General features: G+C 72.2%; 58 protein-coding genes (2 of these 58 cut by a window edge). 47 read left to right on the top strand and 11 right to left on the bottom strand.

Features of this window, described 5'->3' with window-relative positions:
* Both ACGFXC_RS18735 and ACGFXC_RS18730 read right to left on the bottom strand, forming a co-directional pair.
* On the bottom strand, window positions 1-273 hold the 5' portion of the coding sequence (locus ACGFXC_RS18735) for a DUF349 domain-containing protein (RefSeq protein ID WP_393714079.1). 957 nt of this gene lie to the left of the window's left edge; only the first 273 of its 1230 coding nucleotides appear in the window; the start codon lies at window positions 271-273; its stop codon lies beyond the left edge, outside the window.
* A 190-nt stretch (window positions 274-463) separates the two neighbouring features.
* A complete protein-coding gene (locus ACGFXC_RS18730) occupies window positions 464-1246 on the bottom strand; it encodes a peptidylprolyl isomerase (RefSeq protein WP_393714078.1) in 783 nt (260 codons plus the stop codon).
* A 153-nt stretch (window positions 1247-1399) separates the two neighbouring features.
* Here ACGFXC_RS18730 and ACGFXC_RS18725 point away from each other — a divergent pair, with 153 nt between their 5' ends.
* The 5 genes from ACGFXC_RS18725 to ACGFXC_RS18705 all read left to right on the top strand — a co-directional run bounded on the left by ACGFXC_RS18725 (window position 1400) and on the right by ACGFXC_RS18705 (window position 6305).
* Window positions 1400-2113 (top strand): MBL fold metallo-hydrolase, encoded by a 714-nt coding sequence (locus tag ACGFXC_RS18725; RefSeq protein WP_393714076.1) that lies wholly within the window; start codon window positions 1400-1402, stop codon window positions 2111-2113.
* A 10-nt stretch (window positions 2114-2123) separates the two neighbouring features.
* A complete protein-coding gene (gene hisS, locus ACGFXC_RS18720) occupies window positions 2124-3386 on the top strand; it encodes a histidine--tRNA ligase (protein WP_393714074.1) in 1263 nt (420 codons plus the stop codon).
* A 159-nt stretch (window positions 3387-3545) separates the two neighbouring features.
* Window positions 3546-4160 carry a vitamin K epoxide reductase family protein gene (locus ACGFXC_RS18715; RefSeq protein ID WP_393714072.1) on the top strand — a complete coding sequence of 205 codons (615 nt, stop codon included), beginning with the start codon at window positions 3546-3548 and terminating at the stop codon, window positions 4158-4160.
* A 44-nt stretch (window positions 4161-4204) separates the two neighbouring features.
* Entirely contained in the window at window positions 4205-5557 is a 1353-nt protein-coding gene (locus ACGFXC_RS18710) for a replication-associated recombination protein A (protein WP_393714070.1), read from the top strand.
* A 34-nt stretch (window positions 5558-5591) separates the two neighbouring features.
* Window positions 5592-6305 carry an HNH endonuclease family protein gene (locus ACGFXC_RS18705; RefSeq protein WP_393714068.1) on the top strand — a complete coding sequence of 238 codons (714 nt, stop codon included), beginning with the start codon at window positions 5592-5594 and terminating at the stop codon, window positions 6303-6305.
* Here the strand turns inward: ACGFXC_RS18705 and ACGFXC_RS18700 are convergent.
* Window positions 6299-7219, bottom strand: a complete 921-nt coding sequence (locus tag ACGFXC_RS18700) for a DUF2470 domain-containing protein (RefSeq protein ID WP_393714066.1) — start codon at window positions 7217-7219, stop codon at window positions 6299-6301. The two genes, ACGFXC_RS18705 and ACGFXC_RS18700, sit on opposite strands and share 7 nt — an antisense overlap.
* A 55-nt stretch (window positions 7220-7274) precedes the next feature.
* Between ACGFXC_RS18700 and rpsD the strand changes: the two genes are divergently transcribed.
* Window positions 7275-7886, top strand: a complete 612-nt coding sequence (gene rpsD, locus ACGFXC_RS18695; protein ID WP_030294564.1) for a 30S ribosomal protein S4 — start codon at window positions 7275-7277, stop codon at window positions 7884-7886.
* Window positions 7887-7903: 17 nt separating this feature from the next.
* On the opposite strand, the gene ACGFXC_RS18690 is transcribed toward rpsD, so the two are convergent.
* On the bottom strand, window positions 7904-10051 hold the full coding sequence (locus ACGFXC_RS18690; protein WP_393714064.1) for an ATP-binding protein: 2148 nt from the start codon (window positions 10049-10051) through the stop codon (window positions 7904-7906).
* Window positions 10052-10198: 147 nt separating this feature from the next.
* Here ACGFXC_RS18690 and ACGFXC_RS18685 point away from each other — a divergent pair, with 147 nt between their 5' ends.
* The 14 genes from ACGFXC_RS18685 (at window position 10199) to nusB (ending at window position 23328) form a co-directional block, all read left to right on the top strand.
* Window positions 10199-10651: a DUF948 domain-containing protein gene (locus ACGFXC_RS18685; RefSeq protein ID WP_393714062.1), complete on the top strand. Its 453-nt coding sequence runs from the start codon at window positions 10199-10201 to the stop codon at window positions 10649-10651.
* An 8-nt stretch (window positions 10652-10659) separates the two neighbouring features.
* Window positions 10660-11022 carry a DUF6167 family protein gene (locus ACGFXC_RS18680; protein ID WP_393714060.1) on the top strand — a complete coding sequence of 121 codons (363 nt, stop codon included), beginning with the start codon at window positions 10660-10662 and terminating at the stop codon, window positions 11020-11022.
* The gene (alaS, locus tag ACGFXC_RS18675) at window positions 11022-13691 is read left to right on the top strand and encodes an alanine--tRNA ligase (RefSeq protein WP_393714058.1); all 2670 of its coding nucleotides are present in this window, start codon (window positions 11022-11024) and stop codon (window positions 13689-13691) included. The genes ACGFXC_RS18680 and alaS overlap by 1 nt, the downstream gene beginning before the upstream one ends.
* 2 nt (window positions 13692-13693) lie before the next feature.
* Entirely contained in the window at window positions 13694-14164 is a 471-nt protein-coding gene (gene ruvX, locus ACGFXC_RS18670) for a Holliday junction resolvase RuvX (RefSeq protein WP_393714056.1), read from the top strand.
* A gap of 126 nt (window positions 14165-14290) precedes the next feature.
* Window positions 14291-16039 carry an endolytic transglycosylase MltG gene (gene mltG, locus ACGFXC_RS18665; protein ID WP_393714054.1) on the top strand — a complete coding sequence of 583 codons (1749 nt, stop codon included), beginning with the start codon at window positions 14291-14293 and terminating at the stop codon, window positions 16037-16039.
* Between the two features lie 6 nt (window positions 16040-16045).
* The gene (locus ACGFXC_RS18660) at window positions 16046-16885 is read left to right on the top strand and encodes a shikimate dehydrogenase (RefSeq protein ID WP_393714052.1); all 840 of its coding nucleotides are present in this window, start codon (window positions 16046-16048) and stop codon (window positions 16883-16885) included.
* Between the two features lie 190 nt (window positions 16886-17075).
* The gene (gene aroC / locus ACGFXC_RS18655) at window positions 17076-18260 is read left to right on the top strand and encodes a chorismate synthase (RefSeq protein WP_393714050.1); all 1185 of its coding nucleotides are present in this window, start codon (window positions 17076-17078) and stop codon (window positions 18258-18260) included.
* Between the two features lie 35 nt (window positions 18261-18295).
* Window positions 18296-18778: a shikimate kinase gene (locus tag ACGFXC_RS18650; RefSeq protein WP_393714583.1), complete on the top strand. Its 483-nt coding sequence runs from the start codon at window positions 18296-18298 to the stop codon at window positions 18776-18778.
* The gene (aroB, locus tag ACGFXC_RS18645; RefSeq protein ID WP_393714048.1) at window positions 18775-19866 is read left to right on the top strand and encodes a 3-dehydroquinate synthase; all 1092 of its coding nucleotides are present in this window, start codon (window positions 18775-18777) and stop codon (window positions 19864-19866) included. Before ACGFXC_RS18650 ends, aroB begins: the two co-directional genes overlap by 4 nt.
* Window positions 19863-20303, top strand: a complete 441-nt coding sequence (gene aroQ / locus ACGFXC_RS18640) for a type II 3-dehydroquinate dehydratase (protein WP_393714046.1) — start codon at window positions 19863-19865, stop codon at window positions 20301-20303. The genes aroB and aroQ overlap by 4 nt, the downstream gene beginning before the upstream one ends.
* Window positions 20304-20349: 46 nt before the next feature.
* Window positions 20350-21087: an AAA family ATPase gene (locus ACGFXC_RS18635; protein ID WP_393714044.1), complete on the top strand. Its 738-nt coding sequence runs from the start codon at window positions 20350-20352 to the stop codon at window positions 21085-21087.
* A 71-nt stretch (window positions 21088-21158) separates the two neighbouring features.
* On the top strand, window positions 21159-22265 hold the full coding sequence (locus ACGFXC_RS18630) for an aminopeptidase P family protein (protein ID WP_393714042.1): 1107 nt from the start codon (window positions 21159-21161) through the stop codon (window positions 22263-22265).
* Window positions 22266-22324: 59 nt separating this feature from the next.
* Window positions 22325-22891, top strand: coding sequence for an elongation factor P (gene efp / locus ACGFXC_RS18625; RefSeq protein WP_393714040.1), 567 nt, complete (start codon window positions 22325-22327; stop codon window positions 22889-22891).
* 2 nt (window positions 22892-22893) lie between these two features.
* On the top strand, window positions 22894-23328 hold the full coding sequence (nusB, locus tag ACGFXC_RS18620) for a transcription antitermination factor NusB (protein WP_393714038.1): 435 nt from the start codon (window positions 22894-22896) through the stop codon (window positions 23326-23328).
* Window positions 23329-23508: 180 nt separating this feature from the next.
* On the opposite strand, the gene bldD is transcribed toward nusB, so the two are convergent.
* On the bottom strand, window positions 23509-24009 hold the full coding sequence (bldD, locus tag ACGFXC_RS18615) for a transcriptional regulator BldD (protein WP_007263032.1): 501 nt from the start codon (window positions 24007-24009) through the stop codon (window positions 23509-23511).
* 265 nt (window positions 24010-24274) lie between these two features.
* On the opposite strand from bldD, the gene pyrR reads away from it, so the two are divergent.
* The 14 genes from pyrR to ACGFXC_RS18545 all read left to right on the top strand — a co-directional run bounded on the left by pyrR (window position 24275) and on the right by ACGFXC_RS18545 (window position 40807).
* On the top strand, window positions 24275-24871 hold the full coding sequence (gene pyrR, locus ACGFXC_RS18610; protein ID WP_393714036.1) for a bifunctional pyr operon transcriptional regulator/uracil phosphoribosyltransferase PyrR: 597 nt from the start codon (window positions 24275-24277) through the stop codon (window positions 24869-24871).
* Between the two features lie 105 nt (window positions 24872-24976).
* Window positions 24977-25966, top strand: coding sequence for an aspartate carbamoyltransferase catalytic subunit (locus tag ACGFXC_RS18605; RefSeq protein WP_393714034.1), 990 nt, complete (start codon window positions 24977-24979; stop codon window positions 25964-25966).
* A gap of 2 nt (window positions 25967-25968) precedes the next feature.
* Complete coding sequence (locus ACGFXC_RS18600) at window positions 25969-27255, top strand: dihydroorotase (RefSeq protein ID WP_393714032.1); 1287 nt, start codon at window positions 25969-25971, stop codon at window positions 27253-27255.
* Window positions 27252-27833 carry a hypothetical protein gene (locus tag ACGFXC_RS18595; protein ID WP_393714030.1) on the top strand — a complete coding sequence of 194 codons (582 nt, stop codon included), beginning with the start codon at window positions 27252-27254 and terminating at the stop codon, window positions 27831-27833. Before ACGFXC_RS18600 ends, ACGFXC_RS18595 begins: the two co-directional genes overlap by 4 nt.
* Entirely contained in the window at window positions 27830-28987 is a 1158-nt protein-coding gene (gene carA, locus ACGFXC_RS18590; RefSeq protein WP_393714028.1) for a glutamine-hydrolyzing carbamoyl-phosphate synthase small subunit, read from the top strand. The genes ACGFXC_RS18595 and carA overlap by 4 nt, the downstream gene beginning before the upstream one ends.
* Window positions 28980-32288 carry a carbamoyl-phosphate synthase large subunit gene (carB, locus tag ACGFXC_RS18585; protein WP_393714026.1) on the top strand — a complete coding sequence of 1103 codons (3309 nt, stop codon included), beginning with the start codon at window positions 28980-28982 and terminating at the stop codon, window positions 32286-32288. Before carA ends, carB begins: the two co-directional genes overlap by 8 nt.
* A gap of 92 nt (window positions 32289-32380) precedes the next feature.
* Entirely contained in the window at window positions 32381-33490 is a 1110-nt protein-coding gene (locus ACGFXC_RS18580; RefSeq protein WP_393714581.1) for a quinone-dependent dihydroorotate dehydrogenase, read from the top strand.
* The gene (gene pyrF, locus ACGFXC_RS18575; protein ID WP_393714024.1) at window positions 33487-34329 is read left to right on the top strand and encodes an orotidine-5'-phosphate decarboxylase; all 843 of its coding nucleotides are present in this window, start codon (window positions 33487-33489) and stop codon (window positions 34327-34329) included. Before ACGFXC_RS18580 ends, pyrF begins: the two co-directional genes overlap by 4 nt.
* A gap of 278 nt (window positions 34330-34607) precedes the next feature.
* On the top strand, window positions 34608-34931 hold the full coding sequence (locus tag ACGFXC_RS18570) for an integration host factor (RefSeq protein ID WP_393714022.1): 324 nt from the start codon (window positions 34608-34610) through the stop codon (window positions 34929-34931).
* Window positions 34932-34992: 61 nt separating this feature from the next.
* Window positions 34993-35556, top strand: a complete 564-nt coding sequence (gene gmk / locus ACGFXC_RS18565) for a guanylate kinase (protein WP_393714020.1) — start codon at window positions 34993-34995, stop codon at window positions 35554-35556.
* A gap of 58 nt (window positions 35557-35614) precedes the next feature.
* Complete coding sequence (gene rpoZ / locus ACGFXC_RS18560; RefSeq protein ID WP_004948662.1) at window positions 35615-35887, top strand: DNA-directed RNA polymerase subunit omega; 273 nt, start codon at window positions 35615-35617, stop codon at window positions 35885-35887.
* A 98-nt stretch (window positions 35888-35985) separates the two neighbouring features.
* Entirely contained in the window at window positions 35986-37221 is a 1236-nt protein-coding gene (coaBC, locus tag ACGFXC_RS18555; protein ID WP_393714018.1) for a bifunctional phosphopantothenoylcysteine decarboxylase/phosphopantothenate--cysteine ligase CoaBC, read from the top strand.
* Window positions 37222-37415: 194 nt separating this feature from the next.
* Window positions 37416-38624: a methionine adenosyltransferase gene (gene metK, locus ACGFXC_RS18550; protein WP_393714016.1), complete on the top strand. Its 1209-nt coding sequence runs from the start codon at window positions 37416-37418 to the stop codon at window positions 38622-38624.
* 134 nt (window positions 38625-38758) lie between these two features.
* Window positions 38759-40807 (top strand): primosomal protein N', encoded by a 2049-nt coding sequence (locus ACGFXC_RS18545; protein ID WP_393714580.1) that lies wholly within the window; start codon window positions 38759-38761, stop codon window positions 40805-40807.
* A 132-nt stretch (window positions 40808-40939) separates the two neighbouring features.
* Here the strand turns inward: ACGFXC_RS18545 and ACGFXC_RS18540 are convergent, their stop codons facing one another.
* Window positions 40940-41473: a hypothetical protein gene (locus ACGFXC_RS18540; RefSeq protein WP_393714014.1), complete on the bottom strand. Its 534-nt coding sequence runs from the start codon at window positions 41471-41473 to the stop codon at window positions 40940-40942.
* Between the two features lie 251 nt (window positions 41474-41724).
* Here ACGFXC_RS18540 and fmt point away from each other — a divergent pair, with 251 nt between their 5' ends.
* From fmt to ACGFXC_RS18505, 7 genes are all read left to right on the top strand, one after another.
* Window positions 41725-42669 carry a methionyl-tRNA formyltransferase gene (gene fmt / locus ACGFXC_RS18535; RefSeq protein WP_393714012.1) on the top strand — a complete coding sequence of 315 codons (945 nt, stop codon included), beginning with the start codon at window positions 41725-41727 and terminating at the stop codon, window positions 42667-42669.
* Window positions 42670-42780: 111 nt separating this feature from the next.
* On the top strand, window positions 42781-44268 hold the full coding sequence (locus tag ACGFXC_RS18530; RefSeq protein WP_393714010.1) for an RsmB/NOP family class I SAM-dependent RNA methyltransferase: 1488 nt from the start codon (window positions 42781-42783) through the stop codon (window positions 44266-44268).
* Between the two features lie 152 nt (window positions 44269-44420).
* Window positions 44421-45107, top strand: a complete 687-nt coding sequence (gene rpe, locus ACGFXC_RS18525) for a ribulose-phosphate 3-epimerase (protein WP_393714008.1) — start codon at window positions 44421-44423, stop codon at window positions 45105-45107.
* Window positions 45108-45245: 138 nt separating this feature from the next.
* A complete protein-coding gene (locus ACGFXC_RS18520; RefSeq protein WP_393714578.1) occupies window positions 45246-46259 on the top strand; it encodes a sugar-binding transcriptional regulator in 1014 nt (337 codons plus the stop codon).
* A gap of 96 nt (window positions 46260-46355) precedes the next feature.
* Window positions 46356-46577, top strand: coding sequence for a CarD family transcriptional regulator (locus ACGFXC_RS18515; RefSeq protein WP_030157491.1), 222 nt, complete (start codon window positions 46356-46358; stop codon window positions 46575-46577).
* A gap of 98 nt (window positions 46578-46675) precedes the next feature.
* Complete coding sequence (locus tag ACGFXC_RS18510) at window positions 46676-47134, top strand: ribonuclease domain-containing protein (RefSeq protein WP_393714005.1); 459 nt, start codon at window positions 46676-46678, stop codon at window positions 47132-47134.
* Window positions 47131-47553, top strand: coding sequence for a barstar family protein (locus ACGFXC_RS18505; RefSeq protein ID WP_393714003.1), 423 nt, complete (start codon window positions 47131-47133; stop codon window positions 47551-47553). Before ACGFXC_RS18510 ends, ACGFXC_RS18505 begins: the two co-directional genes overlap by 4 nt.
* 79 nt (window positions 47554-47632) lie before the next feature.
* On the opposite strand, the gene ACGFXC_RS18500 is transcribed toward ACGFXC_RS18505, so the two are convergent.
* From ACGFXC_RS18500 to ACGFXC_RS18480, 5 genes are all read right to left on the bottom strand, one after another.
* The gene (locus ACGFXC_RS18500) at window positions 47633-48112 is read right to left on the bottom strand and encodes a group II truncated hemoglobin (protein ID WP_393714001.1); all 480 of its coding nucleotides are present in this window, start codon (window positions 48110-48112) and stop codon (window positions 47633-47635) included.
* Window positions 48109-48438, bottom strand: coding sequence for a putative quinol monooxygenase (locus ACGFXC_RS18495; RefSeq protein WP_393713999.1), 330 nt, complete (start codon window positions 48436-48438; stop codon window positions 48109-48111). Before ACGFXC_RS18495 ends, ACGFXC_RS18500 begins: the two co-directional genes overlap by 4 nt.
* Window positions 48439-48515: 77 nt before the next feature.
* Window positions 48516-49007 carry a hypothetical protein gene (locus tag ACGFXC_RS18490; RefSeq protein WP_393713997.1) on the bottom strand — a complete coding sequence of 164 codons (492 nt, stop codon included), beginning with the start codon at window positions 49005-49007 and terminating at the stop codon, window positions 48516-48518.
* A 55-nt stretch (window positions 49008-49062) separates the two neighbouring features.
* A complete protein-coding gene (locus ACGFXC_RS18485) occupies window positions 49063-50712 on the bottom strand; it encodes an FAD-dependent oxidoreductase (protein WP_393714577.1) in 1650 nt (549 codons plus the stop codon).
* Between the two features lie 86 nt (window positions 50713-50798).
* The gene (locus ACGFXC_RS18480) at window positions 50799-51071 is read right to left on the bottom strand and encodes a UBP-type zinc finger domain-containing protein (protein ID WP_393713995.1); all 273 of its coding nucleotides are present in this window, start codon (window positions 51069-51071) and stop codon (window positions 50799-50801) included.
* A gap of 277 nt (window positions 51072-51348) precedes the next feature.
* Between ACGFXC_RS18480 and ACGFXC_RS18475 the strand changes: the two genes are divergently transcribed.
* The 6 genes in view from ACGFXC_RS18475 to ACGFXC_RS18450 are tightly spaced (at most 36 nt apart) and all read left to right on the top strand, a layout consistent with a single transcriptional unit that may run on beyond the window.
* On the top strand, window positions 51349-52173 hold the full coding sequence (locus ACGFXC_RS18475) for a type 1 glutamine amidotransferase domain-containing protein (protein ID WP_393713993.1): 825 nt from the start codon (window positions 51349-51351) through the stop codon (window positions 52171-52173).
* A 33-nt stretch (window positions 52174-52206) separates the two neighbouring features.
* Window positions 52207-53856, top strand: a complete 1650-nt coding sequence (locus ACGFXC_RS18470; RefSeq protein WP_393713992.1) for a thiamine pyrophosphate-binding protein — start codon at window positions 52207-52209, stop codon at window positions 53854-53856.
* 36 nt (window positions 53857-53892) lie between these two features.
* Window positions 53893-54324 carry a nuclear transport factor 2 family protein gene (locus ACGFXC_RS18465; protein ID WP_393713991.1) on the top strand — a complete coding sequence of 144 codons (432 nt, stop codon included), beginning with the start codon at window positions 53893-53895 and terminating at the stop codon, window positions 54322-54324.
* Between the two features lie 13 nt (window positions 54325-54337).
* On the top strand, window positions 54338-54793 hold the full coding sequence (locus ACGFXC_RS18460) for a nuclear transport factor 2 family protein (protein ID WP_393713990.1): 456 nt from the start codon (window positions 54338-54340) through the stop codon (window positions 54791-54793).
* 4 nt (window positions 54794-54797) lie between these two features.
* On the top strand, window positions 54798-55202 hold the full coding sequence (locus ACGFXC_RS18455) for a nuclear transport factor 2 family protein (RefSeq protein WP_393713988.1): 405 nt from the start codon (window positions 54798-54800) through the stop codon (window positions 55200-55202).
* Between the two features lie 16 nt (window positions 55203-55218).
* Window positions 55219-56185, top strand: partial view of a GMC family oxidoreductase gene (locus ACGFXC_RS18450; protein ID WP_393713986.1) — the 5' portion only. It continues 650 nt past the right edge of the window; 967 of the gene's 1617 nt are visible here — the first part of the coding sequence; the start codon lies at window positions 55219-55221; its stop codon lies beyond the right edge, outside the window.

The raw sequence follows: 56185 nt of genomic DNA, 5'->3' as shown, positions 1-56185 counted from the left end.
CGCCGCCAGGTCGCCCACCGCGTGGTGCTCGTCCACCTGCGTGCGCAGGTGCTCGATGGCCGTCTGGGCGTCCTTGGCGGACAGATCGGTGGTCCGCACCCGCCGTTCGAGGAGGCCGATCTCGACCACCATGCCCTCGTACTTGCGCTCGAAGTAGGCCAGGGCCTCCTCGGGGGTGCCCGCCTGCCACGAACCGACGACCTGCTCGCCCTCGGAAGTACGCACGTACACGGTGCCGGTCTCGTCGACTCGGCCCCACGGGTCGCTGCTCACAGCGCCTCCTCCACCTGATGCCCGTGAGGGGGTTCTCCCCCCGGGCATCGTCCACAGTTTCCTGGGGCGGGCAGCGCCCGCCCTGCACAACGCCAACATAGGCGACCGCCGGGCCGGCTGTCCGCATCCCGCACGACGCAATATCGGCGTACGGGACGCGGGCCGGCCGGGCCCGGGGCGCCGCGCCCGGTCAGTTCTTGGTGACGGTGCCCTTCTGGACGACCACGGCCGTCTTCGGGGCGCCGTCCGGGGCGCCGTCGGCGGTCCCGGCCTTGGCCACGTCCTCCAGGACCTTCAGCCCGGCCGCGTCGATCTTGCCGAACGGGGTGTAGGTCGGGGCCAGCGGGCTGTCCTTGTAGACCAGGAAGAACTGGCTGCCGCCGGTGCCCGGCTGCCCCGTGTTCGCCATCGCCACCGTGCCGGCCGGGTAGATCACCTGGCCCTGCTCGTTCGGCTTGCCCAGCGCGTCCAGGTTCTCGTCGGGGATGGTGTAGCCGGGACCGCCCGAACCGGTGCCCTGCGGGTCGCCGCACTGCAGGACGAAGATCCCGGAGGTGACCAGGCGGTGGCACTTGGTGTTGTCGAAGAAGCCCTTGTCGGCGAGCGTCTTGAACGAGTTGACCGTCTGCGGGGTCTTCGCCGCGTCCATCTCGAACGTCACGTCGCCCGCGCTGGTCTTGAGGCCGAAGGTGTACTTCGCCTTGTCGTCGATCGTCATCGGCGGCGACGGCGACTTCTGCGGCTCGGGCGCCGACGCGGACGCCGAGGGCTCGGACGCCGCGTCCTTGGTGTCCTTGCCGTCGAAGACGCCTCCCACGACCAGGCCGACCAGGGTGGCGACGACCACGGCCGCGGCCGCCCCGCCCACCGCCCAGCGCTGCCGGGACTTGCGGCGGGCCTCGGCCCGCCGCTGCTGCTGGCGCTCGTACTTCTCCCTGGCGAGCTGTCGCCGACGCTGATCGCTCGTGACCACCGGGTCGTCTCCTTGTGCGTCTCTGGTACCGCTGTCCGGGCTCGGTTAGGCCGTACCGTATATGGGTTCGCTGTGTAATGAGGGGCGCCGGTAGGCTCTGAGCAGCAGATTCCGATCCGCTGCCGCCCACCGGACGACGATTGAGGGACGAACGTGCTGATTGCCGGATTCCCCGCCGGGGCCTGGGGGACCAACTGCTACCTGGTCGCCCCCGCCGCCGGTGAGGAGTGCGTGATCATCGACCCCGGCCACCAGGCCGCCCAGGGTGTCGAGGAGACGCTGAAGAAGCATCGGCTCAAGCCCGTCGCGGTCGTCCTCACCCACGGCCACATCGACCACGTCGCCTCCGTCGTCCCGGTCTGCGGAGCGCACGACGTACCGGCCTGGATCCACCCCGAGGACCGCTTCATGATGAGCGACCCGGAGAAGGCCCTGGGCCGTTCCATCGGGATGCCGCTGATGGGGGAGCTGACCGTGGGCGAGCCGGACGACGTCCGCGAGCTGACCGACGGCGGCGTCCTGAAGCTGGCCGGGATGGAGTTCTCGGTGGCGCACGCGCCCGGTCATACCAAGGGGTCGGTGGCCTTCCGGATGCCCGGGGCGGGCGACGTCCCGCCGGTCTTCTTCTCGGGCGACCTGCTGTTCGCCGGCTCCATCGGACGCACCGACCTGCCCGGCGGCTCCCACGCCGAGATGCTCCAGTCGCTGGCCCGCGTGTGCCTGCCCCTGGACGACTCGACGGTGGTGCTGTCCGGCCACGGTTCCCAGACCACCATCGGCCGCGAACGCGCGACCAACCCGTACCTGCGGGAAGTCGCCGCCGGCCTGGGAGCGGACCCGACCGCCGCCCCACGACGAGGAATGTGACGAGAGTTTCGTGAGTACCTTCCAGGCCCCCAAGGGCACGTACGACCTGCTGCCGCCCCGGTCCGCCACCTTCCTGGCGGTGCGCGAGGCGATCTCCGGCCCGCTGAAGAACTCCGGCTACGGGTACGTCGAGACCCCCGGCTTCGAGAACGTGGAGCTCTTCTCGCGCGGCGTCGGCGAGTCGACCGACATCGTCAGCAAGGAGATGTACACCCTCACCACCAAGGGCGGCGACCAGCTCGCGCTGCGCCCCGAGGGCACCGCCTCCGTGCTGCGCGCCGCGCTCCAGGGCAACCTGCACAAGGCCGGCCTGCTGCCCGTCAAGCTCTGGTACTCCGGCTCGTACTACCGCTACGAGCGGGCGCAGAAGGGGCGTTACCGCCACTTCTCCCAGGTCGGGGCCGAGGCCATCGGGGCCGAGGACCCGGCGCTGGACGCCGAGCTGATCATCCTGGCCGACCAGGCGTACCGCACGCTGGGCCTGCGCAACTTCCGGATCCTGCTGAACTCGCTCGGCGACAAGGAGTGCCGTCCGGTGTACCGGGAGGCCCTCCAGGCCTTCCTGCGCGGACTGGACCTGGACGCCGAGACCGTCCGCCGGGCCGAGATCAACCCGCTGCGCGTCCTCGACGACAAGCGCGAGGACGTCCAGAAGCAGTTGGCCGGCGCCCCGATGCTGCGCGACTACCTGTGCGACGCCTGCAAGGCGTACCACGAGGAGGTCCGGGCGCTCGTCACGGCCGCCGGGGTCGCCTTCGAGGACGACGAGAAGCTGGTGCGCGGGCTCGACTACTACACCCGCACCACCTTCGAGTTCGTGCACGACGGCCTGGGCTCGCAGTCCGCGGTCGGCGGCGGCGGCCGCTACGACGGCCTCTCCGAGATGATCGGCGGACCGGCGCTGCCGTCGGTCGGCTGGGCGCTCGGCGTGGACCGCACGGTCCTCGCGCTGGAGGCCGAGGGCGTGACCCTCGACATCCCCGCCGCCACCTCCGTGTTCGCGGTGCCGCTGGGCGAGGAGGCCCGCCGGGTGCTGTTCGCGAAGGTCACCGAGCTGCGCCGGGCCGGGGTCGCGGCCGACTTCGCGTTCGGTGGAAAGGGACTCAAGGGCGCCATGAAGGACGCCAACCGCTCGGGCGCCCGGTTCGCCGTGGTGGCCGGCGAGCGCGACCTCGCCGAGGGCGTCGTCCAGCTGAAGGACATGGAGGCCGGTGAGCAGGGCCCGGTCGCCCTGGCCGACCTGGTGGCGGAGATCCGGGCCCGCCTGGGCTGAGCCGCGGCCGTCCGGAGGGCGGGGCGGGGGAGTCGTTCCCCCGCCCCGCCCTCCGGCGTTCCCGCGGCCGTCCTTATCCGTAGCGAACGGTGTGCGCACAGGCCCGTACGGCACAATGGCCGGTGCTTCGATGACCTTGCAGATGTGGAGCGGGCGGGTATGACGACAACCAGTGCCGGTGCGGACGCCGCTCCGCGGACCTTCGGCGGCAGCAGGGCGCTGGCCCTGCTGCTCGTGATCACGGGGGCCGCGGGACTGCTGGCCGCGTGGGTGATCACCATCGACAAGTTCAAGCTGCTGGAGGACCCGAACTTCACCCCGGGCTGCAGCCTGAACCCGATCGTCTCCTGCGGCAACATCATGAAGAGCGACCAGGCGTCCGCCTTCGGGTTCCCCAACCCGATGATGGGCCTGGTCGCCTACGGGATCGTGATCTGCGTCGGGATGAGCATCCTGGCCGGGGCCCGGTTCCGCGGCTGGTACTGGCTGACCCTGAACGCCGGCGCCCTCTTCGGCGTCGGGTTCTGCGCGTGGCTGACGTACCAGTCGCTGTACAACATCAACTCGCTGTGCCTGTGGTGCTGCCTGGCCTGGGTCGCCACGATCGTCATGTTCTGGTACGTGACCTCGCACAACGTCCGCGAGGGCCTGCTGCCCGCGCCCGGCTGGCTGCGGAGCTTCTTCGCCGAGTTCACCTGGGTGCTGCCCGTCCTGCACGTCGGGATCATCGGGATGCTGATCCTGACCCGCTGGTGGGACTTCTGGACCTCCTGAGCCGCCCGGCCCGGAGTGTCGGTGGCCTCGCATAGGCTTCCGGTGTGGAACCAGACCTCTTCACCGCCGCCGCCGAGGACCGCCGCGAGAAGGACCCCTCGGCCTCACCGCTCGCCGTCCGGATGCGCCCGCGCACCCTGGACGAGGTGGTCGGCCAGCAGCACCTGCTGAAGCCGGGCTCGCCGCTGCGCCGGCTGGTCGGGGAGGGCGCCGGAGGTCCGGCCGGAGCCTCGTCGGTGATCCTGTGGGGACCGCCCGGCATCGGCAAGACCACCCTGGCCTACGTGGTCAGCCAGGCGACGCAGAAGCGCTTCGTCGAGCTGTCGGCGATCACGGCGGGCGTCAAGGAGGTCCGCGCCGTCATCGAGGGCGCCCGGCGCGCCGCCGGAGGGTACGGCAAGGAGACCGTCCTCTTCCTCGACGAGATCCACCGCTTCAGCAAGGCGCAGCAGGACTCCCTGCTGCCGGCCGTGGAGAACCGCTGGGTCACCCTGATCGCGGCGACCACGGAGAACCCGTACTTCTCGATCATCTCCCCGCTGCTGTCGCGCTCCCTGCTGCTGACGCTGGAGCCGCTGACGGACGAGGACCTCAGCGCCCTGATGCACCGCGCGCTCGCCGAGGAGCGGGGCCTGGGCGGGGCGGTGTCCCTGCCGGCCGACGCCGAGGCGCACCTGCTGCGGATCGCGGGCGGCGACGCGCGCCGCGCGCTGACCGCGCTGGAGGCCGGGGCCGGGTCGGCGATCGCCCAGGGCGAGGAGGAGATCAGCCTCCGGACGGTGGAGGAGGCGGTCGACCGGGCGGCGGTCAAGTACGACCGGGACGGCGACCAGCACTACGACGTGGCGAGCGCGCTGATCAAGTCGATCCGCGGTTCGGACGTGGATGCGGCGCTGCACTACCTGGCCCGGATGATCGAGGCGGGGGAGGACCCCCGGTTCATCGCGCGGCGCCTGATGATCTCCGCGAGCGAGGACATCGGCCTGGCGGACCCGACGGCGCTGCCGCTGGCGGTGGCCGCCGCCCAGGCGGTGGCGATGATCGGCTTCCCGGAGGCCGCCCTGACCCTGTCGCACGTGACCATCGCGCTGGCCCTGGCCCCGAAGTCGAACACCGCGACGACCGCGATCGGGGCCGCGCTGGCCGACGTACGGGCCGGACTCGCGGGGAGCGTGCCGGCGCACCTGCGGGACGGGCACTACAAGGGGGCGGCCAAGCTGGGGCACGCGGTGGGGTACGTCTACCCGCACGACGTGCCGGGCGCCATCGCCGCGCAGCAGTACGCGCCGGACGAGATCCACGGCAAGCGGTACTACGAGCCGACCCGCTACGGCGCGGAAGCACGCTACGCGGACGTGGTCGAGAAGGTCCGCGAACGGCTGCGCGGCGGGTCCTGACCCGCCGCGCCCCGCGGGGGCCTACGCTCCCGGCATGGGACGCCGGACCCCGCTCATCGCCGCCGTCGCCGCAGCACTGCTGGCCGGCGGATGTCACCACGAAGACCCGCGAGAGGCCCGGGCCAGTGCCGCGGCCCTCGTGGGCAAGGTGCCGCTCGCGTCCCCCGGGTTCCCGCCGGACGCGGCCACCGCGCGGAAGCGGCTGGCGGGGCTGAAGGTCGAGTGGGGCAAGAACTGGCAGACGTACAAGAGGGAGGAGTTCGGCCGGTACTGGTCGGACGAGACCGACGGCGTCGGCGGCCGCAACGGCTGCGACACCCGGGACGACGTGCTGCGCCGGGACCTGAGCGAGCTGCGCGAGGGGGACCGCAACCCCTGCGTGGTGGTGTCCGGGGTGCTGCACGACCCGTACACCGGAAAGGAGCTCCCCTACACCTACCGGCGCGCCTCGCAGATCCAGACGGACCACGTGGTCGCGCTCGGCGCCGCCTGGCGGGGCGGCGCGTACGCGTGGACCGCGCCGCGCAGGCTGGAGTACGCCAACGACCTGGACGTCCTGCTCGCCGTGGACAAGCAGACGAACCACGACAAGGGCAGCAGGACCGCCGACAAGTGGCGGCCGCCGCGACGGGCGTACTGGTGCGAGTACGGCCGCCGGTACACCGGCATCAAGGCCAAGTACGGCCTCTCGGTGACCCCGCCGGAGAAGACGGCGCTCCAGGAGCTGCTGGCCGCCTGCCCTCAGTGAGCGGCGGCCGCGAAGAGGTGGTGCATCGCCCGGCGCAGGCCGCAGATGTCCGCCACCGGCTCCGGGAAGTCGAAGCGGGCGTCGAAGGAGCAACGGTCGGCGGCGGTGAAGCGCACCCGCAGGCCGAGCCGGTCCAGGGCGAGGGGGGCGGCGCTGAGCCCTTCGCCGGCCCGGGGGCCCAGCAGGCCGCACAGGTCGGCGACCCGCTCCGCGTGGGCGGCGTGCAGGTGCTGGAGCAGCTCCGCCTCGTGCGCGGCCATCGGGTCCGGCTCGGCGCCGGCCAGCTCCTCGGGGTCCACGCGCTCGGCGCCCCAGAGGTCGTCCACCGAGATCTCCCCGACCTCCAGGCGGAGCATCATCCAGGCGGGGCGGACCGACCGGGGGCCGTCGCCGTGCGGCTCGGGGGCCTCGGACATCCCCAGCAGCTCGCCCACCGGCCGCCGCTCGGCGAGCAGCGCGGCGCACACGGCCCGGTCGGCTCCGCGCACCGGCGTCAGCCACCCGGCGAGCCAGGCGCGGCCCCGTATACGATGGGGAACGGACACCGGCGCCACATCCGTGATCTCGATCACGGCGGTGAGGTCGTCGTCCTGGGCGTGAGCGGCTGCCCTGGCAGCCGCGGATTCCCCGGAGACAAGGAGAATCACGTCCCCGTCCGGGGTGACGGTCCGTGTGACCGGCGCCCCTTTCCCGAGCTCGTCGGGCTCGTGCGTGTCACGAGCACCCGGCAGGGTGAGGGATACTGAGGCGTTGGACTCTACGAGGGTTCGTACGCGTTCGGCTCCGGTGAGCTGCCGAACGCCTTCCCTGGGACGCGGCTGACCTTGCCTATCGTCGTCGAAAGCGGATTCCGTTTCGTTGGAACCCGAACTTCGGTGCGCACTGGGCAGGGGGATCCCATGTGGTCGAGACATTACGTCCTCCTCGCTAAGGTAAGCCTCACCTAACTTACATGGAGGTAGGTTCCACGTGAACCAGAAGCGACCCAAGGTCAAGAAGTCGCGTGCCCTCGGCATTGCGCTGACCCCGAAGGCCGTCAAGTACTTCGAGGCCCGCCCCTACCCGCCGGGCGAGCACGGCCGTGGCCGCAAGCAGAACTCGGACTACAAGGTTCGTCTGCTGGAGAAGCAGCGTCTGCGCGCTCAGTACGACATCTCTGAGCGTCAGATGGCCCGCGCGTACGACCGCGCCAAGAAGGCCGAAGGCAAGACGGGCGAGGCGCTGGTCGTCGAGCTCGAGCGTCGCCTCGACGCCCTGGTGCTGCGTTCGGGCATCGCCCGGACCATCTACCAGGCCCGCCAGATGGTCGTTCACGGCCACATCGAGGTCAACGGTGGCAAGGTCGACAAGCCGTCGTTCCGTGTCCGCCCGGACGACGTCATCACCGTGCGCGAGCGCAGCCGCGAGAAGGTTCCGTTCCAGGTTGCCCGTGAGGGTGGCTACGCAGGCGAGGGCGAGACCCCGCGCTACCTGCAGGTCAACCTGAAGGCCCTGGCCTTCCGCCTGGACCGCGACCCGAACCGCAAGGAAATCCCGGTCATCTGCGACGAGCAGCTCGTCGTCGAGTACTACGCCCGCTGATCCAGCGGCCGTAGCCCTCACAGGCTGGTCCCGGCCCGCCGTCCCCTCCGGGGGGCGGCGGGCTTCCGCGTTCCCGCGCGCCGCGCGCCGCCCGCCTCCGTGCGCAGCACCAGCGCCGCCGGCGTCAGCTGCCGGCCCTCGGCGGCGTACGCCGCGTACCGCTCCGCGCCCAGCAGCTCGCCCGCCCGCTCCCGGCACATCAGCCGGGGCGCGTTGAAGTAGCCCGACCCGAACAGGCGCAGGCCCACCCCCTCCCACATCGGCTCCGCCGCGCCCTGCAGCACCGCCGCCTCCGCCGCCGCGCCCTCGGCGACCGTGACCAGGGCCAGCAGCTCCACCGCCAGCACCAGCCCGACCAGGTCGCGGAACGTGTGGTTGACGGCCACGCACTCGGTCAGCAGCCGCCGCGCACCGGCCGTGTCCCCGTCGTCCAGCGCCGCGTACGCCAGGACGTAGAGCGCGTACGCCTTCGTCCAGCGCTCCCCGCGCTCCTCGCAGACCTCCCGGACCTCCTCGCACAGCGTGACCGCCCCCGCCAGGTTCCCCTGGAAGGCCAGCGCCATCGCCAGCTCCACCTGGCACATGAGCACGTTGCTGTTGAGCTCGCCCGTCTCCCGGTACCGCTCCAGCGCGGTTCCCAGCAGCTCCCCGGCCCGGACCATGTCGTCCGAGACCAGTGCCAGACAGCCCATCCGGTGCACCGCGTACGCGGCCGCCACCCGGTTCCCGGTCCGCTCGGCGCCGTCCCGGCACTCGTGCAGCGCGCCCATGGAGGCCACCGAGTCCCCCTGGAGCACGGCGACGTAGCCGAGCACCCACAGCGCCTTCAGCCGCGAACCCTCGTACTCCTCCTCCACCGCACCGCACTCCAGGGTCCGCTCCAGCCAGTGCCGCCCCTCGGTCAGCCGGCCGCAGCCCGCCCAGTAGAACCACAGCGTGCCCGCCAGGTACTGGCCCAGGTGCGGCTCCTCCGGCTCGTCCAGGCAGCACTCCAGCGCGAGCCGCAGATTGGCGAGCTCCGCCTCCACCAGCGCGGCCACCTCGGCCTGCCGGGGGCTGAACCAGTCCAGCTCGCACCAGGTGGCCAGCCCCACGTACCAGTCCCGGTGCCGCCGCCGCAGCCGGGCGGCGTCCCCCAGCGACTCCAGCCAGCCCGCGCCGTAGACCCGTACGGTCTCCAGCATCCGGTAGCGCACCCCGGCCGGGGTGTCCTCGCGGGTCAGCAGCGACTGCGCCAGCAGTTCCCCGACCAGGTCGGCCACCCGGTCCACCGGGAGGTCCGGGCCCGCGCACACGTACTCGGCGGCCTCCAGGTCGAAACGTCCGGCGAACACCGACAGCCGGGCCCACAGCAGCCGCTCCCCGGCGGTGCACAGTTCGTGGCTCCAGCCGATCGCCGTCCGCAGCGCCCGGTGGCGGGGCAGCGCCCCGCGCGTCCCGCCCGTCAGCAGGGCGAAGCGGTCCTCCAGCCGGGCCAGCACCTGCTCCGGCGACAGCGCCCGCAGCCGGCCGGCCGCCAGTTCCAGGGCCAGCGGGATCCCGTCGAGCCGCGCGCACAGCTCCGTCAGCGCGGGCCGGTTCGCCTCCGTCACCGCGAAGGCCGGGTCGGCGGCCGCGGCCCGCGCGGTCAGCAGCTCCAGCGCCCGCGGCGGGTCCAGCGGGGCCAGCGGGAGGACCGACTCCCCGTCCACGCCGAGCGGGCGGCGGCCCGCGGCGAGCACCCGCAGGCCGGGGGAGCCCAGCAGCAGCTCCCGCACCAGCTCCGCCGTCTCCTCCACCAGCTGCTCGAAGCCGTCCAGGACCAGCAGCAGCCGCCGCCCGGCGAGGTGGCCGGCCAGGACGGCCCGGGGCGGGCGGGTGGTGTGGTCGGTCAGCCCGAGCGCCTCGGCCAGGGTGAGCTCCAGCAGCGCGGGATCGCGTACGGACGACAGCCCGGCCAGCCACACGCCGTCGGAGTAGCGTTCCTGCGTCCCCGCGGCGGCGGCCCGGGCGGCCGCCAGGACCAGCCGGGACGTGCCCACGCCGCCCACCCCGGTCACGGTCACCAGCCGGGAGGACTCCAGGAGCCGGTCCAGCCCGGCGAGTTCGCCACCCCGCCCGACGAGCGCGCTCAGCTCCGAGGGAAGATTGCCGGACGGCCCTCGCCGAGGGGGTCTCTGTCGCATGGGACACGGAGGGTACTGCTCCGGACGCGCTCCGTACAAGGCGGTGGCGCCGGGCCCCGGATTCCGGTACTGCGGCGGATCTCCGGCGCGATAGGGTCGGAGGACGACTTTTCTCCGTAGGTTCGCAGATTCAGGGAGCGGTGCAACGTGTCCGGTGGTGAGGTGGCCGGGATCCTCGTGGCCGTCTTCTGGGCCATCCTGGTCTCCTTCCTCGCCGTGGTGCTGGTGAGGCTCGCCCAGGTGCTCAAGGCGACGACCAAGCTCGTCGCCGATGTGACCGAGCAGGCCGTTCCGCTGCTCGCGGACGCCTCCAACACCGTCCGCTCCGCGCGCACCCAGCTCGACCGGGTCGACGCCATCGCGAGCGACGTCCAGGAGGTCACCTCCAACGCCTCCGCCCTGTCCTCCACCGTGGCCTCCACCTTCGGCGGCCCGCTGGTCAAGATCGCGGCCTTCGGTTACGGGGTCCGCAGGGCCCTGGGCAGGACCGACGACGCACCGCAGAAGACATCCCGGCGGACGCGCGGTGACGGCGGCAGCCGTACCGTGATCGTCGGCCGTACCGTGCCGGGCGCCCGGCGCCGGAAGCAGAAGGGCTGAGACCGCCTATGTTCCGCCGAGCCTTCTGGTTCACCGCAGGCGCCGCCGCCGGCGTGTGGGCCACCACCAAGGTCAACCGCCGGCTGAAGCAGCTGACGCCGGAGAGCCTCGCCGCCCAGGCCGCCGACAGGGCGGTGGAGGCGGGGCACCGCCTCAAGGACTTCGCCCTCGACGTCAAGGCGGGAATGACGCAGCGCGAGGACGAGCTGAACGACGCACTGGGGCTGACCCAGGACCCCGACCGCCCGGACAACGTGACGGCCCTCCCCGGTCCGCGCCGGCTCCAGGCGATCGAGCACCACCAGAACGACCAGACCACCCGCCGCCCGAACCACTCGGCGGTTACGTACAACCGGAATGAGGACCACTGATGGAGTCGGCTGAAATCCGCCGCCGCTGGCTGAGCTTCTTCGAGGAGCGCGGTCACGCCGTTGTCCCTTCGGCGTCGCTCATCGCGGACGACCCGACTCTGCTGCTGGTGCCCGCGGGCATGGTGCCGTTCAAGCCCTACTTCCTGGGCGAGGTCAAGCCGCCGGCCCCGACGCTGACCAGCGTGCAGAAGTGCGTCCGCACCCCGGACATCGAAGAGGTGGGCAAGACCACCCGCCACGGCACGTTCTTCCAGATGTGCGGCAACTTCTCCTTCGGGGACTACTTCAAGGAAGGCGCCATCAAGTACGCCTGGGAGCTGCTCACCAGCTCCGTGGCGGACGGCGGCTACGGCCTGGAGCCCGAGAAGCTCTGGATCACCGTGTACCTCGACGACGACGAGGCCGAGCAGATCTGGCGCGACGTGGTCGGCGTCCCGGCCGAGCGCATCCAGCGCCTGGGCAAGAAGGACAACTTCTGGTCCATGGGCGTCCCCGGTCCCTGCGGCCCGTGCTCCGAGATCAACTACGACCGCGGTCCGGACTTCGGCGTCGAGGGCGGTCCCGCCGTCAACGACGAGCGCTACGTGGAGATCTGGAACCTGGTCTTCATGCAGTACGAGCGGGGCGCCGGCGACGGCAAGGAGGACTTCCCGATCCTCGGGGACCTGCCCTCGAAGAACATCGACACCGGCCTCGGCCTCGAACGCCTCGCGATGATCCTGCAGGGCGTGCAGAACATGTACGAGACCGACACCCTGCGCGTGGTCATGGACAAGGCCACCGAGCTGACCGGCGTCCGGTACGGCGCCGCCCAGGGCACCGACGTCTCGCTGCGCGTGGTCGCCGACCACATCCGCACCTCCGCCATGCTCATCGGCGACGGCGTCACCCCCGGCAACGAGGGCCGCGGCTACGTGCTGCGCCGCATCATGCGCCGCGCCATCCGCAACATGCGCCTCATGGGCGCCACCGGCCCGGTCGTGCAGGAGCTCGTCGGCGTCGTGATCGACACGATGGGGCAGCAGTACCCGGAGCTCGTCACCGACCGGGGGCGCATCGAGACCGTCGCGCTCGCCGAGGAAGCCGCCTTCCTCAAGGCCATCAAGGGCGGCACGAACATCCTCGACACCGCCGTGAGCGAGACCAAGGCCACCGGCGGCACGGTCCTCTCCGGCGACAAGGCGTTCCTGCTCCACGACACCTGGGGCTTCCCGATCGACCTCACCCTGGAGATGGCCGGCGAACAGGGCCTCTCCGTGGACGAGCCCGGCTTCCGCCGCCTGATGCAGGAGCAGCGCGACCGCGCCAAGGCCGACGCCAAGGCCAAGAAGACCGGCCACGCGGACATGTCCGCGTACCGGGAGATCGCCGACGGCTCCGGAGCCACCGAGTTCACCGGCTACGCCACCACCCAGGGCGAGTCCACCATCGTCGGCCTGCTGGTCAACGGCGTCTCCGCGCCCGCCGCCTCCGAGGGCGACGAGGTCGAGGTCGTCCTCGACCGCACCCCCTTCTACGCCGAGGGCGGCGGCCAGCTCGCCGACCAGGGCCGCATCAGGCTCGACTCCGGCGCCGTCATCGTCGTCCGCGACGTACAGCAGCCCGTGCCGGGCGTCTCCGTCCACAAGGGCTCCGTGCAGGTCGGCGAGGTGACGGTGGGCGCCCCCGCGTACGCCGCCATCGACATCCACCGCCGCCGGGCCATCGCCCGCGCCCACTCGGCCACGCACCTGACCCACCAGGCGCTGCGCGACGCCCTCGGCCCCACGGCCGCCCAGGCCGGTTCCGAGAACTCGCCCGGCCGCTTCCGCTTCGACTTCGGCTCCCCGAACGCCGTCCCCGGCACGGTCCTCACCGACGTCGAGCAGAAGATCAACGACGTCCTCTCCCGGGAGCTCGACGTCACCGCCGAGATCATGAGCATCGACGAGGCGAAGAAACAGGGCGCCATCGCCGAGTTCGGCGAGAAGTACGGCGAGCGCGTGCGCGTCGTCACCATCGGCGACTTCTCCAAGGAGCTGTGCGGCGGCACGCACGTCGGCAACACCGCCCAGCTGGGCCTGGTGAAGCTGCTCGGCGAGTCCTCCATCGGCTCCGGCGTGCGCCGCGTCGAGGCCCTGGTGGGCGTGGACGCGTACAACTTCCTCGCCAAGGAGCACACGGTCGTCGCCCAGCTCCAGGAGCTGGTCAAGGGCCGTCCGGAGGAGCTGCCGGAGAAGATCGCCGCCATGCTCGGCAAGCTGAAGGACGCCGAGAAGGAGATCGAGAAGTTCCGCGCGGAGAAGGTCCTCCAGGCCGCCGCGGGCCTCGCCGCGGGCGCCCAGGACATCCGCGGGGTCGCCCTCGTCGTCGGCACCGTCCCGGACGGCACCGGCGCCGACGACCTGCGCAGGCTCGTCCTCGACGTCCGCGGCCGCATCCAGGGCGACCGCCCGGCCGTCGTGGCCCTCTTCACCACGGCGAACGACCGCCCGCTGACCGTGATCGCCACCAACGAGGCGGCCCGCGAGCGCGGTCTGAAGGCCGGCGACCTGGTCCGTACGGCCGCCAAGACCCTCGGTGGTGGCGGCGGCGGCAAGCCGGACGTGGCCCAGGGCGGCGGCCAGAACCCGGCCGCCATCCCGGAGGCCATCAGCGCCGTCGAGCGCCTCGTCGTCGAGACGGCCTGACGATGACGCTGCGCCGCGGCCGCAGACTGGCCGTCGACGTCGGGGACGCCCGGATCGGGGTCGCCTCGTGCGACCCCGACGGGGTGCTCGCCACACCGGTGGAAACCGTCCCGGGCCGGGACATCCCGTCCGCCCACCGGCGGCTGCGTCAGCTCGTCGAGGAGTACGAACCCCTCGAAGTCGTGGTCGGCCTCCCCCGCTCGCTCAGCGGGCGGGAGGGGCCGGCGGCGGCCAAGGTCCGGGTCTTCGCGAACGAACTGGCGAAGGGCATCAAGCCGGTGACGGTGCGCCTGGTGGACGAGCGCATGACCACGGTCACCGCGGCCCAGGGGCTCAGGGCTTCGGGCAGGAACGCCAAGAAGGGCCGTGCGGTCATCGACCAGGCGGCCGCCGTGGTGATCCTGCAGAACGCTCTTGAGACCGAACGGGTATCAGGTAATCCGCCCGGCGAGTGCGTCGAAGTGGTTGTCTGATCGCGATACGGTAACGTTCCGCGCGATGTGGCGGCATTCGAACAGCCGTCGCCCACCACTTCAGAGGCGGAACCGGGTGCCGCGGCAACGAAGCCGCTGCCTCCGTCTCGCGGCTCTAGGGGACCGATGACTGAGTATGGCCGGGGCCGCGCCCCCGAACCCTGGCACCCGGAGGACCCCCTCTACGGGGACCAGGGCTGGACCGGACAGGCGACCCAGCAGGGTCAGGAGCCCTACGCAGGCGACCGGCAGCAGTATCAGCCCGAGCCGCAGTACCAGGGGCCCCAGCACCCGGAGCCGCAGTACCAGCAGTACCCCCAGCAGTACCCGGAGCAGCAGCAGTACCCCCAGCAGCAGTACCTGCCGCAGGACCAGCAGCTCCACCCGCAACACCAGCAGCAGCCGGTCTACGACGGCCAGGGCTGGGACACCGGGCAGGGGCCGCAGGTCCAGTACCAGGCCGCGGCCCAGGCGCAGGCCCACGCCCCGGCCCCGGGCCAGTACCAGGCCGGGCCCGCGCCGGTGGACCCGTACGCGGGGGCGGACCCGTACGCCCAGCCCGTCGCCGTGGGCTATCCCGGTGAGGCCCCCGACCTCTACACCACCCCCGACGCCTTCCCGCCGCCGCAGCCCCCCGGCCGCCGCCACCTCGAACCGGACCCGGTCGACGAGCCGCTGCCCGAGGAGCCCGGGGAGTCCCTCCTCGCCGACGCCGACGACGAGCCCCCCGGCCGCGGCGGCCGCCGCGCGGGCCGTGGCAAGGGCGGCAAGAGCGGCAAGCCCAAGCGGACCGGGGCGGGCTGCCTGGCCGCCGCCGTCATCGTCGCCGCCGTGGTCGGCGGGGGCGGCTACTACGGCTACTCGTACATCAAGGAGCGCTTCGGCGCCACGGAGGACTTCGCGGGCGCGGGCTCGGAGGAGTCGGTCGACATCGAGATCCCCAGGGGCGCGGGCCTCGGCCAGATGGGCCGCATTCTCAAGGAGGCCGGGGTCGTCGCGAGTGCCCAGGCCTTCGTGGACGCGGCCAACGCCAATCCCAAGGGCAAGTCCATTCAGCCGGGCGTCTACACGCTGAAGAAGAAGATGTCGGGTTCGGCGGCGGTCGCCGTCATGATCGACCCGACCAAGCTCAACGTCATCACCGTCACCGAGGGCATGCGCAACACGAAGGTGTACGAGGCGATCGACAAGAAGCTGGGCAAACCCGCCGGTACGACGAAGGACATCGCTCAGCGCCAGGCCAAGAGCCTCGGCCTGCCGGCCTGGGCGGGCAACGACCCGAAGCTGATCGACCCGCTGGAGGGCTTCCTCTACCCCACGCGCTACGACCTCGGCAAGGACAGCACCCCCGAGTCCCTGCTCAAGCAGATGGTCAAGAACGCGACGGCGAAGTACACGGAGCTCAATGTCGAGGGCAAGGCCAAGGAACTGGGCCTGGAGAACCCGCTCCAGGTGGTCACCGTCGCCAGCCTCGTCAACGCCGAGGGCAAGAACCACGACGACTTCCGGAAGATGGCAGAGGTCGTCTACAACCGCCTCAAGAAGACGAACGACGTCACGAACCAGAAGCTCCAGTTCGACTCGACGTACAACTACGTCAAGAACCAGAGCGAGATCAACTTCAACCTGAAGGAAGCCCAGGCCTTCGACCACCCGTACAACACGCACTTCGTCAAGGGGCTGCCCCCGGGCCCGATCGGGAACCCCGGTCTGGAAGCGCTGACCGCTACGCTCAACCCGGACCACGGCGGCTGGATGTTCTTCGTGTCGGTCGACGGCCACACGACGACCTTCACCAAGACGTACGACGAGCACCTCAAGCTCGTGGCCGAGTTCCAGGAACGGCAGAAGCAGAAGAAAGAGAACGGCGGGTAGCTGAACATGTCAGGGATAGGGATAGGGATACGGGCCGCGGTACTGGGTTCGCCCATCGAGCATTCCCTCTCACCGGTGCTGCACCGCGCCGCCTACCGGGAGCTCGGCCTCGACGACTGGTCCTACGACCGGTTCGAGATCGACGAGGCCGCGCTCCCCGGCTTCGTGGCCGGGCTCGGCCCCGAGTGGGCCGGGCTGTCTCTGACCATGCCGCTCAAGCGGGCGGTCATCCCGCTGCTCGACGCGGTCAGCGACACCGCCGCCGCCGTGGAGGCGGTCAACACGGTCGTCCTCACCCGGGACGGCCGCCGCCTCGGCGACAACACCGACGTCCCCGGGATCGTCGCCGCGCTCCACGAGCGCGGCGTCGAGAAGGTCCCCGCCGCCGCCATCCTCGGTGCCGGGGCCACCGCCTCCTCGGCGCTGGCCGCCCTCGGCCGGATCTGCACCGGCGAGGTCACCGCGTACGTCCGCTCCGCGGCCCGCGCCGCCGAGATGCGCGAGTGGGGCGAGCGGCTCGGCGTCCGCGTGCGTACGGCCGACTGGGCGCGGGCGGCCGATGCGCTGGAGGCGCCCCTGGTCGTCGCCACCACCCCGGCCGGAGCCACCGACGCCCTCGCTGGGTCCGTCCCGACGGCCCCGGGCACCCTCTTCGACGTCCTCTACGACCCCTGGCCGACCCCCCTGGCGGCCGCCTGGACCGGCCGTGGCGGAACCCTGCTCGGCGGCCTGGACCTGCTGGTCCACCAGGCCGTCCTCCAGGTCGAGCAGATGACCGGCCGCGCCGCGGGCCCGCTCGCGGCCATGCGCGCCGCCGGCGAAGCGGCCCTGCGCGCCCGCCACTGAGCGCGGCCGGCGCCCCGGCCGCGTAGGGAACGGATAGCCGAAGGGGCCAGAGTCGGCCCCGTACCCGTCGTCCGACTGCTGGACCGGGACCGGTGCACCCGCCCGGACGTGGGAGGATCGGGTGAGGCGGGTCAGGGCCGCGCACCCGATCGCGCCGTCGCAGTGCCAGGCGCGAGCATGAGGAGCATCGTTGAGCAGGTTGCGTTGGCTGACCGCAGGAGAGTCGCACGGACCGGCCCTGGTCGCGACGCTGGAGGGCCTTCCCGCCGGCGTCCCGGTCACCACCGAGCTGGTGGCGGACCACCTGGCCCGGCGCCGGCTCGGCTATGGCCGCGGTGCCCGGATGAAGTTCGAGCAGGACGAGATCACCTTCCTCGGCGGCGTCCGCCACGGCCTCTCGCAGGGTTCGCCGATCGCCGTGATGATCGGCAACACCGAGTGGCCCAAGTGGGAGACCGTCATGTCGGCCGACCCGGTCGACCCCTCGCTGCTCAAGGACACCGGCCGCAACGCGCCGCTGACCCGCCCGCGCCCCGGCCACGCCGACCTCGCGGGCATGCAGAAGTACGGCTTCGACGAGGCCCGGCCGATCCTGGAGCGCGCCAGCGCCCGTGAGACCGCCGCCCGCGTCGCCCTCGGCGCCGTCGCCCGCTCCTTCATCAAGGAGGTCGCGGGCATCGAGATCGTCTCCCACGTGGTCGAACTCGCCGCGGCCAAGGCCCCCTACGGGGTCCTCCCGACCCCCGCCGACGTCGAGCGGCTCGACGCCGACCCGGTGCGCTGCCTCGACGCCGACGCGTCGAAGGCGATGGTCGCCGAGATCGACCAGGCCCACAAGGACGGCGACACCCTCGGCGGCGTCGTCGAGGTCCTCGCCTACGGGGTGCCCGTCGGCCTCGGCTCCCACGTCCACTGGGACCGGCGCCTCGACGCCCGCCTCGCCGCCGCCCTCATGGGCATCCAGGCCATCAAGGGCGTCGAGGTCGGCGACGGCTTCGAGCTGGCCCGCGTGCCCGGTTCGCAGGCGCACGACGAGATCGTCTCCACCCCCGAGGGCCTCAAGCGGACCACCGGCCGCTCCGGCGGCACCGAGGGCGGTCTGACCACCGGCGAGCTGCTGCGCGTACGGGCCGCCATGAAGCCCATCGCGACCGTGCCGCGCGCCCTCGCGACCGTCGACGTGGCGACCGGGGAGGCGACGGTGGCCCACCACCAGCGTTCCGACGTGTGCGCCGTGCCCGCCGCGGGCATCGTCGCCGAGGCCATGGTCGCGCTCGTGCTCGCCGACGCCGTGGTCGAGAAGTTCGGCGGCGACTCGGTCGCCGAGACCCGCCGCAACGTGCGCTCCTACCTCGACAACCTGCAGATCCGGTGACCGCCGCCGGACCGCTGGTCGTCCTCGTCGGACCCATGGGCTCCGGCAAGTCCACGGTGGGGGCGCTGATCGCCGACCGGCTCGGCGTCGCCTACCGGGACACCGACGCCGACATCGTCGCCGCCACCGGCCGGGAGATCTCCGACCTGTTCGTCGACGAGGGCGAGCCGCACTTCCGCGAGCTGGAGCGGCAGGCCGTCGCGGCCGCCGTCGCCGGGCACACCGGAGTCCTCGCCCTCGGCGGCGGTGCCGTCCTCGACGCCGGCAGCCGGGCCCTCCTCGCCGGACTGCCCGTGGCCTACCTGTCGATGGACGTCGAGGAGGCCGTGCGCCGCGTCGGCCTCGGCGCGGCCCGCCCGCTGCTCGCCGTCAACCCGCGCCGCCAGTGGCGCGAGCTGATGGACGCCCGGCGCCACCTGTACACCGAAGTCGCGCGCGTCGTGGTGGCCACCGACGACCGCACCCCCGAAGAGGTCGCCCAGGCGGTCCTCGACGCTCTGGAGTTGAAGGACGTATGACAGACCAGGTGACGCGGATCAACGTCGGCGCCAGCGCCGGACACGACGCGTACGACGTGCTGGTCGGCCGGCAGCTGCTCGGCGAGCTGGGCGGCCTGATCGGTACGAAGGCCCAGCGGGTCGCCGTGATCCACCCCGAGGCCCTCGCCTCGACCGGTGAGGCGCTGCGCGACGACCTCGCGGCCCAGGGCTACGAGGCCGTCGCCATCCAGGTGCCGAACGCCGAAGAGGCCAAGACCATCGAGGTGGCGGCGTACTGCTGGAAGGCGCTGGGCCAGTCCGGCTTCACCCGTACCGACGTGATCGTCGGCGTCGGCGGCGGCGCCACCACCGACCTCGCGGGCTTCGTCGCGGCCTCCTGGCTGCGCGGGGTGCGCTGGATCGCGGTGCCGACCACCGTCCTCGCGATGGTCGACGCGGCCGTCGGCGGCAAGACCGGCATCAACACCGCCGAGGGCAAGAACCTCGTCGGCGCCTTCCACCCGCCCGCCGGGGTGCTCTGCGACCTGGCGGCCCTGGACTCGCTGCCGGTCAACGACTACGTCAGCGGCCTCGCCGAGGTCATCAAGGCCGGATTCATCTCCGACCCGGTGATCCTCGACCTGATCGAGTCCGACCCGGCGGCCGCCCGTACGCCGCAGGGCCCGCACACGGCCGAGCTGATCGTGCGCTCCATCCGGGTCAAGGCCGACGTGGTCTCCAGCGACCTCAAGGAAGCCGGACTGCGCGAGATCCTCAACTACGGCCACACCCTCGCGCACGCCATCGAGAAGAACGAGCGCTACAAGTGGCGGCACGGCGCCGCCGTCTCCGTCGGCATGGTCTTCGCGGCCGAACTGGGCCGGCTCGCGGGCCGGCTCGACGACGCGACGGCGGACCGGCACCGCGAGGTCCTCGCGGCCGTCGGGCTGCCGCTGACCTACCGCGGCGACCAGTGGCCCAAGCTGCTCCAGACCATGCAGGTCGACAAGAAGTCCCGCGGCAACCTGCTGCGCTTCATCGTCCTGGACGGCCTGGGCAAGCCCACCGTCCTGGAGGGCCCGGACCCGGCGCACCTGATCGCCGCCTACGGCGAGGTCTCCGCGTGAGCCGCCCGGTGCTCGTGCTGAACGGCCCGAACCTGGGCCGCCTCGGCTCCCGCGAGCCCGACGTCTACGGGGCCACCTCGTACGCCGGTCTCGTCGAGAGCTGCCGCACGCTGGGCGCGGAGCTCGGCTTCGACGTGGAGGTCCGCGAGACCAACGACGAGGGCGAACTGGTGCGCTGGCTGCACGAGGCCGCCGACGGCAAGGTCCCCGTCGTGATCAACCCGGGCGCCTTCACGCACTACTCGTACGCCATGCGCGACGCGGCGGCGCAGCGCACCGCGCCGCTGATCGAGGTGCACATCTCCAACCCGTACGCCCGCGAGGAGTTCCGGCACACGTCCGTCATCGCGGCCGTGGCCACCGGAACCGTGGCGGGCTTCGGGCTGGGCTCCTACCGGCTGGCGCTGCGTGCGCTGGCGGAAGAGGTCACGGCCTGAGATAACGTTCTCGCATCAGTCGCCTGAACGAGACGGAGTGGCGCGGATGCAGCACGGAGTGGGGGGCTGGAGTCCGCCGACGGGTCAGCACCCGGCGGCGCCCCCGCCCCCGCCCATACCCCCCGCGCAGGGCTGGCCGGTCACCCCGGTGCCCGAGGCCACGGGGCACATCCCCCTGCCCCCCGCCGTGGCCGCGCCGCCCGTGCCCCCCGCTCCGGGCACCGGCGGCGCCACCCTCGCCGTGCTGCTCATCGGCCCGGCGGGGGCCGGCAAGACCACCGTGGCGCGGCACTGGGCGAACACCCGCCCGGTGCCGACCGCCCACATCAGCCTCGACGACGTCCGCGAATGGGTGCGCTCCGGCTTCGCGGACCCGCAGTCCGGCTGGAACGAGCACTCCGAGGCCCAGTACCGGCTGGCCCGCCGCACCTGCGGCTTCTCCGCCCGCAACTTCCTGGCCAACGGGATCTCCTGCATCCTCGACGACGCCGTGTTCCCCGACCGTCCCGTGGTGGGCCTGGGGGGCTGGAAGCGGCACGTGGGGCCCGGCCTGCTGCCCGTGGTGCTGCTGCCGGGTCTGGAGATCGTGCTGGACCGCAACGCGGCCCGTTCCGGCAACCGCCGCCTCTCCGACGAGGAAGTCGCCCGCATCCACGGCCGGATGGCCGGCTGGTACGGCTCCGGGCTGCCGATCATCGACAACTCCCACCTCGACGTGGAGGGCACCGCCCGGGCCCTGGACGAGGCCCTCGCCCGGGCGCTGGCGGCCCCCGGGAGCTGGTAGCCGGCCCCCGCGGGCCACGTCCGGACGCGCTCGCCGGGCCGGATGCGCGGGGCGCTCGTACGCTCGAAGACATGTCAGACGTGTACGCGACCCGCAGGGGGCTGCTCCGCGACCGCTGTACGGCCGCGGGCAGCTCCGCCGCACTGATCACGCGTCCGGCGAACGTCCGCTACCTCGCCGGGGCGTCCCCGCTGGGCGCCGTCCTGCTGGTCGGGCCCGCCGACGACGTGCTGTTCTGCGGCACCCCACCCACCGGCGAGTCGGACGAGGGGCGGCTCGACGAACGGCTGCGCCTGTCCGTCCTGCCCAACGCCGGAGCGGACCCGGCCGTGGCAGCGGCCGACCTGGCCGCCGCCGAGAGCGCCGAATCCCTTGCCGTCGAGGAACACCACCTCACCGTCGGCCGCCACCGGGCCCTGCGCTCGGTCGCGCCCCGGCTGCGGCTGGCCGACCTCGGCTCCGCCGTGGAGCAGCAGCGCCTCGTCAAGGACGAGGAGGAGATCGCCTGCCTGCGGATCGCCGCCGAGATCGCCGACCAGGCCCTCGGCGAGCTGCTGGAATCGATCCTCGTCGGCCGCACCGAACGCCACCTGGCCCTGGAGCTGGAACGCCGCCTCGTGGACCACGGCGCCGACGGCCCGGCCTTCCCGACCTCCGTCGGCACCGGCCCGCACTCCGGCCGCTCCCGTCACCGGCCCTCGGACCGGCGGGTGGAGGAGGGCGACTTCCTCTCGGTCTGCCTCGGGGCGAACTACCGGGGCTACCGCTGCGAGATCGGCCGGACCTTCGTGATCGGCACCACCCCGGCCGACTGGCAGATCGAGCTGTACGAGCTCGTCTTCGCCGCCCAGCGGGCGGGCCGGGAGGCCCTCCTGCCGGGCGCCGCCTACCGCGACGTGGACCGCGCGGCACGCTCCGTACTGGACTCCGCGGGGCACGGAGAAGCCCTCGCGGGGTGGATGGGACACGGGGTGGGCCTCGAAATCGACGAGGACCCGCAGCTTGCACCTACGGCAATGGGTAAACTGGACGCTTGCGTGCCGGTCACCGTCGAACCGGGGGTTCACCTCCCGGGCCGGGGAGGTGTCCGGATCGATGACACGCTCGTCGTGCGCCCCGAGGCGGACGGCGGTCCCGAGCTACTCACCATTACGACCAAGGAGCTGCTCGCGCTCTAGCCCGCGTGGCCGGGCTGTGCGCGCACCCGTGGTCTTCCAGTGCAGGAGATTCCGCAACCGTGGCTTCCACGAACGACCTCAAGAACGGCATGGTGCTGAAGCTCGACGGGGGCCAGCTCTGGTCCGTCGTCGAGTTCCAGCACGTCAAGCCCGGCAAGGGCCCGGCCTTCGTGCGTACCAAGCTGAAGAGCGTCATGTCCGGCAAGGTCGTCGACAAGACGTTCAACGCCGGCACCAAGGTCGAGACGGCCACCATCGACCGCCGCGACATGCAGTTCTCGTACATGGACGGCGACTACTTCGTCTTCATGGACATGAGCACCTTCGACCAGCTGATGGTCGACCGCAAGGCCGTCGGCGACGCCGCCAACTTCCTCATCGAGGGCTTCACCGCCTCCGTGGCCCAGCACGACGGCGAGGTGCTCTACGTCGAGCTCCCGGCCGCCGTCGAGCTGACCATCGAGCAGACCGACCCGGGCGTGCAGGGCGACCGCTCCACCGGCGGCACCAAGCCGGCGACGCTGGAGACGGGCCACGAGATCCAGGTTCCGCTCTTCGTCACCACCGGCGAGAAGGTCAAGGTCGACACCCGCACCAGCGACTACCTCGGCCGGGTGAACAGCTAACCGTGGCTGCCCGGAGCAACGCGCGCAAGCGCGCTTTCCAGATCCTCTTCGAGGCCGACCAGCGCGGGGTGCCCGTGCGCGAGGTCCTCGCGGACTGGATCCGCCACTCGCGGTCGGACGACCGGCAGCCGCCGGTCAACGAGTTCACGATGAACCTCGTCGAGGGGTACGCCGACAAGGTGACCCGGATCGACGAGCTGATCGTCACCTACGCCGTGGACTGGGACCTGGACCGCATGCCGGTCGTGGACCGCAACATCCTGCGGCTGGGCGCCTACGAGCTGATCTGGGTCGACGAGACCCCGGACGCCGTGGCGATCGACGAGGCCGTCCAGCTGGCCAAGGAGTTCTCGACGGACGATTCGCCCTCGTTCGTCAACGGGCTGCTGGGCCGGTTCAAGGACCTCAAGCCGAAGCTGCGACGCAGCGAGAGCTGACGCGGAGCACCGCGCCGTACGGAAGGGCCCGCAACGCACGCGTTGCGGGCCCTTCCGTCTTCGCGTCTTGGCGTCTTCGCGGGGGAGCACAGACGAAACCGGCGGGTGCCGGGGCCCGTGAAGGGGTCCCGGCACCCGCCGGTAAACGTTTCTGCTGGTCTTCCGGGGCCGGCCGGGGACTCAGATGTCCTCGTGGGCCACCGCGCGCCGCGCGTCCGCGTCCAGGACGCCCCAGCTGATGAGCTGCTCGGTCAGGACGGAGGGGGACTGGTCGTAGATGACGGCGAGGGTGCGCAGGTCGTCCTGGCGGATCGACAGCACCTTGCCGTTGTAGTCGCCGCGCTGGCTCTGGATCGTCGCCGCGTAGCGCTGGAGCGGGCCGGCCTTCTCGGCGGGAACGCCCGCCAGGCGCTCCAGGTCCAGGCGCAGCTTCGGCGGCGGCTCGGCCGCTCCGCCGGGAGTGGTGCCCGGCAGCAGTTCCTGCACCGGAACCCCGTAGAAGTCCGCCAGCTCGGCAAGGCGCTGGACGGTCACGGCGCGGTCCCCGCGCTCGTAGGAACCGACCACCACGGCCTTCCAACGGCCCTGGGACTTCTCCTCGACACCGTGGAGGGAGAGGCCCTGCTGGGTGCGGATGGCGCGGAGCTTGGCCCCGAGCTGTTTGGCGTATTCGCTGGACATAACGCTCCCGGACGCTGTGACGCTGTGACGACATGGACGACGGGCGACATGCTTGACATGAGGCCCCGCCGCGCGGCTGGTAACTCACTGTGAGGTTACGCAGCGTTACGTGGATGCGTCAAGCCGAATGCTCCGTGACGCCCGTTCGCGGGGGGCCTGCGGCCGCCCCCGTGCGCGGCCGGGCGTCCGGCCCTGGTACCGTGGGCGGTGTACATCAGACGTCCTTTAAGGTCCGTCCCGTGAGGCGGAGAAGGGGGTCCTTTTCATGGACAGCCAGAATTCCCGCGCTTCCCAGGAAGCCGGATCCGAGGCGGCCCGCCCCGTACTGGAGGCGCAGGACATCGCCCGGGTCCTGACCCGCATCGCCCACGAGATCGTCGAACGCGCCAAGGGTGCCGACGACGTGGTGCTCCTCGGCATTCCCACCCGCGGCGTGTTCCTCGCCGGCCGGCTGGCCGCCAAGCTCGAAGAGATCACCGGTACGAAGATCCCGGTCGGCTCCCTCGACATCACCATGTACCGCGACGACCTGCGCCTGAAGCCCGCCCGGGCGATCGGCCGCACGGAGATCCCCGGCGACGGCATCGACGGCCGCCTCGTGGTCCTCGTCGACGACGTGCTCTTCTCCGGACGCACCATCCGCGCGGCCCTCGACGCCCTCGGCGCCATCGGCCGGCCGCGCGCCGTGCAGCTCGCGGTCCTCGTCGACCGCGGCCACCGGGAACTGCCGATCCGTGCCGACTACGTCGGCAAGAACCTCCCCACGTCGCTGCGGGAGACCGTCAAGGTCCAGCTCCAGGAGGAGGACGGCCGCGACGCCGTACTGCTCGGGCAGCGGACCGACCAGGCTTCCGGGCAGTAGTCCGTACGCACGCCGGACCCCCGGACGGGGGTCCGCGCCGCAGCCTGCCCTGCCCGCACTGCCGCCAGCCCGCCTGTCTGCCCTCCCGACTTACGGAGTAACCGGATGAAGCGCCACCTCATCTCGGCCGCCGATCTCACGCGCGACGACGCCGTCCTGATCCTCGACACCGCCGAGGAGATGGCCCGCGTCGCGGACCGGCCGATAAAGAAGCTGCCCACCCTGCGCGGCCGCACCATCTGCAACCTGTTCTTCGAGGACTCCACGCGGACCCGGATCTCCTTCGAGGCGGCCGAGAAGCGACTCTCCGCCGACGTGATCAACTTCGCGGCGAAGGGCTCCAGCGTCTCCAAGGGCGAGTCCCTCAAGGACACCGCCCAGACCCTGGAGGCCATGGGCGTGGACGCCGTGGTCATCCGGCACAGCGCCTCCGGCGCCCCCTACCGGCTCGCCACCTCCGGCTGGATCGACGCCCCCGTGATCAACGCGGGCGACGGCACCCACCAGCACCCCACCCAGGCCCTGCTGGACGCCTTCACCATGCGCCGCCGCCTCGTCGGCCGGGACGCCGGGCTCGGCAAGGGGCTCGACGGCCGCCGGATCACCATCGTCGGCGACGTCCTGCACAGCCGCGTGGCCCGCTCCAACGTGGACCTGCTGCACACCCTGGGCGCCGAGGTGACCCTGGTCGCCCCGCCCACGCTGGTACCCGTGGGCATCGAGTCCTGGCCGTGCGAGATCTCGTACGGCCTCGACGAGGTGCTGCCGAAGTCGGACGCCGTCATGATGCTGCGCGTGCAGCGCGAGCGGATGAACGCCGCCTTCTTCCCGACCGAGCGCGAGTACTCGCGCCGCTACGGCCTGGACGCCGCCCGGATGGCGCGGATGCCCGAGGACGCCATCGTGATGCACCCCGGCCCGATGGTCCGCGGCATGGAGATCACCGCCGAGGTCGCCGACTCCGACCGCTGCACGGTCGTCGAGCAGGTCGCCAACGGCGTCTCGGTCCGCATGGCCGTCCTCTACCTCCTGCTCGGAGGCTCCGAGCCCGCCGTCACCACCACCGCCGCCCCGCGCACCGAGGAGAACAAGTAACCATGAGCAAGATCCTTATTCGTGGCGCGAAGGTGCTCGGCGGCGAGACGCGGGACGTCCTGATCGACGGCGAGACCATCGCGGAGGTCGGCACCGGCCTGTCCGCCGACGGCGCGACCGTCATCGAGGCCGCGGGCCAGACCCTGCTCCCGGGCCTCGTCGACCTGCACACCCACCTGCGCGAGCCCGGCCGCGAGGACTCCGAGACCGTCCTCACCGGCACCCGCGCCGCCGCCTCGGGCGGCTACACCGCCGTCTTCGCCATGGCCAACACCTTCCCGGTCGCCGACACCGCCGGCGTCGTCGAGCAGGTCTGGCGCCTGGGCAAGGAGTCCGGCTACTGCGACGTGCAGCCCATCGGCGCCGTCACCGTCGGCCTGGAGGGCAAGCAGCTCTCCGAGCTGGGCGCCATGCACGAGTCCGCCGCCCGCGTCACCGTCTTCTCCGACGACGGCAAGTGCGTGGACGACGCCGTGATCATGCGCCGCGCGCTGGAGTACGTGAAGGCCTTCGGCGGCGTCGTCGCCCAGCACGCCCAGGAGCCCCGCCTGACCGAGGGCGCCCAGATGAACGAGGGCGTCGTCTCCGCCGAGCTGGGCCTCGGCGGCTGGCCCGCCGTCGCCGAGGAGTCGATCATCGCGCGCGACGTCCTCCTCGCCGAGCACGTCGGTTCCCGGGTGCACATCTGCCACCTGTCCACCGCCGGGTCCGTCGAGATCGTCCGCTGGGCCAAGTCCCGCGGCATCGACGTCACCGCCGAGGTCACCCCGCACCACCTGCTGCTCACCGACGAGCTCGTGCGCTCGTACGACCCGGTCTACAAGGTCAACCCGCCGCTGCGCACCGAGCGCGACGTGCTGGCCCTGCGCGAGGCGCTCGCCGACGGCACGATCGACATCGTCGCCACCGACCACGCCCCGCACCCGCACGAGGACAAGGACTGCGAGTGGGCCGCCGCCGCCATGGGCATGGTGGGCCTGGAGACCGCCCTCTCCGTCGTCCAGCAGACGATGGTGGAGACCGGCCTGCTCGACTGGGCGGGCGTCGCCGAGCGGATGTCCTCCGCCCCGGCGCGCATCGGCGGCCTCCCGAACCACGGACGGCCCGTCTCGGCAGGTGAACCCGCCAACCTGACCTTGGTCGATACCTCGTACCGTGGTGTCGTGGACCCCGCACACTTCGCCTCCCGCAGCCGCAACACGCCTTACGAGGGCCGTGAGCTGCCGGGGCGCGTCACTCATACCTTCCTGCGGGGCCGGGCAACGGTCGTGGACGGGAAACTGGCGTGACACCTGCAGTAATCCAACTGGCCGCCGAGGCCGCCGAGCGACAGTCGGCGGAGGTGACGGACTGGGGCGCCCGCATCGCGTGGGTGGTCGGTCTGCTCGTCTTCATCGCGTTCGTGTACTGGCTGATGCGGCAGGGCTGGAAATGGCGCGGCGCACTGCAGAGCGATCTGCCGGAGCTGCCCGCCGCCCCCGGCGGCCTCCCCGCGCACCGGCTGGCCCTCACCGGCCGCTACCACGGATCCACCACCGCCGGGCAGTGGCTCGACCGGATCGTCGCCCACGGCCTGGGGGTGCGCAGCCGCGTCGAGCTCACGCTCACCGACGCGGGCCTGGACGTGGTCCGTCCGGGTGCCACGGACTTCTTCGTACCGGCCGCGCAGCTGCGCGGCGCCCGCCTCGACAAGGGAATCGCGGGCAAGGTACTCACCGAGGGCGGTCTGCTCGTCGTCACCTGGGCGCACGGCGACAAGCTGATCGACTCCGGATTCCGCTCCGACCGCGCGGCCGAACACGCCGCCTGGGTCGAAGCGATCAACCTCATGAACCCATCCATCACGACGGAAGGCGCCGAACGATGACGACCTCCACCAGGGGAGCAGCCAAAACTCCCGCCGTACTCGTCCTGGAGGACGGTCGGATCTTCCGCGGCCGCGCCTACGGCGCTGTGGGGGAGACCTTCGGCGAGGCCGTGTTCTCCACCGGCATGACCGGCTACCAGGAGACCCTCACCGACCCGTCGTACCACCGGCAGGTCGTCGTGATGACCGCCCCGCACGTGGGCAACACCGGCGTCAACGACGAGGACCCCGAGTCCTCCCGCATCTGGGTGTCCGGTTACGTGGTCCGCGACCCCGCCCGCGTCCCCTCCAACTGGCGCTCCCGGCGCACGCTGGACGAGGAGCTCGTCGCCCAGGGCGTCGTCGGCATCTGCGGCGTCGACACCCGCGCCCTGACCCGCCACCTGCGCGAGCGCGGCGCCATGCGCGTCGGCATCTTCTCCGGCGACGCCGTCATGGACGACGCCGTCCTGCTGGCCAAGGTCCAGGACGCCCCGCAGATGGCGGGCGCCGACCTCTCCGCCGAGGTCGCCACCAAGGAGGCGTACGTCGTCCCCGCGATCGGCGAGAAGAAGTTCACCGTCGCCGCCGTCGACCTCGGCATCAAGGGCATGACCCCGCACCGGATGGCCGAGCGCGGCATCGAGGTGCACGTGCTGCCCGCCACCGCCACCGTCGAGGACGTCTACGCGGTCGGCCCCGACGGCGTGTTCTTCTCCAACGGCCCGGGCGACCCGGCCACCGCCGACCACGCGGTCTCCGTCATGCAGGGCGTCCTCGCCCGCAAGACCCCGCTCTTCGGCATCTGCTTCGGCAACCAGATCCTGGGCCGCGCGCTCGGCTTCGGCACGTACAAGCTGAAGTACGGCCACCGCGGCATCAACCAGCCGGTCCAGGACCGCACCACCGGCAAGGTCGAGATCACCGCGCACAACCACGGCTTCGCCGTCGACGCGCCGCTCGACACGGTGTCCCAGACCTCCTACGGCCGCGCCGAGGTCTCCCACGTCTGCCTCAACGACAACGTCGTGGAAGGCCTCCAGCTGCTCGACCAGCCGGCCTTCTCCGTCCAGTACCACCCCGAGGCCGCGGCCGGCCCGCACGACGCCGCGTACCTCTTCGACCGCTTCACGTCTTTGATGGAAACCGCCCTGATGGAGGCCGAGCGTGCCTAAGCGCACCGATATCCAGTCCGTCCTGGTCATCGGCTCCGGCCCGATCGTCATCGGACAGGCCGCCGAGTTCGACTACTCCGGCACCCAGGCCTGCCGCGTCCTCAAGGCCGAGGGCCTGCGGGTCATCCTGGTGAACTCCAACCCGGCGACGATCATGACCGACCCGGAGATCGCCGACGCCACGTACGTCGAGCCGATCACCCCCGAGTTCGTCGAGAAGATCATCGCGAAGGAGCGCCCCGACGCGCTCCTGCCGACCCTCGGCGGCCAGACCGCGCTCAACACCGCGATCTCCATGCACGAGCAGGGCGTACTGGAGAAGTACGGCGTCGAGCTCATCGGCGCCAACGTCGAGGCCATCAACAAGGGTGAGGACCGCGACCTCTTCAAGGGCGTCGTCGAGGCCGTCAAGGCCAAGATCGGTTACGGCGAGTCCGCCCGCTCGGTCATCTGCCACACGATGGACGACGTCATCAAGGGCGTCGACGTCCTCGGCGGCTACCCCGTCGTCGTGCGTCCCTCCTTCACCATGGGCGGCGCCGGTTCCGGCTTCGCCCACGACGAGGACGAGCTGCGCCGCATCGCCGGCCAGGGCCTCACGCTCTCCCCGACCACCGAGGTGCTCCTGGAGGAGTCCATCCTCGGCTGGAAGGAGTACGAGCTGGAGCTGATGCGCGACACCAAGGACAATGTCGTCGTCGTCTGCTCCATCGAGAACTTCGACCCGATGGGCGTGCACACCGGCGACTCCATCACCGTCGCCCCGGCGATGACGCTGACCGACCGCGAGTACCAGCGGCTGCGCGACGTCGGCATCGCGATCATCCGCGAGGTCGGCGTCGACACCGGCGGCTGCAACATCCAGTTCGCGATCGACCCGGTCGACGGCCGCGTCATCGTCATCGAGATGAACCCGCGCGTCTCGCGCTCCTCGGCGCTCGCCTCGAAGGCCACCGGCTTCCCGATCGCCAAGATCGCCGCCAAGCTGGCCATCGGCTACACGCTCGACGAGGTCCCCAACGACATCACCGAGAAGACGCCGGCCTCCTTCGAGCCGTCCCTCGACTACGTCGTCGTCAAGGCCCCGCGCTTCGCCTTCGAGAAGTTCCCGCTCGCCGACTCCAGCCTCACCACCACCATGAAGTCGGTGGGCGAGGCCATGGCGATCGGCCGCAACTTCACCGAGGCCCTCCAGAAGGCCCTGCGCTCGCTGGAGAAGAAGGGCTCGCAGTTCACCTTCGTCGGCCCCGTCGGCGAGAAGGAAGAGCTCCTGGCCACCGCGGTGCGCCCCACCGACGGCCGCATCAACACCGTCATGCAGGCCATCCGCGCCGGCGCCACCCAGGAAGAGGTCTTCGAGTCCACGAAGATCGACCCGTGGTTCGTCGACCAGCTCTTCCTGATCAAGGAGATCGCCGACGAGCTGGCCGCCGCCGAGAAGCTCCACCCCGAGCTGCTCGCCGAGGCCAAGCGCCACGGCTTCTCCGACCACCAGATCGCCGAGATCCGCGGCCTGCGCGAGGACGTCGTGCGCGAGGTCCGCCACGCGCTCGGCGTCCGCCCGGTCTACAAGACGGTCGACACCTGCGCCGCCGAGTTCGCCGCGAAGACCCCGTACTTCTACTCGTCCTACGACGAGGAGTCCGAGGTCGCCCCGCGCACCAAGCCCGCGGTGATCATCCTGGGCTCCGGCCCGAACCGCATCGGCCAGGGCATCGAGTTCGACTACTCCTGCGTCCACGCCTCCTTCGCCCTCAGCGACGCCGGCTACGAGACCGTGATGGTCAACTGCAACCCCGAGACCGTCTCGACGGACTACGACACCTCCGACCGCCTGTACTTCGAGCCGCTCACGCTCGAGGACGTGCTGGAGATCGTGCACGCCGAGTCGCTGGCCGGCCCCATCGCCGGCGTCGTCGTCCAGCTCGGCGGCCAGACCCCCCTGGGCCTGGCCCAGGCCCTGAAGGACAACGGCGTCCCCGTCGTCGGCACCCCGCCGGAGGCCATCCACGCCGCCGAGGACCGCGGCGCCTTCGGCCAGGTCCTCGCCGAGGCGGGACTGCCCGCCCCCAAGCACGGCACGGCCACCACCTTCGCGGGCGCGAAGGCCATCGCGGACGAGATCGGCTACCCGGTCCTGGTCCGCCCCTCCTACGTCCTCGGCGGCCGCGGCATGGAGATCGTCTACGACGAGACCCGCCTGGAGTCGTACATCGCCGAGTCGACGGAGATCTCGCCGACCCGCCCCGTGCTGGTCGACCGCTTCCTCGACGACGCGATCGAGATCGACGTGGACGCCCTCTACGACGGCCACGAGCTCTACCTCGGCGGCGTCATGGAGCACATCGAGGAAGCCGGCATCCACTCCGGCGACTCGGCCTGCGCCCTGCCCCCGATCACCCTCGGCGGCTTCGACATCAAGCGCCTGCGCACCTCCACGGAGGCCATCGCCAAGGGCGTCGGCGTCCGCGGCCTGATCAACATCCAGTTCGCCATGGCGGGCGACATCCTCTACGTCCTGGAGGCCAACCCGCGCGCCTCCCGGACCGTCCCCTTCACCTCGAAGGCGACCGCCGTCCCGCTCGCGAAGGCCGCCGCCCGCATCTCGCTCGGCGCCACCATCGCCGAGCTGCGCGAGGAGGGCCTGCTCCCGAGGAACGGCGACGGCGGCACCCTGCCCATCGACGCGCCGATCTCCGTCAAGGAGGCCGTCATGCCGTGGTCGCGCTTCCGCGACATCCACGGCCGCGGCGTGGACACCGTCCTCGGCCCGGAGATGCGCTCCACCGGCGAGGTCATGGGCATCGACGCCGTCTTCGGCACCGCCTACGCCAAGTCGCAGGCCGGCGCCTACGGCCCGCTGCCCACCAAGGGCCGCGCGTTCATCTCCGTCGCCAACCGCGACAAGCGCTCGATGATCTTCCCGGCCCGCGAGCTGGTCGCCCACGGCTTCGAGCTGATGGCCACCTCCGGCACCGCCGAGGTGCTGCGCCGCAACGGCATCAACGCCACCGTCGTGCGCAAGCTCAGCGACGGCGAGGGCCCGGACGGCGAGAAGACCGTCGTCCAGCTGATCCACGACGGCCAGGTCGACCTGATCGTCAACACCCCGTACGGCACCGGTGGCCGCCTCGACGGCTACGAGATCCGCACGGCGGCCGTGGCGCGCGGCGTCCCGTGCCTGACCACGGTCCAGGCGCTGGCCGCCGCCGTCCAGGGCATCGACGCGCTCAACCACGGCGGAGTGGGCGTCCGCTCCCTCCAGGAGCACGCGGAGCAGCTGACCGCCGCCCGCGACTGACGACAAGCCCGTACGAAGGAGGGGGACCCCGGCGCGCCGACCGCGCGCCGGGTGTCCCCTTCCTCATGAGCGCAGAGGGATCCTCAGGCACCGTGTACAAACTCTTCTTCAACCTCGTCTTCAAGCGGATGGACCCGGAGCGGGCCCACTACATGGCCTTCCGCTGGATCCGCCTCGCCGCCCGCACCCCCGTGCTGCGCACCTTCGTCGCGGCGGCCCTCGCGCCCCGCCACGAGGCGCTGCGCACCGAGGCCCTCGGCCTGCGGATGCACGGCCCCTTCGGGCTCGCGGCCGGCTTCGACAAGAACGCCGTCGCCATCGACGGCATGTCCATGCTCGGCTTCGACCACATCGAGATCGGCACGGTCACCGGCCGGGAGCAGCCCGGCAATCCCAAGAAGCGGCTCTTCCGCCTCGTCCCGGACCGCGCGCTGATCAACCGGATGGGCTTCAACAACGAGGGATCGGCGGCCGTGGCCGCGCGCCTGGCCGCCCGCACCCCGGTCTTCAAGACCGTCGTCGGCGTCAACATCGGCAAGACCAAGGTGGTGCCGGAGGCCGAGGCCGTCGCCGACTACGTGCTCTCCACCGAGCGCCTCGCCCGGCACGCCGACTACCTGGTCGTCAACGTCTCCTCGCCGAACACCCCGGGCCTGCGCAACCTCCAGGCCACCGAGTCGCTGCGGCCGCTGCTGAGCGCCGTGCGCGAGGCCGCCGACCGGGCCGTGCCGGACCGCCGGGTGCCGCTGCTCGTCAAGATCGCCCCCGACCTGGCCGACGAGGACGTCGACGCCGTCGCCGACCTCGCGCTGGAACTGGGCCTGGACGGCATCATCGCCACGAACACCACCATCGCGCGCGAGGGCCTCGGCCTGAAGTCCTCGCCCTCCCTCGTCAAGGAGACCGGCGGTCTCTCCGGCGCCCCGGTCAAGGAGCGCTCCCTGGAGGTCCTGCGCCGCCTCTACGCGCGCGTGGGCGACCGGATGGTGCTCGTCGGCGTCGGCGGCATCGAGAACGCCGAGGACGCCTGGCAGCGCATCCTCGCGGGCGCCACCCTGATCCAGGGCTACAGCGCCTTCATCTACGAGGGCCCCTTCTACGCCCGCGCCATCCGCAAGGGCCTGGCCGCGCGCCTGGCCACGAGCCCGTACGCGACCCTCGCCGAAGCGGTGGGCGCCGAGACCCGAAAGGCCGCGCTGTGAGCCCTGTGACCCCCTTCGGAACCCGTCTGCGCGCCGCCATGGACGCGCGGGGGCCGCTGTGCGTCGGCATCGACCCGCACGCCTCCCTGCTCGCCTCCTGGGGCCTGGCCGACGACATCGCGGGCCTGGAGCGGTTCTCCCGCACGGTCGTGGAGGCCCTCGCCGACGAGGTGGCCGTCTTCAAGCCGCAGGCGGCCTTCTTCGAGCGGTTCGGCTCGCGCGGCGTCGCGGTGCTGGAGCGCACGGTCGCGGACGCCCGGGCGGCGGGCACCCTGGTGCTGATGGACGCCAAGCGCGGCGACATCGGCTCCACGATGGCCGCGTACGCCACGGCCTTCCTGGACCCGTCCTCCCCGCTGTTCTCGGACGCGCTGACGGTCTCCCCGTACCTGGGGTACGGATCGCTGCGGCCGGCCGTCGACCTGGCGCGCGAATCGGGGGCGGGCCTGTTCGTGCTGGCCCTCACCTCGAACCCGGAGGGCGCCGAGGTCCAGCGGGCCGTCCGCGCCGACGGGCGGACGATCGGGGCGACGATGCTGGCGCACCTGGCGGCCGAGAACGCGGGTGCCGCGCCGATGGGCTCCTTCGGCGCGGTGGTCGGCGCGACCCTGGGCGACCTCTCCTCCTTCGACCTGGACATCAACGGGCCGCTGCTGGCCCCCGGCATCGGCGCCCAGGGCGCGACGCCGGCGGACCTGGTGACGGTGTTCGGCAAGGCGGTCGGCAACGTCGTCCCGAACGTCTCCCGGGGCGTCCTGAAGCACGGTCCGGACGTCGCCGCGCTCCGCTCGGCCGCGCGCGGTTTCGCGGCCGAAATCCGCGAGGCCGTCACCGTCTGACGGTGCTCGGGACGCGCACATGGCACGCCGTGACGAAATTCGAACGTCTTTCCCCGGACAAAACCGGGGTAGTTTGTCCGTGATGTACGGTTCAGTGGAGGCTGACCAGGACTTTTCGTCCGTTCTCGCTGACTGGAGCGGCCTTGGCCGCTAGTCTCCGACCAGAGTGAACGAGCAGCGAGCGATTTCCGGCGCTGCTCGAAGGCTCGCCTGGCGTGGTGCCTTCGGGCTCCCCGCCGGTCCGTATCCGACAGTTCGACATCCGAGGTGACGTAGGCGTGGCTCTTCCGCCCCTTACCCCTGAACAGCGCGCAGCAGCGCTCGAAAAGGCCGCCGCGGCTCGCCGGGAGCGGGCCGAGGTGAAGAATCGACTCAAGCATTCCGGCGCCTCCCTCCACGACGTCATCAAGATGGGTCAGGAGAACGACGTCATCGGCAAGATGAAGGTCTCCGCCCTTCTCGAGTCGCTTCCCGGCGTCGGGAAGGTCCGCGCCAAGCAGATCATGGAGCGCCTCGGCATCTCCGAGTCGCGGCGTGTCCGAGGTCTCGGTTCCAACCAGATCGCCTCTCTGGAGCGCGAGTTCGGCGGCGGCGCCGCCTGAGGCGTCGCCCGAAGTTCTCCCGGCGTTCTCAGGCAGTCCCGAGAACCTGGATAATCGCTCTATGGCAGCAGAGGTTCGTCCGCGGCTGACCGTGCTCTCCGGCCCCTCGGGGGTCGGCAAGAGCACGGTCGTCGCGCATATGCGCAAGGTTCACCCCGAGGTATGGCTCTCGGTGTCGGCCACCACCCGCAAGCCGCGGCCCGGTGAGCGACACGGAGTCCACTACTTCTTCGTCAACGACGACGAGTTCGACAAGCTGATCGCCAACGGCGAGCTGCTGGAGTGGGCCGAGTTCGCGGGCAACCGCTACGGCACGCCGCGCGGCGCGGTATCGGAACGCCTGGAGAACGGCGAACCGGTGCTGCTGGAGATCGACCTCCAGGGCGCCCGGCTCGTGCGCGGGTCCAAGCCCGACGCCCAGCTGGTCTTCCTCGCGCCGCCGAGCTGGGACGAGCTGGTCCGCCGGCTCACCGGCCGCGGCACGGAATCGCCGGAGGTGATCGCACGCCGCCTCGACTCGGCGAAGATCGAACTGGCTGCTGAGTCCGAGTTCGACACCACCCTGGTCAACACCTCCGTCGAGGACGTGGCGCGCGAGCTGCTAGCCTTGATGAAAGTTGTTTGATCGTTGATCGATATGTCGATCAATGTTTGATCTTTCACCCATCTTCGGAAGGTAGAGCGTGTCCTCTTCCATCACCGCGCCCGAGGGCATCATCAACCCGCCGATCGACGAGCTGCTCGAGGCCACGGACTCGAAGTACAGCCTCGTGATCTACGCGGCCAAGCGTGCGCGTCAGATCAACGCGTACTACTCGCAGCTCGGTGAGGGCCTGCTGGAGTACGTCGGCCCGCTGGTGGACACCCACGTCCACGAGAAGCCGCTTTCGATCGCGCTGCGCGAGATCAACGCGGGCCTGCTGACCTCCGAGGCCATCGAGGCCCCGGCCCAGTAGGGCACGGAACAGTCCTTTCACCACAGGCCCGGCAGAACATCTGCCGGGCCTGTGGTGTGTCATAGGTGCGTAGACGATTCACGGATGGGGAGCGCGTGGTGGACAAGCCGGGTAAGCCGAAGGTCGTGCTGGGGGTCAGCGGCGGGATCGCCGCGTACAAGGCCTGCGAGCTGCTGCGCCGGCTGACCGAGTCCGGGCACGACGTACGGGTGGTGCCGACGGAGGCCTCCTTGAACTTCGTCGGCGAGGCCACCTGGGCCGCGCTCTCCGGCAACCCCGCCTCCACGCGGGTCTGGGAGGGCGTCCACGAGGTGCCCCACGTGCGCATCGGCCAGCACGCCGACCTCGTCGTCGTCGCCCCCGCCACCGCCGACCTGCTGGCCAAGGCCGCCCACGGGCTCGCCGACGACCTGCTCACCAACACCCTGCTCACCGCCCGCTGCCCGGTGGTCTTCGCGCCCGCGATGCACACCGAGATGTGGGAGCACCCCGCCACCCGGGAGAACGTGGCGACGCTGCGCCGGCGCGGCGCGGTCGTCGTCGAGCCCGCCGTCGGCCGGCTGACCGGCAAGGACACCGGCAAGGGGCGGCTGCCCGACCCCGAGGAGATCTTCGAGGTGTGCCGCCGCGTCCTGGCGCGGGGGACCGCCGGTCCCGACCTGGCCGGGCGCCACGTCGTCGTCAGCGCGGGCGGCACCCGCGAGCCCCTGGACCCGGTCCGCTTCCTGGGCAACCGCTCCTCCGGCAAGCAGGGGTACGCCCTCGCCCGCACCGCCGTCGCGCGCGGCGCCCGGGTCACCCTGGTGGCGGCCAACACCGCGCTGCCCGACCCGGCCGGGGCGGACGTCGTACGGGTGGGCACGGCCCTCCAGCTGCGCGAGGCCGTGCTCAAGGCGGCCGCCGACGCCGACGCCGTGGTGATGGCCGCGGCCGTGGCCGACTTCCGGCCCGCCCGGTACGCCGACGGCAAGATCAAGAAGCAGGACGGCCGGGAACCCGAACCGGTGACCCTGGTGCGCAATCCCGACGTCCTCGCGGAGATCTCCGCGGAGCGCGCCCTGGCGGGCCAGGTCGTGGTCGGCTTCGCCGCCGAGACCGACGACGTCCTGTCCAACGGCCGGACCAAACTCCGCCGCAAGGGATGTGACCTGCTCGTGGTCAACGAGGTCGGCGCGGCCAAGACCTTCGGTTCGGAGGAGAACGAGGCCGTGATCCTCGCCTCCGATGGAACCGAAACCCCCGTGCCCTACGGTCCGAAGGAAGCCCTGTCCGAGGTGATTTGGGACCAGGTGGTCTCGCGGCTCGCGCCCGGGGCGGATTCGCGACGCGCCTGAGCGTTGCCCTTCTCGACGGGAAATCCGTACGTCAGAATGGAGTGCCGCAGGTCACATGGCTCCCATAAGGCGAGACGGGTGGTCCGGCGCACGGTGGCGACCGATAAACTGCAATCCGGAACGTGACCGGGCGCAGCCTCCGGTGTGGTTCCGCCCATGATCAGCCAGCAGCCGCTGCAACCCCAGGGAGCGTTGTGTCCCGTCGCCTGTTCACCTCGGAGTCCGTCACCGAGGGTCACCCCGACAAGATCGCTGACCAGATCAGTGACACCATCCTCGACGCGCTCCTCACCGAGGACCCGACCTCGCGTGTGGCCGTGGAGACCCTCATCACGACCGGTCTCGTGCACATCGCGGGCGAGGTGACGACGAAGGCGTACGCGCCGATCGCCCAGCTCGTCCGCGACAAGATCCTCGAAATCGGCTACGACTCGTCCAAGAAGGGCTTCGACGGCGCCTCCTGCGGCGTGTCGGTGTCCATCGGCGCGCAGTCCCCCGACATCGCGCAGGGCGTGGACACCGCCTACGAGAAGCGCGTCGAGGGCGACGAGGACGAGCTCGACAAGCAGGGCGCCGGCGACCAGGGCCTGATGTTCGGCTACGCCTGCGACGAGACCCCGGAGCTGATGCCGCTCCCGATCCACATCGCGCACAAGCTCTCGCGCCGCCTGTCCGAGGTCCGCAAGAACGGGACCATCCCGTACCTGCGCCCCGACGGCAAGACCCAGGTCACCATCGAGTACGACGGCGACAAGGCCGTCCGCCTCGACACGGTCGTCGTGTCCTCGCAGCACGCCGCCGACATCGACCTGGACTCGCTGCTCGCTCCCGACATCCGCGAGTTCGTCGTCGAGCACGTGCTCGCGCAGCTCGTCGAGGACGGCATCAAGCTGGACACCGAGGGCTACCGGCTGCTGGTGAACCCGACCGGCCGCTTCGAGATCGGCGGCCCGATGGGCGACGCCGGCCTCACCGGCCGCAAGATCATCATCGACACCTACGGCGGCATGGCCCGCCACGGTGGCGGCGCCTTCTCCGGCAAGGACCCGTCCAAGGTCGACCGGTCCGCCGCCTACGCCATGCGCTGGGTCGCCAAGAACGTCGTCGCCGCCGGTCTCGCCGCGCGCTGCGAGGTCCAGGTCGCGTACGCCATCGGCAAGGCCGAGCCCGTCGGTCTGTTCGTCGAGACCTTCGGCACCCACAAGGTCGACGTCGAGAAGATCGAGAACGCCATCGGCCAGGTCTTCGACCTGCGTCCGGCCGCGATCATCCGCGACCTCGACCTGCTGCGCCCGATCTACGCCCAGACCGCCGCCTACGGCCACTTCGGCCGCGAGCTGCCGGACTTCACCTGGGAGCGCACCGACCGCGTCGACGCCCTGCGCGCCGCCGCCGGTCTGTAAGCACCACCGGACGACGACGGACGGCCCCGGACCCCACGGTCCGGGGCCGTCCGTTGTCGGCGGCGTTTGGTAAGAATGCAGGTGTGAGCAGCGCGAACGATTCCCCGCCGGAACAGCTCGCACTGATCCGGGAGATGGTCGCCGAGGCGAAGGCCAAGGCGCCCAAGGCCAAACCGCGCACCTGGCGCGGGGCCGCCCTCGCCGAGGAACTGCCGGTCGCGCGGATCCTCGTCAACAAGGGCGTGCTCCACCTCGACCAGCTGTGGGACTACGCCGTCCCCGCCGAGCTGTCCGAGGCCGCGCAGCCGGGCGTCCGCGTCCGGGTCCGCTTCGGCGCCGGGTCCCACCAGGTGCACGGCGGCCGCCGCGAGGGCGGCGGCCTCATCGACGGGTTCATCGTCGAGCGCCGCGCCGAATCCGACTACCACGGCGCGCTCGCCGCCCTCGCCCACGTCGTCTCGCCCGAGGTCGTCCTCGGCCCCCGCATGCTCGCCCTCGCCCGGGCCGTCGCCGACCGCTACGCGGGCAGCCTCGCCGACGTGCTCCAGCTCGCGCTGCCCCCGCGCAACGCCCGCGCCGAGGCCAAGCCCTCGCCCGAGCCGCTGCCGCCGCCCGCCGCGCCCGAGCCGGGCGGCTGGGCGCGCTACGGCGCGGGCCCGGCCTTCCTGCGGGCCCTCGCCTCCGGCGCGGCCCCCCGCGCGGTCTGGACGGCCCTGCCCGGCCCCGGCTGGGCCGATGAGCTGGCCCGGGCCGTCGCGGCCACCCTGGCCTCCGGCCGGGGCGCCCTCGCGGTCGTCCCCGACGGGCGCACCGCCGCCCGCGTCGACGCCGCCCTGACCGCCCTGCTCGGCGACGGGCGGCACGCCCTGCTCACCGCCGAGTCCGGACCGGAGAAGCGCTACCGGCAGTGGCTCGCGGTCAGCCGGGGCTCGGTACGGGCCGTCGTCGGCACCCGGGCCGCCATGTTCGCCCCCGTGCGCGACCTCGGGCTCGTCGCCGTCTGGGACGACGGGGACTCCAGCCACGGCGACGACCACGCCCCCTTCCCGCACGTCCGCGAGGTGCTGGAACTGCGCGCCGTCACGGACGGCTGCGCCTTCCTCGCCGGGAGCACCAGCTGCACGGTGGAGGCCGCCCAGCTCGTGGAGTCCGGCTGGGCCCGTCCGCTCGTCGCCGACCGGGAGACGGTGCGGGCCACCGCCCCGCGCATCCGTACCGTCGGCGACGAACTGCTGGCCCGCGACGGGGCGGCCCGTCAGGCCCGGCTGCCGAGCCTGGCCTGGGAGACCGTCCGGGAGGGCCTGAAGACCGGCCCCGTCCTGGTCCAGGTGCCGCGCCGGGGGTACGTGCCCCGGCTCGCCTGCGAGCGCTGCCGCACCCCCGCCCGCTGCCGGGTGTGCGCCGGGCCGCTGGAGGCGCCCGACGAGCGGGACCTGCACTGCGGCTGGTGCGGACGCGCCGAGACCGGCTGGCACTGCGAGGAGTGCGGCTCCTTCCGGCTGCGCGCCCAGGTGGTGGGCGCGCGGCGGACCGCCGAGGAGCTGGGCCGTGCCTTCCCCGCCGTGCCCGTACGGACCTCCGGGCGCGACCACGTCCTGGACGAGGTGCCGGACCGGCCCGCGCTGGTGGTGTGCACGCCGGGCGCCGAGCCGGTCGCCGCGGGCTCCGGGTACGCGGCGGCGCTGCTGCTGGACGGCTGGGCCATGCTCGGCCGGCCCGACCTGCGGGCGGGGGAGGAGGCGCTGCGCCGCTGGATCGCCGCCGCCTCGCTGGTCCGCCCCGAGGGCCAGGTCGTGGTCGTCGCCGAGCCGACGCTGCGGCCCGTCCAGGCACTGGTGCGCTGGGACCCGGTCGGGCACGCCGTACGGGAACTGGCCGAGCGGGCGCAGCTGGGCTTCCCGCCGGTTTCCCGGATGGCCGCCGTGGCCGGGCGCGGGGAGGCGCTGGAGGCCTTCCTCGCCGCCGCCGCGCTGCCGCCGGACGCGGAGGTACTGGGCCCCGTACCGCTGCCCGGGCGGCGGGGGGAGCCCTCGCCGGGGGAGCGGGCACTGGTCCGGGTTCCGCCGGGGAGCGGGGCCGCGCTGGCCGCCGCGCTCAAGGCCGCGCAGGCCGCCCGGCTGGCGCGGGGGGTCGCGGTGGGAGAGGCGGTCCGGGTCCGGATCGACCCGCCCGACATCGGCTGACCCCGGGCCGTCCCGTCCGGACGGCGCCGGCAAGAGCCCCCGGCGGGAGCGACCGTGGGGGTCGTCCCGCCGGGGGCGGTTCGCGGAGCGGCCGTAGGGGGTCGGCGTCCCGGCGGCCGGAGGCGTCCGCGCTCAGCCGTTGCGCGGGCCCGGGAAGGCCGGGGGGCGCGCCAGCGGTCCGGCCGGGGCGGCCCCGGCCTGCGACTCCTCGCGCACCGGCTGCGGGGGGACCGACCGGGCGGCGGGGATGGTGGGCAGGGGCCCCAGGGTCCTGGTCGTGGTGCCCTCGGCCTGCGTCTCCGCGGACTCGGCGGCCTGCGCGCGGCGCGCCCCGTAGCGGCGGTGCACGGCCTGCTTGGTGACGCCGAGGGCCGAACCGACGGCGTCCCAGGAGAAGCCGAGGGAGCGGTCGAAGTCCACCGCCGCGGTGACCAGCGTCTCGACGCTGTCCCGCAGCTCCTGGGCGAGCCGGACGGTGGGCGCGGGCGCCCGGCCGTAGACGACGAAGCCCGTGGAGGGTCCGGAGCGGCGCGGACGGTAGACGTTGCCGAGCTGAGCGGTGAGCGTGCGCAGGGCGTCCACCTGCCGGCGAACCCGCTCGATGTCCCTCACCAGGAGGTGCAGGCTGGCCCGTGCTTGGGCGTCATGGGTGGCGTGGTCGGCCATGGAGAAGCCTCTCGAACCGGTGCTGAAGAGCGGATCGGGCCGCATACACCGTTCTTGAACGCGGCCCGTTTCGGTCAATCTGCCTTGACCAACGCGCCATACCGCGAGGAAGTCACGCTCCGGGGGCGTGTCGGCATATGCGAGAGGCGCGCGCGTGTGCGTACGCTCCCTCGCCGCCGCAGGTGGGCGCCCCCGGGCGGGACCCATACACTGGTGCGTTGCCGACAGCCGAGATAGCGAGGTAGACCCCAGTGAAGCTCGTCTTCGCAGGCACCCCCGAGGTCGCCGTGCCCGCCCTGGACGCCCTGATCGCCTCCGGGCGGCACGAGGTCGCCGCCGTGATCACCCGGCCCGACGCCCCGGCCGGCCGTGGCCGCCGACTGGTCGCCAGCCCCGTCGCGGAGCGGGCCGAGGAGGCCGGGATCGAGGTGCTGAAGCCCGTGCGGCCGCGCGACGAGGAATTCCAGGCCCGGCTGCGCGAGATCGCCCCGGACTGCTGCCCCGTCGTCGCCTACGGGGCCCTCATCCCCAAGAGCGCCCTGGACATCCCCCGCCACGGCTGGGTCAACCTGCACTTCTCGCTGCTGCCCGCCTGGCGCGGGGCCGCGCCCGTACAGCAGTCGATCATGGCGGGGGACCAGGTCACCGGTGCCTCCACCTTCCGCATCGAGGAGGGCCTGGACACCGGCCCCGTGTACGGGATCCTCACCGAGGACGTCCGCCCCACGGACACCAGCGGCGACCTGCTGACCCGGCTGGCGTTCGCCGGCGCCGGACTGCTCGGCGCGACCATGGACGGCATCGAGGACGGCACCCTGCGCGCCGTCCCGCAGCCCGCCGAGGGCGTCTCCCTCGCGCCGAAGATCACGGTGGAGGACGCCCGCGTCGACTGGACCGCCCCCGCGCTGCGCGCCGACCGCGTCGTGCGGGGCTGCACGCCCGCGCCGGGCGCCTGGACCGTCTTCCGCGGGGAGCGGCTCAAGCTGATCTCCGTCGGGCTCGTCACCGACCGCACCGACCTGGCGCCCGGGGTGCTGGCCCCGGCCAAGAACAACGTGTACGTGGGCACCGGCTCGCACGCCGTCGAGCTGCTGTGGGTGCAGCCGCAGGGCAAGAAGCCGATGAAGGGCGCCGACTGGGCCCGCGGGGTGCGGATCGCTCCCGGCGAGCGCCTGGGCGGGGCCGACGTAGGCTGAACCACGGCCGGTCCGCCGGCCGCCGCGCCCCGCACCCCCGCTGGTGCGGCCGCCTCCCCGCACCACCTCGCGAACCCCCGCAGCACCTCGTAACCCCGGAGCACCTTTCCCGTGAGCGAACAGCCCCCTCGTCGTCCCGCCGCCGCAGGCGCCGGCAAGCCGTCCGGCAAGCAGGGCGGCAAGCCCGCCAGGCCGCACCGGCGGCCGAAGAAGGACCCCGTCCGCATGCTGGCCTTCGAGGTGCTGCGGGCGGTGGACGAGCGCGACGCCTACGCCAACCTCGTCCTGCCGCCGCTGCTGAAGAAGGCCCGCCAGGACGAGAACTTCCAGGCGCGCGACGCGGCCCTGGCCACCGAGCTCGTGTACGGCACCCTGCGCCGCCAGGGCACCTACGACGCGGTGATCAAGGCTTGCATCGACCGGCCGCTGCGCGAGGTCGATCCGCCGGTCCTCGACGTGCTCGCGCTCGGCGCCCACCAGCTGCTCGGCACCCGCATCCCCACCCACGCCGCGGTCTCGGCCAGCGTCGAGCTGGCCCGGGTGGTGCTCGGCGACGGGCGCGCGAAGTTCGTCAACGCCGTCCTGCGCAAGATCTCCGCGCACGATCTCGACGGCTGGCTGGAGCGGGTCGCGCCGCCCTACGAGGACGACGCCGAGGAGCACCTCGCGGTCTACCACTCGCACCCCCGCTGGGTCGTCAGCGCCCTGTGGGACGCGCTGGGCGGCGGCCGGGCCGGGATCGAGGACCTGCTGGAGGCCGACAACGAGCGGCCCGAGGTGACGCTGGTCGCCCGCCCGGGGCGGTCCACGCCCGCGGAACTGCTGGAGGCGGTCGGCGAGGACTCGGCGCTGCCGGGCCGCTGGTCCCCGTACGCGGTCCGGATGGCCGAGGGCGGCGAGCCGGGCGCGCTGGAGGCGGTCCGCGAGGGCCGGGCCGGCGTCCAGGACGAGGGCAGCCAGCTGGTGGCGATGGCCCTCGCGGCGGCGCCCGTCGAGGGCCGCGACGCCCGCTGGCTGGACGGCTGCGCGGGCCCGGGCGGCAAGGCGGCGCTGCTGGGCGCGCTGGCCGCGCGGCGCGGGGCGTTCCTGCTGGCCTCCGAGAAGCAGCCGCACCGGGCGCGGCTGGTGGAGCGCGCGCTGGCGGGCAACCCGGGGCCGTACCAGGTCATCGCCGCCGACGGCACCCGGCCGCCGTGGCGGCCGGGCTCCTTCGACCGGGTCCTGGTCGACGTTCCCTGCTCCGGCCTGGGCGCGCTGCGGCGCCGCCCCGAGGCCCGCTGGCGGCGGCGTCCCGAGGACCTGGAGGGCTTCGCGCCGCTCCAGCGCGGGCTGCTGCGCCAGGCCCTGGAGGCCGTCCGCGTCGGCGGGGTGGTGGGCTACGCGACCTGTTCCCCGCACCTGGCGGAGACCCGGGTCGTCGTCGAGGACGTCCTCAAGGGGCGGGGCGCCGGTGCCGAGCCGGTGTCGGCGGAACTGATCGACGCCCGCCCGTACATGCAGGGCGTGCCGGCCCTGGGGGACGGACCCGACGTCCAGCTGTGGCCGCACCTGCACGGCACGGACGCGATGTACCTGGCCCTCCTGCGCCGCACCGCGTAGGTGCGTGACGTGGACCGGCTTCCGCCCGGCGCCCGGGACGCGTGCGTGAAGGACACGTGAAATCTGCCGCCGGTTCCCTTAAGTGACGCTACGAGGATCCCGAGTTCCGGGGCCATGGCCGGAAGTGGCCGAGGGCATGGCACGCTTGGGGCATGGCCGTTCAGATCAATCCCAGCATCCTGTCCGCCGACTTCGCCCGCCTCGCCGAGGAGGCGCGGGCCGTCGAGGGGGCCGACTGGCTGCACGTCGACGTCATGGACAACCATTTCGTCCCGAACCTGACCCTCGGCGTCCCGATCGTGGAGTCCCTGAGCCGCGCCACGGACATCCCGCTGGACCTGCACCTGATGATCGAGGACCCGGACCGCTGGGCGCCGCAGTACGTGGAGGCCGGCGCCGGTTCCGTCACCTTCCACGCGGAGGCCGCCGCGGCCCCGGTGCGTCTGGCGCGCGAGATCCGGGCCCAGGGGGCCCGGGCGGCGATGGCGCTCAAGCCCGGCACCCCCATCGAGCAGTACGAGGACATCCTCCCCGAGCTCGACATGGTGCTGATCATGACCGTCGAGCCCGGCTTCGGCGGCCAGTCCTTCCTCGACATCATGCTGCCCAAGGTCCGCCGGACCCGCGAGCTCATCGCCAAGCACGGGCTCGACCTGTGGCTCCAGGTCGACGGCGGGGTCTCGGCCTCGACGATCGAGCGGGTCGCGGAGGCCGGCGCCGACGTGTTCGTGGCCGGCAGCGCCGTCTACGGAGCGGTCGACCCGGCCGCCGCGGTGCGCACCCTGCGCGAGCAGGCGGGCGCGGCCATCGCCGCCGCGCCCTGGGGCTGCGACCACTGAGCCGTGCGTTGGTGAACGGCTCGGTGAACGGAAGCCGTCCAGGCTGATCAACGGCCGTCGGATCTGACAGGATGAACGGCGAGTCGAGAGTGTGAACACGACAGTGTGAACAGCAGTGAGGAGAACGCGGTGTCTGCAATGTCGGCGGGACGGTCAGCCCTGCGGATGGGACCCGCGGAGCTGGTACAGGCGGCGGCCATGGCCCGGCGCTTCTACCTGGAGGGCAAGTCCAAGATCCAGATCGCCGAGGAGTTCGGCGTGAGCCGCTTCAAGGTGGCCCGGGTCCTGGAGACCGCCCTCGAACGCGACCTCGTGCGCATCGAGATCCGGGTGCCGGCCGAACTGGACGCGGAGCGTTCCGACGCGCTGCGCGCCCGGTACGGGCTGCGGCACGCCGTCGTGGTGGAATCGCCGGCCGACGCGACCGAGGACGCCCCGGACCCCGAGAACCTCGGCGCGGTCGCCGCCGACCTGCTGGGCGAGCTCGTCAACGAGGGCGACGTCCTCGGCCTGGCCTGGGGGCGCTCGACCATCCACATGGCCGCGTCCCTGCACCGGCTGCCGCCCTGCACGGTCGTCCAGCTCACCGGCGTGTACGACGCCGGGACGGCCGAGCGCGGCTCCGTGGAGGCCGTGCGCAGGGCCGCGCAGGTGTCGGGGGGCGACGCCCACCCCATCTACGCGCCGATGCTGCTCCCGGATCCGGCGACCGCGGCCGCGCTGCGCAGCCAGACGGGCATCGCGCGGGCCTTCGAGTACTTCGACAAGGTGACGGTCGCCGCCGTCTCGATCGGCTCCTGGGAGCCCGGGATCTCCACCGTCCACGACATGCTGACCGACGAGGAGCGGGCCCACTACGCCTCCCTCGGGGTGGCCGCCGAGATGTCCGCGCACCTCTTCGACGCGGACGGCCGCAGGGTCGGGCGCGATCTCGGGGAGCGCTGCATCACGGTGGAGGCGGACCGGCTGCGCCGGATCCCCGAGGTGGTGGCCATCGCGGGCGGGCTGCGCAAGGCCTCCGCGATCGGCGCGGTGCTCCGCTCCGGGCTGGTGACCAGCCTCGTCACCGACACGGCGGTGGCCGACTACCTGCTCACCGAGTCCGCTCCGGGGCTGCGTCCGGCGCTCGACCGGGCCGACCCGGACGACTGACGGGGCCCCCGCACCGAGCCGGTGATCCGGAAGGTGCCGGAATCGAGACCCGAACAGCGGACCGCGAGGCGGCTCCGGGGGCGCATACTGGCTTCAATGACTAAGTCAGCAGTACCTCGCCGCCATTTGCCGTCCAGCCCGTTCAAGGCCCCCGTGGAACCGCCGCTCCGGCAGTTCAGCGTCGGCGACCGGGTGAGTCACGACGAGCACGGCCTCGGCCGTGTCGTCGGTATCGAGGAGGGGATCGCCGTCCTGGTCGACTTCGGGTCGGTCCAGAAACGCATCCTGAGTCCGTACACCAAGATGTCCGCGCTCTGAGGTCTCCGGTCTCCGGGACTTCCCGGTCTGCGGGGCCGCCAGGTCCCGGAGCCGTCGGACGATTCGCGAGCGAATCGGATATTTGGCACGATCGGCGCATGATCTTCCGGAACGTGCCCCGATCGCTGCTGCGTGTGCTGGGCGCGCTGTTCCTGTGCGCCGCGCTGGCCGGTGCGGCGGGCTGCGGCGGGACGTCCGCCCCGGCACCGCCTGCCGCCAGCTCCGGTGCCGCCACCGGTGCCAGCAGCGGTGTTCGTGATGCCCCCGGCTGGGCCGCGGGGATGGCCACCGTACGGGCCGGCGCGCTGCCGCAGCAGGCGCGCGAGGTGCTCGCCCTCATCGACAAGGGCGGGCCGTACGCGTACCGGCAGGACGGGACCGTCTTCGGGAACTTCGAGAAGGTCCTGCCGAAGCAGAAGCGCGGCTACTACCACGAGTTCACGGTGCGCACCCCGGGGGAACGCGACCGCGGGGCCCGGCGGATCGTGACGGGCGGGGGCGGGGAGTTCTACTACACGGACGACCACTACCAGACCTTCAAGGCGGTTCTGCGATGAGCCTGGACCCGCGGCCCCTGGCCCCCGCGCTGGCCGCGGCCGAGGAGGCGGGCACGGCCGTCCTGCGGCTGGACCTGGACGGCGTACGGAGCAAGGCGGCGCTGATGCGGCGCTGCGCGGAGGCGCTCGAGGCACCGGAGTGGTTCGGCGCGAACTGGGACGCCCTCGCGGACGCGCTGAGCGACCTGTCGTGGCTGCCGCGGGCGCCGGCCCGGCTGCTGGCCGTGACCTCCTGGCGGGGCTACGCCGCCGAGCGGGCCGATGACTGGGAGACGCTGCGGGAGGTCCTGGAGGAGGCGGTGGACTTCTGGCGCGGCCGGCCGGACGCCGCGCCGCTGACCGTCCTGCTGGCCGGGCCCGGCCCGGAGGCGGGGCGGGCGCCCGGCACCGCGGGCCGCGGGCCGCGCCGGCGGCACTGAACGGGCCGGATCGCCGGGAGGCAGGGCCGCAGGGCCCGGGACGCCGGATGGGGACGGCTGCCGCCGCCCCCACCGTCGGCTACTCGGGCGCCGGGGCCTTCGGGACCCACGGAGGGGTCTGGCCCCAGGACCAGACCGGGATCTTCGCCGCGTCCACCGGGGGCGGGTTGGGGCCGGAGTAGATCAGGGCCATCCGGGTGCCCCACTCGATGTAGTAGACGAACACCGCCCGGAACTCCGGGTCCGTCGGCAGACCGACCTCGTCGGCCGTGTCCAGCAGCAGGTCCACCCAGCGGCGGCGCTGCTCCTCGGTGATGCCGCGCCCCAGGTGCTTGGTGGCCATGTGCCGGTGGCCGCCGTGGTGCTCCGTGTAGTCGGCCGGGCCGCCGAAGACCTCCGACAGCCAGACCGCGACGTGCTGGGGGTGCTCCGCGTCCATGCCCGCGAAGACCGGGGCCAGGATCTCGTCGCGCAGGGCGTACCCGTAGAAGACGTCGGTGAGGCGCCGCAGGGCCTCCGCACCGCCCATCCACTCGTAGATCGTGGGCGTCGTGCTCATGACTGACCGGCGGCCTTTCCCGGACCGGCCACGGCGGTCACGAGGTAGTGCTGCATCTCCTCGATGGCGGCCACGTACGGGCGGATCGCGCTGAAGAACGCCGGGAAGTGCTCACCCTTGCGGAAGCCGTTCAGGTGGGCGTCGATCGAGGTCCAGCGGATGCGGAGGATGTAGCGCTCCTTCTCCTCCTCGCAGCGGGCCAGCTCGTAGTCGACGCACTCGGGCGAGGCGGCCAGGGCCTCGGCGGCCCTCGCGTACGCCTCCTCGAACGCCTGCTGGTCCTGCGAGGCGATCCGGTAGCGGATGTACTCGACGGTCGTGGTCATGATGTGCGTGCCTCTCCCTGGGATCAGGTGGTCCCGGCCACCCTTCCGGGATCATGCGTGCCCGGTGACGCTTTCCCCTACTCGGGCCGAGACTTCTGGATGTCGGGGCCCTGGGCGCGCACCTGGCGCACCTGGTCGAGGGAGTCGCGCAGCTCGGTGAGCCAGGCGTCGGTGTTCTCACCGACCAGGCGCACGCACCAGGCGAGGGCGTCGGCCCGGCTGCGGGCCACCCCGGAGGCGACCAGGGTGTCGAGCACCTGGCGCTCCGACTGGCGCAGCCGGGACATGACGGGGACGGCGAGGTGGGTGAAGAGGGTGGTCTGCGCACCCGACCGCACGCCCCAGGCGACCTTGCGGCGGTAGAGCTCCTCCGCCTCGCGGGCCACCTCGACGCGCTGCTCACGGGTGCGCTCGCGGAACTCCTTGACGGACTCGGACGCCGGGGCGGTGCCGACGACGGTGATCTCCTCCCGGTCGACGGTGACCGAGACGAGGGACTCGTAGACGTCCACCGGCAGGCGCTCGGCGAACCAGGTGCGGAGCTTCTCGCTCTGTTCGGCTGTAATCATGTAATCAACGTTGCATCCGCTCTCCCCGTGATCGCAAGGGTCCGGGCGTTCGCTCTCAGCCCATCGAGCGGTAGCGGTGGATCAGCGACACCGCCATCGCGCCCTCGCCGACGCCCGAGGCGACCCGCTTGACCGAGTGGGCCCGTACGTCGCCCGCCGCGAAGACCCCGGGGACGCTGGTCTCCAGGGGGTACGGGGCCCGCTCCAGGCTCCACTCGGCCGGGAGTTCGCCGCCGTTGGAGATCAGGTCGGAGCCGGTGAGGACGAAGCCGTACTCGTCGCGCTCGACCACGGAGGCCAGCCAGTCCGTGTGCGGGCGGGCACCGATGAAGGTGAACATGAAGCGGGCCGGGGTCTCGGTGTCCTCGCCGGTGTCCGCGTCGTGCAGGGTGATCCGCTCCAGGTGCTCGTCACCGTCGAGCGCGACCACCGTGGTGCGGACCCGGACCTCGACGTTCGGCGTGCGTTCGATCTCGTCGATCAGATAGCGGGACATGCTCGCGTCCAGGGAGGCCGCCCGTACCAGGACCGTCACCCGGGCCGCGTACTTCGCGAAGTGCACCGCCGCCTGGCCGGCCGAATTGGCCCCGCCGACGATGAACACGTGCTGCGAGATGCAGGCCGAGCTCTCCGTGGTGGCCGCGCCGTAGTACAGGCCCGCGCCCTCGAAGCGGTCCGCTCCGGGAGCCTGGAGCCGGTTGTACGAGACCCCGGTCGCCAGCAGTACCGTCTCGGCGCTGATCTCCGTACCGTCCGCCAGGGTGAGGATCTTCGCCGGGTCGTCGCGGGTCAGGGAGAGCACCTCGACCGGGTGCAGGATCTCGGCGCCGAAGCGGGAGGCCTGGATGGTGGCCCGGCGGGTGAGGTCGCCGCCGGAGAGGCCCGAGGGGAAGCCCAGGTAGTTCTCGATCAGGCTGGAGGTGCCGGCCTGGCCGCCCGGCGCGCGCGAGTCCAGCATCAGCGTGGACAGGCCCTCGGAGGCCGCGTACACCCCGGCCGCGAGCCCGGCCGGACCGGCGCCGACGATGACGCACTCGTAGTGCGGGCGCGAGGCGGTGGTGGCCAGGCCCAGGCGCCGGGCGAGTTCCGTGTCGGACGGGGCGGAGAGCACCGAGCCGTCGGGGAAGCGCACCAGCGGGAGCGCCGCGTCGGCCTGCGCGGCGGCGATCACGGTCAGCGCCTCGGGGTCCCGCTCGACGTTCAGGAAGCGGAACGGCTGGCCGTTGCGGGTGAAGAAGTCCCGTACCGCGTGGGTGCCGGGGGAGACCAGGTGACCGGCGACGATGATCCCGTCGTAGGCGGGCCGGTAGGTGGCCAGCCAGTCGGACAGCAGGTCGTCCAGGACCGGGAAGAGCCGCTCGTGGGGCGGGTCCCAGGGTTTGAGCAGGTAGTAGTCCAGCCGGACCCGGTTGATGGCGGTGATGGCCGCGTCCGTCTCCGCGTAGGCCGTGAGCAGGACCCGGCGGGCGTCCGGGAAGCGGCTGACGGCTTCGAGGAGGAACTCGACGCCCGTGACGTCCGGCATCCGCTGGTCGACGAGGAAGAGGGCGGGGTCGTGGCCTCGCTCGTCGAGGGAGTCCAGGATCTTGAGCGCGTCGGCGGCCGAGGAGGCGCCGAGCACCCGGTAGCGGTCGCCGTAGGCGCTGCGCAGGTCGCGGCGGACGGCGCGCAGCACCTGCGGGTCGTCGTCCACCGCCAGGATCACGGGCTTGCGGCTCTCCGCGCGATCGGCGGCGGCGCCCGGTGCGGGGGCCGCGGCGGTCGTGGGCGCGCCGGCGCCCTTGCGGGGGTTCACGCCGGATCCAGCATCAGCTGGTCGGCGTAGCACCAGGCCCAGTCCTCGCCGGGCTCGTGCGAGGCCGCGATCGGGTGCTCGGTGGTGCGGTAGTGCCGTGTGGCGTGACGGTTCTTCGACGAGTCGCAGCAGCCGACGTGCCCGCAGCTCAGGCACATCCTCAGGTGCACCCAGCCGTCACCGGACAAGAGGCACTCCTCGCAGCCCTCGGTGGTGGCCCGCACCGGACGTATCCGGTCGATGTGTGTGCACAACAGGTCTTTCGTCATCGTCCCCGTCCCTCTCCTCGCGCACTCGTGCTCCCCGGCCCGCCCGTGGTGCCCGGCGCGTCCAGACCATAAGTCGGGGACCCGGGAAAGGTTCATCGATCCGGCCGAAGTCAGGAAGTCCGGCGGGTACTTCATGACCTCGCGGGACGACTAGGTGAGGTGCCCCGGCCACCTTGCCCGCTACCTCACGAAGTCGCATTCACGCCCTTGGACGCAGGCCCCGGCCGCACGCAGTGTGGGGGACGCCAAGGACAACAGGCGGCGCCAGGAGGAATCTGTGAGCAGAAAGATTCTGGTCATTGTCTCCGAACACGGATACTGGGCCGAGGAACTGATCGGTCCCGTATCGAAGTTCGACGAGCGGGGATATGAGGTCGTATTCGCCACGCCGACCGGAAAGCGTGCGCACGCACTTCCGCCGAGCCTCGACGCGCACTACGTCGACCCCCCGCTGGGCCGCTCGGTGACCACCGAGGAGAACGCCCGGCTGGGCCGCGAGTTCGAGCAGTCGAGCCGGCTCGACGCGCCGCTCGACATCGAGGCCTGGGTGCCCGAGCGCCCCTACACGAGCGACGAGGGCTACCTGCGCAAGCTGGAGCAGTACCACCGTGACTTGGACGGGCTGGACGCCGCCATCGCGGACTACGACGCGATCCTGATCGTCGGCGGCAGCGGCCCGATCGCCGACCTCGCCAACAACGAACGGGTGCACGCCCTGATCCTGGCCTTCCGGAAGGCGGGCAAGGTGGTGGCCGCCGAGTGCTACGGGGTCGCCTGCCTGGCCTTCGCCCGGGACTGGGACGACCGCAGGAGCATCCTGTGGGGCAAGCACGTCACCGGTCACTGCAAGGAGTACGACTACAAGGACGGCACCGGATTCCTCGGCACCGACTTCAACATGGGCCCGCCGCCGTACCCGCTGGAATACATCCTGCGCGATGCGACGGGACCGCGCGGCGCCTATCACGGCAATTTCGGGAAGCCGGTCTCCGTCATCGTCGACTTCCCCTTCGTCACCGGACGTTCCACCCCCGATTCCTATCTCACGGGGCAGAAGATCGTGGAAGTCCTGGAAGAGGGACTCACCCGCTACGGCTGGTAATTCCGCGATCCGCGGGAGAAGAGGGGGAATACCGTGAACGCGGAAGCCACTCCCGGCCGGGAAAGGCTCATCGAGCAGTTCAAGGCCGACGGCCTGACGGTGATGTTCGGAAATCCCGGAACGGTGGAACAGGGATTCCTCGACGCGGTGGACGCGGCGGCGGACTTCCGATACGTCCTCGCGCTCCAGGAGACGGTGGCCGCGGGCATCGCCGACGGCTACGCCCGCGCCACCGGCGGCGCCGCCCTGCTCCAGCTGCACTCCGGCGTGGGCCTGGGCAACGGCATCGGCATGCTCTACCAGTCGCTGCGCGGCCACACCCCGCTCGTCGTGGTCGCCGGTGACGCCGGGGTCCGCTACGACGCCATGGACGCCCAGATGGCCTGCGACCTGGTGGCCATGGCCAGGCCCGTCACCAAGTACGCGACCCGGGTCACCGACCCGCGCTCCGTGCTGCGCACCGTCCGGCGGGCCGTGAAGATCGCCCTCACCCCGCCGCGCGGCCCCGTCTTCGTGGCCCTGCCCATGGACGTGCTCGACGAACCGAACTCCGAGCCCGTACGGCCCGCCACGGTGCCGCTGACGGACGTGGCGCCCTCGCCCGCCTCGGTCGGCCGGGCCGCCGAGCTGCTGGCCGGCGCCGACCGGCCGGTCGTCCTCGTCGGGGACGGGGTGGCGCTGTCCGGGGCGCAGGCCGAGCTCGTCACCGTCGCCGAGCTGCTGGGCGCCGACGTGTACGAGGTCGACTCCTCCGAGGTGAACATCGCCGCCTCGCACCCCCTGCGGCGCGGCCAGACGGGCCACATGTTCGGCCCGCACAGCAGGGAGTTGGTCGCCGCCGCGGACGCGGTGCTGATCGTGGGCACCTACGTCTTCCCGGAGGTGTTCCCCGAGCTGGACGACCCCTTCCGGCCGGGCGCGAAGGTCGTGCACATCGACCTCAACGCCTACGAGATCGCCAAGAACCACCCGGTCGACCTGGGGCTGGCCGCCGATCCGCGCCACGCGCTGCGCGCGCTGGCCGGCGTACTGGAGCAGCGGCTGACCCCGCAGCGCCGGGCGGCGGCCGCGGCCCGGCTCGACGTACGGACCCGGGAGCGGGCCCGCGCGGACGCCGCCGCGGCGGTGGACGACGACGGCACGCCGATGGCCGTCTTCCTGCGGACGCTGGCCGAGCGCACCGGGCGGGACCTGATCGTCTTCGACGAGGCGCTGACCACCTCGCCCCTGGTGACCCGGTACCTGCCGCCGGAGCGGCCGGGCGACTACCACCTCACCCGGGGCGGGTCCCTGGGCGTCGGCTTCCCCGGGGCGGTCGGCGCGAAGCTCGCCCACCCGGAGCGGCTCGTCGTCGGCTTCGCGGGCGACGGCGGGTCGATGTACACCTACCAGGCGCTGTGGACGGCGGTCCGGCACGGGATCGACGCCAAGTTCGTGGTCTGCAACAACCGCAAGTACCGGCTCCTCGACGACAACATCGCCCAGTACTGGCGCGAGCGGGACATCGCCGCGCACCCCTTCCCGGGCTCCTTCGACCTCGGCCGCCCCGAGATCGACTTCGCCGGCCTGGCCAGGGCGCTGGGCGCCGACGGCACCCGCGTGGAGAAGCCCGACGAGGCGGTGGCGGCCGTGGCGCGGATGCTCGCGCACCCCGGCCCCTACCTCGTCGACATCCAGATCTGAGCAGCGCCCACACACCGACGGACAGGAGGAGACCGCATGCCCGCCGAGCGGCTGACCGAGGACGCGATCCGCACCTTCACCGAGAACTGGTACGTGGCCCTGGACCGGCACCTCCCGCTGGACCGGGTGCTCGCCCTCATCACCGAGGACCTGGAGTTCAAGGTCCCCGAGGACACCTTCCTCGGACACCAGGGCTTCGGCCGCTGGTACGCCGCCGTGACCGGCCGGTTCTTCGACGAGGTCCACACGGTCACCAAGGTGGAGCCCGTCATCGAGGGCGACCGGGCGATCGTGCGGGTCCTCGTCAACTGGCAGGCCAAGATCTGGGACCCGCCGGCCGCGCGCAGCCAGTGGCTCGGCTTCGACGCCGACCAGACCTGGACGCTGGTGGCCGGCCCGGACGGGCCCCTGATCCAGCAGTACACCGTCAACGAGCTGGCGCCGATGCCCGGTTCCGGCGCGCTCTGAGAAGGCGGCGACCATGACCGAAGTGACGCGCGAACGGGTCGAGGCGGCCTACCGGGCCCTCGGCTCCGGCGACCGCGAACGGATCCTGGAGTACTACGCCGAGGACCTGCGCTGGCTGGTCCCGGGCAACCACCCGCTGGCCGGCTGGCACGAGAGCCTGGACGCCTTCCTGGAGCTGATGGGCCGCACCCACAAGCTCACGGGCGGCACCTTCCGGATGGACCTGGAGGCGGTGCTGGTCGGCGAGGACTGCAGCGCCGACGTGTGCCGCAACGTCGCCCTGCGCGAGGGCGCCGACCCGGCGGGCACCACCCCGTACGAGCGGATGGACTACCCGGTCTTCCACTTCATGCGCTGGCGGGACGGCCGGATCGTGGAGGGCCGCGACGGGCTCTTCGGCGACACGGCCGCCGCCTTCAGCCAGTTCTGGGCGCCCTTCGCGCCGGACGGAACCCGCAGGGACCGATAGGGGGATGACTGCAGTGAGCGCGACGGACGACGCCCGAGAGAGCCTCATCGAAGTCCTTCGGAAGTACTACGAGTACGCCAACGCCGGTGACTGGGACCGTTGGTGCGACCTGTTCGCCGAAGACCAGGTCATGGACGAGCAGCTGGCCGGACACGTCGAGGGCCTGGAGACCCTGCGCTCGATGATGAAGGGCATGGGGGCCATGTACCGGTCCTTCCGCAACGAGCCCGTGCACTTCCTCGTCGACGGGGAGAAGGCCGCGGCCGTCTCCCACATCACCGCCGTCAGTCCCTCCGGCGAGGCCATCGAGGCCGAGGTCATGAACTTCTTCCGGATCGTGGACGGACGCATCGCCTACATGGCGAACCACCACGACACCGTCCCCTTCCAGGTGCTCGGCCAGGGCTGAGGGGAGGAGGGGCACCGTGACCACAGAGCAGTACGACTACGTGATCGTCGGTTCCGGCACCGCCGGAAGCGTCCTGGCCGGCCGGCTCTCCGAGGACCCGGACGTCTCCGTCCTCGTCCTGGAGGCGGGCGGCTCCCGCATCCCGCCCGAGGTGGACGACCCGTCCTCCTGGTACAAGCTGCTGGGCGGGCCCGTGGACTGGGGCTACACCAGCGTCCCGCAGCCGGGGCTGGGCGGACGGCGCACGTACGAACCGCGCGGGAAGGCCCCCGGCGGCAGCAGCAACCTCTACATCATGATGCACGTCCGCGGGCACGCCTCGGACTTCGACAACTGGGCGTACCAGGGCGCCGCGGGCTGGGCGTACGAGGACGTGCTCCCCTACTTCGCCCTGCTGGAGGCCCAGGAGGACGCCACCGCGCCCACCACCGGCACCGAGGGCCCGCAGCGGATCACCCACGCGGGCCGCCACCACCCCAACCCGGTCTCCCGCGCCTTCATCGACGCGGCCGTCGAGCTGGGCCACCGGGAGATCGCCGACTTCAACACCGACGGCCCCGGGCGGGGCCTGTTCGGCACCGGCTGGCACCACATCGACGTCGCCGACGGCCGCCGGCAGGGCGTCCTGGCCGCCTATCTGGAGCCCGCCCTGGGCCGGCCCAACCTGACCCTGCGCACCGGGGCCCAGAGCACCCGGCTGCTGTTCGACGGCGACGCCTGCACCGGCGTCGAGTACGTGCAGCAGCGGCCGCCGCAGGACTTCGCGGGCCGGACCGTGCACGACGGGCACAGCCGGGGCGCGGCCCCGGGGACGCACACCGTACGGGCCCGGCGCGAGGTGATCGTGGCGGCGGGGGCGATCGAATCGCCGAAGCTGTTGCTGCTCTCCGGGATCGGGCGGCCCGAGCAGCTGCGCGAACACGGCATCGGGCTCACCGCGGCCCTGCCCGGGGTCGGGGAGAACTTCCACAACCACGTCCTGG

The organism is Streptomyces sp. NPDC048507, assembly GCF_043199995.1.
In the GTDB taxonomy this organism is placed as follows: Bacteria; Actinomycetota; Actinomycetes; order Streptomycetales; family Streptomycetaceae; genus Streptomyces.
The sequence above is the reverse complement of the archived record's forward strand: the minus strand, read 5'-3'. Positions and strand labels throughout refer to the sequence as shown.

What these genes read in the sequence shown, in the direction of transcription:
- ACGFXC_RS18715 (WP_393714072.1), top strand. Translation starts at nt 3,546, where the DNA reads ATGACGACAACCAGTGCCGGTGCGGACGCCGCTCCGCGGACCTTCGGC.
- ACGFXC_RS18705 (WP_393714068.1), top strand. Translation starts at nt 5,592, where the DNA reads ATGGGACGCCGGACCCCGCTCATCGCCGCCGTCGCCGCAGCACTGCTG.
- ACGFXC_RS18700 (WP_393714066.1), bottom strand. Translation starts at nt 7,219, where the DNA reads ATGTCTCGACCACATGGGATCCCCCTGCCCAGTGCGCACCGAAGTTCG.
- ACGFXC_RS18690 (WP_393714064.1), bottom strand. Translation starts at nt 10,051, where the DNA reads ATGCGACAGAGACCCCCTCGGCGAGGGCCGTCCGGCAATCTTCCCTCG.
- ACGFXC_RS18680 (WP_393714060.1), top strand. Translation starts at nt 10,660, where the DNA reads ATGTTCCGCCGAGCCTTCTGGTTCACCGCAGGCGCCGCCGCCGGCGTG.
- alaS (WP_393714058.1), top strand. Translation starts at nt 11,022, where the DNA reads ATGGAGTCGGCTGAAATCCGCCGCCGCTGGCTGAGCTTCTTCGAGGAG.
- ruvX (WP_393714056.1), top strand. Translation starts at nt 13,694, where the DNA reads ATGACGCTGCGCCGCGGCCGCAGACTGGCCGTCGACGTCGGGGACGCC.
- mltG (WP_393714054.1), top strand. Translation starts at nt 14,291, where the DNA reads ATGACTGAGTATGGCCGGGGCCGCGCCCCCGAACCCTGGCACCCGGAG.
- ACGFXC_RS18660 (WP_393714052.1), top strand. Translation starts at nt 16,046, where the DNA reads ATGTCAGGGATAGGGATAGGGATACGGGCCGCGGTACTGGGTTCGCCC.
- ACGFXC_RS18650 (WP_393714583.1), top strand. Translation starts at nt 18,296, where the DNA reads ATGGGCTCCGGCAAGTCCACGGTGGGGGCGCTGATCGCCGACCGGCTC.
- aroB (WP_393714048.1), top strand. Translation starts at nt 18,775, where the DNA reads ATGACAGACCAGGTGACGCGGATCAACGTCGGCGCCAGCGCCGGACAC.
- ACGFXC_RS18635 (WP_393714044.1), top strand. Translation starts at nt 20,350, where the DNA reads ATGCAGCACGGAGTGGGGGGCTGGAGTCCGCCGACGGGTCAGCACCCG.
- ACGFXC_RS18630 (WP_393714042.1), top strand. Translation starts at nt 21,159, where the DNA reads ATGTCAGACGTGTACGCGACCCGCAGGGGGCTGCTCCGCGACCGCTGT.
- bldD (WP_007263032.1), bottom strand. Translation starts at nt 24,009, where the DNA reads ATGTCCAGCGAATACGCCAAACAGCTCGGGGCCAAGCTCCGCGCCATC.
- pyrR (WP_393714036.1), top strand. Translation starts at nt 24,275, where the DNA reads ATGGACAGCCAGAATTCCCGCGCTTCCCAGGAAGCCGGATCCGAGGCG.
- ACGFXC_RS18605 (WP_393714034.1), top strand. Translation starts at nt 24,977, where the DNA reads ATGAAGCGCCACCTCATCTCGGCCGCCGATCTCACGCGCGACGACGCC.
- ACGFXC_RS18600 (WP_393714032.1), top strand. Translation starts at nt 25,969, where the DNA reads ATGAGCAAGATCCTTATTCGTGGCGCGAAGGTGCTCGGCGGCGAGACG.
- carA (WP_393714028.1), top strand. Translation starts at nt 27,830, where the DNA reads ATGACGACCTCCACCAGGGGAGCAGCCAAAACTCCCGCCGTACTCGTC.
- gmk (WP_393714020.1), top strand. Translation starts at nt 34,993, where the DNA reads ATGGCAGCAGAGGTTCGTCCGCGGCTGACCGTGCTCTCCGGCCCCTCG.
- ACGFXC_RS18545 (WP_393714580.1), top strand. Translation starts at nt 38,759, where the DNA reads ATGGTCGCCGAGGCGAAGGCCAAGGCGCCCAAGGCCAAACCGCGCACC.
- ACGFXC_RS18540 (WP_393714014.1), bottom strand. Translation starts at nt 41,473, where the DNA reads ATGGCCGACCACGCCACCCATGACGCCCAAGCACGGGCCAGCCTGCAC.
- rpe (WP_393714008.1), top strand. Translation starts at nt 44,421, where the DNA reads ATGGCCGTTCAGATCAATCCCAGCATCCTGTCCGCCGACTTCGCCCGC.
- ACGFXC_RS18520 (WP_393714578.1), top strand. Translation starts at nt 45,246, where the DNA reads ATGTCGGCGGGACGGTCAGCCCTGCGGATGGGACCCGCGGAGCTGGTA.
- ACGFXC_RS18515 (WP_030157491.1), top strand. Translation starts at nt 46,356, where the DNA reads ATGACTAAGTCAGCAGTACCTCGCCGCCATTTGCCGTCCAGCCCGTTC.
- ACGFXC_RS18510 (WP_393714005.1), top strand. Translation starts at nt 46,676, where the DNA reads ATGATCTTCCGGAACGTGCCCCGATCGCTGCTGCGTGTGCTGGGCGCG.
- ACGFXC_RS18505 (WP_393714003.1), top strand. Translation starts at nt 47,131, where the DNA reads ATGAGCCTGGACCCGCGGCCCCTGGCCCCCGCGCTGGCCGCGGCCGAG.
- ACGFXC_RS18500 (WP_393714001.1), bottom strand. Translation starts at nt 48,112, where the DNA reads ATGAGCACGACGCCCACGATCTACGAGTGGATGGGCGGTGCGGAGGCC.
- ACGFXC_RS18495 (WP_393713999.1), bottom strand. Translation starts at nt 48,438, where the DNA reads ATGACCACGACCGTCGAGTACATCCGCTACCGGATCGCCTCGCAGGAC.
- ACGFXC_RS18490 (WP_393713997.1), bottom strand. Translation starts at nt 49,007, where the DNA reads ATGATTACAGCCGAACAGAGCGAGAAGCTCCGCACCTGGTTCGCCGAG.
- ACGFXC_RS18480 (WP_393713995.1), bottom strand. Translation starts at nt 51,071, where the DNA reads ATGACGAAAGACCTGTTGTGCACACACATCGACCGGATACGTCCGGTG.
- ACGFXC_RS18465 (WP_393713991.1), top strand. Translation starts at nt 53,893, where the DNA reads ATGCCCGCCGAGCGGCTGACCGAGGACGCGATCCGCACCTTCACCGAG.
- ACGFXC_RS18460 (WP_393713990.1), top strand. Translation starts at nt 54,338, where the DNA reads ATGACCGAAGTGACGCGCGAACGGGTCGAGGCGGCCTACCGGGCCCTC.
- ACGFXC_RS18455 (WP_393713988.1), top strand. Translation starts at nt 54,798, where the DNA reads ATGACTGCAGTGAGCGCGACGGACGACGCCCGAGAGAGCCTCATCGAA.